This window comes from Marnyiella aurantia (assembly GCF_014041915.1).
Lineage (GTDB): Bacteria > Bacteroidota > Bacteroidia > Flavobacteriales > Weeksellaceae > Marnyiella > Marnyiella aurantia.
In genome coordinates this window covers 1,037,857-1,094,013 of sequence record NZ_CP059472.1, presented here as the reverse complement: position 1 = coordinate 1,094,013, position 56,157 = coordinate 1,037,857, and the positions used below count along the sequence as shown (strand labels likewise).

At 43.0% G+C, this 56,157-nt stretch carries 58 protein-coding genes and 2 tRNA genes (2 of these 60 cut by a window edge); 27 read left to right on the top strand and 33 right to left on the bottom strand.

Features of this window, described 5'->3' with window-relative positions; genetic code table 11:
- From H1R16_RS05050 to H1R16_RS12400, 9 genes are all read left to right on the top strand, one after another.
- Positions 1 to 1,091, top strand: partial view of an FAD-binding oxidoreductase gene (locus H1R16_RS05050; protein ID WP_181887718.1) — the 3' portion only. It extends 271 nt beyond the left edge of the window; only the last 1,091 of its 1,362 coding nucleotides appear in the window; the start codon falls outside the window, past its left edge; the stop codon is at positions 1,089 to 1,091.
- Positions 1,091 to 1,816, top strand: a complete 726-nt coding sequence (locus tag H1R16_RS05045) for an SDR family NAD(P)-dependent oxidoreductase (RefSeq protein ID WP_181887717.1) — start codon at positions 1,091 to 1,093, stop codon at positions 1,814 to 1,816. The genes H1R16_RS05050 and H1R16_RS05045 overlap by 1 nt, the downstream gene beginning before the upstream one ends.
- 12 nt (positions 1,817 to 1,828) lie before the next feature.
- On the top strand, positions 1,829 to 2,416 hold the full coding sequence (locus tag H1R16_RS05040) for an HAD family hydrolase (protein WP_181887716.1): 588 nt from the start codon (positions 1,829 to 1,831) through the stop codon (positions 2,414 to 2,416).
- Between the two features lie 27 nt (positions 2,417 to 2,443).
- Entirely contained in the window at positions 2,444 to 3,607 is a 1,164-nt protein-coding gene (locus tag H1R16_RS05035; protein WP_181887715.1) for a cysteine desulfurase family protein, read from the top strand.
- Positions 3,608 to 3,693: 86 nt separating this feature from the next.
- A complete protein-coding gene (trxA, locus tag H1R16_RS05030; RefSeq protein WP_181887714.1) occupies positions 3,694 to 4,011 on the top strand; it encodes a thioredoxin in 318 nt (105 codons plus the stop codon).
- Positions 4,012 to 4,248: 237 nt separating this feature from the next.
- Positions 4,249 to 4,322 (top strand) — tRNA-Asp (locus H1R16_RS05025).
- A 95-nt stretch (positions 4,323 to 4,417) separates the two neighbouring features.
- A tRNA-Asp gene (locus tag H1R16_RS05020) sits at positions 4,418 to 4,491 on the top strand.
- Between the two features lie 134 nt (positions 4,492 to 4,625).
- Complete coding sequence (locus H1R16_RS12405; RefSeq protein WP_181887713.1) at positions 4,626 to 4,865, top strand: GIY-YIG nuclease family protein; 240 nt, start codon at positions 4,626 to 4,628, stop codon at positions 4,863 to 4,865.
- 193 nt (positions 4,866 to 5,058) lie between these two features.
- Positions 5,059 to 5,298 (top strand): GIY-YIG nuclease family protein, encoded by a 240-nt coding sequence (locus H1R16_RS12400; RefSeq protein ID WP_181887712.1) that lies wholly within the window; start codon positions 5,059 to 5,061, stop codon positions 5,296 to 5,298.
- A gap of 528 nt (positions 5,299 to 5,826) precedes the next feature.
- On the opposite strand, the gene H1R16_RS05005 is transcribed toward H1R16_RS12400, so the two are convergent.
- Positions 5,827 to 6,531 carry an RsmE family RNA methyltransferase gene (locus H1R16_RS05005; RefSeq protein ID WP_181887711.1) on the bottom strand — a complete coding sequence of 235 codons (705 nt, stop codon included), beginning with the start codon at positions 6,529 to 6,531 and terminating at the stop codon, positions 5,827 to 5,829.
- 14 nt (positions 6,532 to 6,545) lie between these two features.
- Positions 6,546 to 7,592 (bottom strand): tRNA (adenosine(37)-N6)-threonylcarbamoyltransferase complex transferase subunit TsaD, encoded by a 1,047-nt coding sequence (tsaD, locus tag H1R16_RS05000; protein WP_181887710.1) that lies wholly within the window; start codon positions 7,590 to 7,592, stop codon positions 6,546 to 6,548.
- 4 nt (positions 7,593 to 7,596) lie between these two features.
- Between tsaD and H1R16_RS04995 the strand changes: the two genes are divergently transcribed.
- From H1R16_RS04995 to ric, 5 genes are all read left to right on the top strand, one after another.
- Positions 7,597 to 12,354 (top strand): translocation/assembly module TamB domain-containing protein, encoded by a 4,758-nt coding sequence (locus tag H1R16_RS04995; RefSeq protein ID WP_181887709.1) that lies wholly within the window; start codon positions 7,597 to 7,599, stop codon positions 12,352 to 12,354.
- 127 nt (positions 12,355 to 12,481) lie between these two features.
- On the top strand, positions 12,482 to 12,952 hold the full coding sequence (locus tag H1R16_RS04990) for an Lrp/AsnC family transcriptional regulator (RefSeq protein WP_181887708.1): 471 nt from the start codon (positions 12,482 to 12,484) through the stop codon (positions 12,950 to 12,952).
- A gap of 29 nt (positions 12,953 to 12,981) precedes the next feature.
- Entirely contained in the window at positions 12,982 to 13,389 is a 408-nt protein-coding gene (locus H1R16_RS04985; RefSeq protein ID WP_228451099.1) for a hypothetical protein, read from the top strand.
- Between the two features lie 9 nt (positions 13,390 to 13,398).
- The gene (locus H1R16_RS04980; protein ID WP_181887707.1) at positions 13,399 to 13,830 is read left to right on the top strand and encodes an RrF2 family transcriptional regulator; all 432 of its coding nucleotides are present in this window, start codon (positions 13,399 to 13,401) and stop codon (positions 13,828 to 13,830) included.
- Between the two features lie 85 nt (positions 13,831 to 13,915).
- The gene (gene ric / locus H1R16_RS04975) at positions 13,916 to 14,629 is read left to right on the top strand and encodes an iron-sulfur cluster repair di-iron protein (protein ID WP_181887706.1); all 714 of its coding nucleotides are present in this window, start codon (positions 13,916 to 13,918) and stop codon (positions 14,627 to 14,629) included.
- 97 nt (positions 14,630 to 14,726) lie between these two features.
- Here the strand turns inward: ric and H1R16_RS04970 are convergent, their stop codons facing one another.
- The 15 genes from H1R16_RS04970 to H1R16_RS04900 form a co-directional block, all read right to left on the bottom strand.
- Positions 14,727 to 15,998: a chloride channel protein gene (locus tag H1R16_RS04970; RefSeq protein WP_181887705.1), complete on the bottom strand. Its 1,272-nt coding sequence runs from the start codon at positions 15,996 to 15,998 to the stop codon at positions 14,727 to 14,729.
- Positions 15,999 to 16,716: 718 nt separating this feature from the next.
- Positions 16,717 to 17,394 (bottom strand): hypothetical protein, encoded by a 678-nt coding sequence (locus H1R16_RS04965; protein ID WP_181887704.1) that lies wholly within the window; start codon positions 17,392 to 17,394, stop codon positions 16,717 to 16,719.
- Between the two features lie 137 nt (positions 17,395 to 17,531).
- Positions 17,532 to 18,479 carry a transketolase family protein gene (locus H1R16_RS04960; protein ID WP_181887703.1) on the bottom strand — a complete coding sequence of 316 codons (948 nt, stop codon included), beginning with the start codon at positions 18,477 to 18,479 and terminating at the stop codon, positions 17,532 to 17,534.
- Positions 18,480 to 18,607: 128 nt separating this feature from the next.
- Positions 18,608 to 19,459 carry a transketolase gene (locus H1R16_RS04955; protein WP_181887702.1) on the bottom strand — a complete coding sequence of 284 codons (852 nt, stop codon included), beginning with the start codon at positions 19,457 to 19,459 and terminating at the stop codon, positions 18,608 to 18,610.
- A 90-nt stretch (positions 19,460 to 19,549) separates the two neighbouring features.
- Entirely contained in the window at positions 19,550 to 21,133 is a 1,584-nt protein-coding gene (locus H1R16_RS04950; protein ID WP_181887701.1) for a sodium:solute symporter, read from the bottom strand.
- A gap of 259 nt (positions 21,134 to 21,392) precedes the next feature.
- Positions 21,393 to 21,674 (bottom strand): GNAT family N-acetyltransferase, encoded by a 282-nt coding sequence (locus tag H1R16_RS04945; protein ID WP_181887700.1) that lies wholly within the window; start codon positions 21,672 to 21,674, stop codon positions 21,393 to 21,395.
- Between the two features lie 41 nt (positions 21,675 to 21,715).
- Positions 21,716 to 22,624, bottom strand: a complete 909-nt coding sequence (locus H1R16_RS04940; protein WP_181887699.1) for a pirin family protein — start codon at positions 22,622 to 22,624, stop codon at positions 21,716 to 21,718.
- An 86-nt stretch (positions 22,625 to 22,710) separates the two neighbouring features.
- Positions 22,711 to 23,757, bottom strand: coding sequence for an LLM class flavin-dependent oxidoreductase (locus H1R16_RS04935; protein ID WP_181887698.1), 1,047 nt, complete (start codon positions 23,755 to 23,757; stop codon positions 22,711 to 22,713).
- Positions 23,758 to 23,781: 24 nt separating this feature from the next.
- Entirely contained in the window at positions 23,782 to 24,438 is a 657-nt protein-coding gene (locus tag H1R16_RS04930) for an NAD(P)-dependent oxidoreductase (RefSeq protein ID WP_181887697.1), read from the bottom strand.
- 103 nt (positions 24,439 to 24,541) lie between these two features.
- Positions 24,542 to 25,951: an MFS transporter gene (locus H1R16_RS04925; protein WP_181887696.1), complete on the bottom strand. Its 1,410-nt coding sequence runs from the start codon at positions 25,949 to 25,951 to the stop codon at positions 24,542 to 24,544.
- Between the two features lie 105 nt (positions 25,952 to 26,056).
- Positions 26,057 to 26,791 (bottom strand): hypothetical protein, encoded by a 735-nt coding sequence (locus tag H1R16_RS04920; protein WP_228451098.1) that lies wholly within the window; start codon positions 26,789 to 26,791, stop codon positions 26,057 to 26,059.
- A gap of 254 nt (positions 26,792 to 27,045) precedes the next feature.
- Positions 27,046 to 28,713, bottom strand: a complete 1,668-nt coding sequence (gene asnB, locus H1R16_RS04915) for an asparagine synthase B (RefSeq protein WP_181887694.1) — start codon at positions 28,711 to 28,713, stop codon at positions 27,046 to 27,048.
- Between the two features lie 220 nt (positions 28,714 to 28,933).
- The gene (locus H1R16_RS04910; protein ID WP_181887693.1) at positions 28,934 to 30,139 is read right to left on the bottom strand and encodes an RsmB/NOP family class I SAM-dependent RNA methyltransferase; all 1,206 of its coding nucleotides are present in this window, start codon (positions 30,137 to 30,139) and stop codon (positions 28,934 to 28,936) included.
- A gap of 226 nt (positions 30,140 to 30,365) precedes the next feature.
- Complete coding sequence (murB, locus tag H1R16_RS04905) at positions 30,366 to 31,385, bottom strand: UDP-N-acetylmuramate dehydrogenase (protein ID WP_181887692.1); 1,020 nt, start codon at positions 31,383 to 31,385, stop codon at positions 30,366 to 30,368.
- A 27-nt stretch (positions 31,386 to 31,412) separates the two neighbouring features.
- Positions 31,413 to 32,618 (bottom strand): pyridoxal phosphate-dependent aminotransferase, encoded by a 1,206-nt coding sequence (locus H1R16_RS04900; protein WP_181887691.1) that lies wholly within the window; start codon positions 32,616 to 32,618, stop codon positions 31,413 to 31,415.
- 113 nt (positions 32,619 to 32,731) lie between these two features.
- Here H1R16_RS04900 and H1R16_RS04895 point away from each other — a divergent pair, with 113 nt between their 5' ends.
- Both H1R16_RS04895 and H1R16_RS04890 read left to right on the top strand, forming a co-directional pair.
- Entirely contained in the window at positions 32,732 to 33,226 is a 495-nt protein-coding gene (locus tag H1R16_RS04895) for a metallophosphoesterase family protein (RefSeq protein ID WP_181887690.1), read from the top strand.
- Positions 33,223 to 33,717, top strand: coding sequence for a Smr/MutS family protein (locus H1R16_RS04890; RefSeq protein ID WP_181887689.1), 495 nt, complete (start codon positions 33,223 to 33,225; stop codon positions 33,715 to 33,717). The genes H1R16_RS04895 and H1R16_RS04890 overlap by 4 nt, the downstream gene beginning before the upstream one ends.
- Positions 33,718 to 33,719: 2 nt before the next feature.
- On the opposite strand, the gene H1R16_RS04885 is transcribed toward H1R16_RS04890, so the two are convergent.
- Complete coding sequence (locus H1R16_RS04885) at positions 33,720 to 34,031, bottom strand: DUF6370 family protein (protein ID WP_181887688.1); 312 nt, start codon at positions 34,029 to 34,031, stop codon at positions 33,720 to 33,722.
- A 110-nt stretch (positions 34,032 to 34,141) separates the two neighbouring features.
- Between H1R16_RS04885 and H1R16_RS04880 the strand changes: the two genes are divergently transcribed.
- On the top strand, positions 34,142 to 34,858 hold the full coding sequence (locus tag H1R16_RS04880; protein ID WP_181887687.1) for a DUF3822 family protein: 717 nt from the start codon (positions 34,142 to 34,144) through the stop codon (positions 34,856 to 34,858).
- Between the two features lie 26 nt (positions 34,859 to 34,884).
- On the top strand, positions 34,885 to 35,469 hold the full coding sequence (rsmD, locus tag H1R16_RS04875; RefSeq protein WP_181887686.1) for a 16S rRNA (guanine(966)-N(2))-methyltransferase RsmD: 585 nt from the start codon (positions 34,885 to 34,887) through the stop codon (positions 35,467 to 35,469).
- Here rsmD and H1R16_RS04870 read toward each other — a convergent pair.
- Positions 35,448 to 35,924 (bottom strand): SixA phosphatase family protein, encoded by a 477-nt coding sequence (locus H1R16_RS04870; RefSeq protein ID WP_181887685.1) that lies wholly within the window; start codon positions 35,922 to 35,924, stop codon positions 35,448 to 35,450. The genes rsmD and H1R16_RS04870 overlap by 22 nt on opposite strands.
- 109 nt (positions 35,925 to 36,033) lie before the next feature.
- Between H1R16_RS04870 and ruvX the strand changes: the two genes are divergently transcribed.
- The 3 genes from ruvX (at position 36,034) to H1R16_RS04855 (ending at position 37,650) form a co-directional block, all read left to right on the top strand.
- The gene (gene ruvX / locus H1R16_RS04865; protein ID WP_181887684.1) at positions 36,034 to 36,450 is read left to right on the top strand and encodes a Holliday junction resolvase RuvX; all 417 of its coding nucleotides are present in this window, start codon (positions 36,034 to 36,036) and stop codon (positions 36,448 to 36,450) included.
- A complete protein-coding gene (gene def, locus H1R16_RS04860) occupies positions 36,447 to 37,019 on the top strand; it encodes a peptide deformylase (protein ID WP_181887683.1) in 573 nt (190 codons plus the stop codon). The genes ruvX and def overlap by 4 nt, the downstream gene beginning before the upstream one ends.
- Positions 37,020 to 37,089: 70 nt before the next feature.
- Positions 37,090 to 37,650, top strand: a complete 561-nt coding sequence (locus tag H1R16_RS04855; RefSeq protein ID WP_181887682.1) for a DUF5606 family protein — start codon at positions 37,090 to 37,092, stop codon at positions 37,648 to 37,650.
- A gap of 60 nt (positions 37,651 to 37,710) precedes the next feature.
- On the opposite strand, the gene fmt is transcribed toward H1R16_RS04855, so the two are convergent.
- From fmt to folK, 4 genes are all read right to left on the bottom strand, one after another.
- Positions 37,711 to 38,661: a methionyl-tRNA formyltransferase gene (fmt, locus tag H1R16_RS04850; protein WP_181887681.1), complete on the bottom strand. Its 951-nt coding sequence runs from the start codon at positions 38,659 to 38,661 to the stop codon at positions 37,711 to 37,713.
- 29 nt (positions 38,662 to 38,690) lie between these two features.
- Positions 38,691 to 40,589, bottom strand: a complete 1,899-nt coding sequence (locus H1R16_RS04845; RefSeq protein ID WP_181887680.1) for a RecQ family ATP-dependent DNA helicase — start codon at positions 40,587 to 40,589, stop codon at positions 38,691 to 38,693.
- A gap of 82 nt (positions 40,590 to 40,671) precedes the next feature.
- Positions 40,672 to 42,102 carry an OmpA family protein gene (locus H1R16_RS04840; protein ID WP_181887679.1) on the bottom strand — a complete coding sequence of 477 codons (1,431 nt, stop codon included), beginning with the start codon at positions 42,100 to 42,102 and terminating at the stop codon, positions 40,672 to 40,674.
- A gap of 113 nt (positions 42,103 to 42,215) precedes the next feature.
- Complete coding sequence (gene folK / locus H1R16_RS04835) at positions 42,216 to 42,644, bottom strand: 2-amino-4-hydroxy-6-hydroxymethyldihydropteridine diphosphokinase (protein WP_181887678.1); 429 nt, start codon at positions 42,642 to 42,644, stop codon at positions 42,216 to 42,218.
- Between the two features lie 22 nt (positions 42,645 to 42,666).
- On the opposite strand from folK, the gene sppA reads away from it, so the two are divergent.
- Positions 42,667 to 44,424, top strand: coding sequence for a signal peptide peptidase SppA (gene sppA / locus H1R16_RS04830; protein WP_181887677.1), 1,758 nt, complete (start codon positions 42,667 to 42,669; stop codon positions 44,422 to 44,424).
- Between the two features lie 73 nt (positions 44,425 to 44,497).
- Here the strand turns inward: sppA and H1R16_RS04825 are convergent, their stop codons facing one another.
- From H1R16_RS04825 to lnt, 6 genes are all read right to left on the bottom strand, one after another.
- Positions 44,498 to 44,752: a GlsB/YeaQ/YmgE family stress response membrane protein gene (locus tag H1R16_RS04825; protein ID WP_181887676.1), complete on the bottom strand. Its 255-nt coding sequence runs from the start codon at positions 44,750 to 44,752 to the stop codon at positions 44,498 to 44,500.
- Between the two features lie 125 nt (positions 44,753 to 44,877).
- Complete coding sequence (ftsY, locus tag H1R16_RS04820) at positions 44,878 to 45,831, bottom strand: signal recognition particle-docking protein FtsY (protein ID WP_181887675.1); 954 nt, start codon at positions 45,829 to 45,831, stop codon at positions 44,878 to 44,880.
- Positions 45,832 to 45,995: 164 nt separating this feature from the next.
- Positions 45,996 to 46,148 carry a DUF4295 domain-containing protein gene (locus tag H1R16_RS04815; RefSeq protein ID WP_181887674.1) on the bottom strand — a complete coding sequence of 51 codons (153 nt, stop codon included), beginning with the start codon at positions 46,146 to 46,148 and terminating at the stop codon, positions 45,996 to 45,998.
- A 21-nt stretch (positions 46,149 to 46,169) separates the two neighbouring features.
- Positions 46,170 to 46,352: a 50S ribosomal protein L33 gene (gene rpmG, locus H1R16_RS04810; protein ID WP_181887673.1), complete on the bottom strand. Its 183-nt coding sequence runs from the start codon at positions 46,350 to 46,352 to the stop codon at positions 46,170 to 46,172.
- Positions 46,353 to 46,361: 9 nt separating this feature from the next.
- On the bottom strand, positions 46,362 to 46,598 hold the full coding sequence (gene rpmB, locus H1R16_RS04805; protein ID WP_158064774.1) for a 50S ribosomal protein L28: 237 nt from the start codon (positions 46,596 to 46,598) through the stop codon (positions 46,362 to 46,364).
- A gap of 95 nt (positions 46,599 to 46,693) precedes the next feature.
- Positions 46,694 to 48,343, bottom strand: a complete 1,650-nt coding sequence (gene lnt / locus H1R16_RS04800; protein WP_181887672.1) for an apolipoprotein N-acyltransferase — start codon at positions 48,341 to 48,343, stop codon at positions 46,694 to 46,696.
- Between the two features lie 134 nt (positions 48,344 to 48,477).
- Between lnt and H1R16_RS04795 the strand changes: the two genes are divergently transcribed.
- Both H1R16_RS04795 and H1R16_RS04790 read left to right on the top strand, forming a co-directional pair.
- Positions 48,478 to 48,810, top strand: coding sequence for a zinc ribbon domain-containing protein YjdM (locus H1R16_RS04795; protein WP_181887671.1), 333 nt, complete (start codon positions 48,478 to 48,480; stop codon positions 48,808 to 48,810).
- A gap of 108 nt (positions 48,811 to 48,918) precedes the next feature.
- Positions 48,919 to 49,473: a hypothetical protein gene (locus H1R16_RS04790; protein ID WP_181887670.1), complete on the top strand. Its 555-nt coding sequence runs from the start codon at positions 48,919 to 48,921 to the stop codon at positions 49,471 to 49,473.
- A 32-nt stretch (positions 49,474 to 49,505) separates the two neighbouring features.
- On the opposite strand, the gene H1R16_RS04785 is transcribed toward H1R16_RS04790, so the two are convergent.
- A complete protein-coding gene (locus H1R16_RS04785) occupies positions 49,506 to 51,641 on the bottom strand; it encodes a helix-turn-helix domain-containing protein (protein ID WP_181887669.1) in 2,136 nt (711 codons plus the stop codon).
- Between the two features lie 101 nt (positions 51,642 to 51,742).
- Here H1R16_RS04785 and H1R16_RS04780 point away from each other — a divergent pair, with 101 nt between their 5' ends.
- Positions 51,743 to 52,219, top strand: a complete 477-nt coding sequence (locus tag H1R16_RS04780) for a hypothetical protein (protein ID WP_181887668.1) — start codon at positions 51,743 to 51,745, stop codon at positions 52,217 to 52,219.
- On the opposite strand, the gene H1R16_RS04775 is transcribed toward H1R16_RS04780, so the two are convergent.
- Genes H1R16_RS04775 through H1R16_RS04765 form a run of 3 tightly spaced genes read right to left on the bottom strand, consistent with a single transcriptional unit; the run spans position 52,216 to position 54,368 of the window.
- The gene (locus tag H1R16_RS04775) at positions 52,216 to 53,190 is read right to left on the bottom strand and encodes a YihY/virulence factor BrkB family protein (RefSeq protein ID WP_181887667.1); all 975 of its coding nucleotides are present in this window, start codon (positions 53,188 to 53,190) and stop codon (positions 52,216 to 52,218) included. The two genes, H1R16_RS04780 and H1R16_RS04775, sit on opposite strands and share 4 nt — an antisense overlap.
- A 39-nt stretch (positions 53,191 to 53,229) precedes the next feature.
- Positions 53,230 to 53,799, bottom strand: coding sequence for a GNAT family N-acetyltransferase (locus H1R16_RS04770; RefSeq protein WP_181887666.1), 570 nt, complete (start codon positions 53,797 to 53,799; stop codon positions 53,230 to 53,232).
- Between the two features lie 44 nt (positions 53,800 to 53,843).
- On the bottom strand, positions 53,844 to 54,368 hold the full coding sequence (locus H1R16_RS04765) for a gamma carbonic anhydrase family protein (RefSeq protein ID WP_181887665.1): 525 nt from the start codon (positions 54,366 to 54,368) through the stop codon (positions 53,844 to 53,846).
- A gap of 115 nt (positions 54,369 to 54,483) precedes the next feature.
- Between H1R16_RS04765 and H1R16_RS04760 the strand changes: the two genes are divergently transcribed.
- Both H1R16_RS04760 and hemH read left to right on the top strand, forming a co-directional pair.
- Positions 54,484 to 55,362 carry a NifU family protein gene (locus H1R16_RS04760; RefSeq protein ID WP_181887664.1) on the top strand — a complete coding sequence of 293 codons (879 nt, stop codon included), beginning with the start codon at positions 54,484 to 54,486 and terminating at the stop codon, positions 55,360 to 55,362.
- A 143-nt stretch (positions 55,363 to 55,505) separates the two neighbouring features.
- Positions 55,506 to 56,157, top strand: partial view of a ferrochelatase gene (gene hemH, locus H1R16_RS04755; RefSeq protein ID WP_181887800.1) — the 5' portion only. The gene runs 380 nt beyond the window's last position; the window shows 652 of its 1,032 coding nt (coding positions 1–652); it begins with the start codon at positions 55,506 to 55,508; the stop codon falls past the right edge of the window.

Genomic DNA, 56,157 nt, shown 5'->3' with positions numbered 1-56,157 from the left:
AGATCATTATTAAGCAGGGCTATTTTCTGTTTGTTACACCCGGTACAAAATTTATTACCGTGGGCGGCGCAATCGCATCGGATGTACACGGTAAAAACCATCATTCAGAGGGTTGCTTCTCCGATTATTTGATATCCTTCAAACTCCTTACGGAGAATGGAAAGGTCAGAAACTGTTCTCACACTGAGAACTCAGAACTTTTCTGGGCTACAATAGGAGGTATGGGACTTACTGGAATAATACTCTCGGCTGAATTTAAGCTAAGGAATATTGAAACCGCTTATATCCGGCAGGAGAGGATTAAAGCAGAAAGTCTTGATGAGATATTTTCACTTTTTGAGGAAAGTAATTCATGGACCTACAATGTTGCGTGGATAGACTGCCTTCAGACGGGTAAGAATGTAGGGCGCTCCATACTTATGCGCGGTGAACACGCAACTAAATATGAACTCGGGGGTAAAACCCGTGAAAATGCGCTCAAAACAGAGAAAAAACTAAGGCCATCAATTCCTTTTACTCTGCCATCTTTTATTTTAAACAGATTTTCTGTTAAATTTTTCAATGCCATCTATTTTGGTAAGCAGCGTCAAAAGAAGGTGAATGAGATTGTAGATTATGAACGGTTTTTCTTTCCGTTGGACACTGTAGATAACTGGAACCGTATTTACGGGAAAAAGGGATTTATACAGTATCAAATGGTAATTCCTAAAGCAGGCGGCAGGGAAGGTATGCGGGAAATCCTTACAACAATTGCCGAAAGCGGAAACGGTTCCTTCCTGGCAGTTCTTAAACTGTTCGGTAAAAATAATCCGCAAGCTTACAATTCATTCCCGATGGAAGGTTACACACTGGCACTTGATTTCAAAGTTAACCAAAAACTTCCAACACTGGTTTCACAACTGGACCGCATAGTCGAACAATATGGCGGACGGATTTATTTGAGCAAGGACACCATGAGTAAATCTTCGCTAACCAATTATTTGAAAAATGTTGATAATTCTAAATTTGTCTCACTGCAGCATAAAAGAATTATCAAAGGGGTTTCACCGGAAATGCCCGGTAGCGGTGGTGTTAAAAAAGATAATATATAATGATTGTATTAGGCAGCAACTCGGAAGTAGCACAGGCTTTTGTTGAAGAAGTCCTGCAACAGGATGGAAATCTTGAAAATCTTTATCTGTTTACCTCAGAAGTTGAAACAGCTGAGAAATTTGCCCGTCACCTGGAGGTTAAATATTTACAGGATTCGGAAATTATTCCCTTGGATCTCACCAATGAAGTAAATTTTCAGCACTTTGAGCGCATCGACGGGTCTCTGCTTTTCTGCGCAGTGGGCTACATGGGTATGGATACTGATGAAGGACTTTACGACAGTAAAAATACTTCCAGAGTATTGGATATCAATTATTCTAAGCTACTCCCTGTTCTGACTTACTTTGCAGAGAAAATGGAGCGAAGACGGGGTGGCACCCTGGTCGTGCTGTCCTCGGTTGCGGGTGAGCGCGGACGGCAGAGTAATTTTATTTATGGAAGTGCCAAGGCCGGACTCACCGCCTATCTGAGTGGACTGCGAAATTATATGCATGACCGCCGCGTGAATGTAATAACAGTAAAACCGGGTTTTATGCGAACCAGGATGACAGAAGGTTTGCCGCTTAACCCTGTTTTAACAGTCACTCCTGCAAAGGCCGCAAAATACATATTCCGGGCATATAAAAAGCAGCAGAACGTTGTGTATGTTTTACCGGTTTGGCGGATCATTATGTTTATTATCAGGCATATTCCGGAGTTTATCTTTATTAAACTTAAACTCTAACTTTTAATAATAATGAAAAAACTGTACTGCTTCGATTTTGACGGAACACTTACTTACAGGGATACGATGTTCATGTTTCTCCGTCATTACAATCCTGTTCGATTTTACCTGCAGTTCGTATTGCATACGCCTCTTTTTATTTTGTTAAAACTTAACTTAATGGATGCAGAACGGGTGAAGAAAAGTTATATAGCCTCTATGCTTAAAGGTGAAAGCAGAACCCGGATTGAAGAAGAAGCAGAAAAATTTTTTACACAAAATTACCCAGAAATTATTCGCCGGAACGCTCTGGATTTTTTGAACAACAGAGATGCTGATCACACTGAAAGCTGGATGATTACAGCATCTCTGGATATTTGGGTAAGACCTTTCGCACAGAAATTCAATATGAAACTTTTGGCCACAGAAGCGGAATATGTGGACGGCATATTTACGGGTAAGTTTATAACGCCTAACTGTAACGGCAACGAAAAACTGAACCGCATAAAAAGCGAAATGAAAGGCAGAAAATATGATAAGATCATCGCTTTCGGCGATACTGCGGGTGACAAGCCAATGCTCAATTGGGCAGACGAAAGTTATTTCCGTTTTTTTCATTAATTTTGAAGTCTTTAACATGTACTCCCAATGAAGAAAGTCTATCTGGATAATGCTGCAACAACGCCTCTTGCAGAACATGTAATTACCGAGATGGTAAAAGCCATGAAAAACTTCGGTAATCCCTCATCCACCCACAGTTTTGGTCAGGAGGCTAAGATCCTTATTGAAAATGTTCGGAGAAAAGTGGCAGATTATTTACGTGTAAGTCCGGCAGAAATTATTTTCACCTCGTGCGGTACAGAAAGTAATAACATGATTATTAAGTCGTGTGTACGTAATTTGGGTGTTACAAGAATAATTACTTCGCCGATTGAGCATAAGTGTGTGGCCGAAACGGTTACGGAAATGAAAACCCGTGACAATGTAGAGGTTGTATATCTTCGTCCGGATAATAAAGGTGATATAGATTTGCAGCAACTGGAGCAGATGCTTAAGTCATCTGATGCAAAGACGCTTGTATCGCTGATGCATGCTAATAATGAGATCGGAAATCTAATAGATCTTAAGCAGGTCGCTGCCATCTGCAAAGAAAATAATGCACTCTTTCATTCGGATACAGTACAGAGTATGGCGCATATCGATCTTGATTTTTCTGAAATTCCTGTGGATTTTGCGTCCTGCAGTGCGCATAAATTTCATGGCCCGAAGGGTAGTGGTTTTGCTTTTATCAGGAAATCTTCCGGATTGAAGGCTTTGATCACAGGAGGCCCACAGGAGAGAAGTCTTCGGGCTGGCACAGAAAATGTTGCCGGTATTGTAGGTTTAGGTGCTGCTATGGAACTTGCAATGGATAATCTGAAAGAATATTCTGCGCATATAACAGAGATCAAGGATTATGCAGTGACAAAGATTGCTGAGGTCGTTCCCGGTGTTAAGTTTAACGGAAGAAGTATGGAAAAGGACAGGAGTCTTTACACCGTTTTAAGTGTATTGCTGCCTTTTAAAGACCCCCTTATTGGTATGAAGCTGGATATGCAGGGTATTGCAATATCGCAGGGAAGTGCCTGTTCTTCGGGAGCTTCAAAGCCCTCTATGGTTATGCTCATGCTTCTTGACGATGAAGAGTTGAACAGTACTACACCGCTGCGCGTTTCCTTCAGTCATCTTACCACGAAAGAAGAAATTGATTTTCTTGCTGATGCTTTAAAGAAAATATCAGAGAGTTATAAAATAGAAACAGTAAATAGTTAGAATAGGCTTTGCAACAGCGGCATGACGCTTTAAAAGTGTAAATTTGCATCTGTTAGTACAGTATTAATTTAAAAAAAAATATAAAAATGGCAGTAGAGATTACAGACAGTTCGTTTCAGGAAACAGTGCTTAAGTCAGATAAACCGGTACTTGTAGATTTTTGGGCAGTATGGTGTGGACCATGCCGTATGCTTGGGCCGATCATTGAAGAGGTAGCCGCCGATTTTGAAGGCAAGGCAATAGTAGGTAAAGTGGACGTGGATAATAATCAGCAGGTTTCTGTAGATTATGGCATCAGAAACATCCCTACCGTTCTCATTTTTAAAAATGGAGAAGTGGTTGATAAAATTGTAGGTGTGGCTTCAAAAGAGGTTATTTCTGAAAAACTTTCAGCACACTTATAGAAATAATCCAATTGATAATGAATACTTTCCCTTCGGGGGAAGTTTTTTTATTAAGAAATAATTGGTGTAGTACATAAAAATGTGTACTTTTGCACTCACCAAAAAGAAAGAAGTTCTTTATCATTAAGTAGTACCGTAGTTCAGTTGCTTAGAAACCACCCTGTCATCTCGTCAAGAGTGACGAAATGGGTTCGAGTCCTACTGAGATACTAAGTTTTTCAGAACTTTTCAAAATCTGATCCGGTAGTTCAGCTGGTTAGAATGCCGCCCTGTCACGGCGGAGGTCGCGGGTTCGAGTCCCGTCCGGATCGCAGTTAATTTTTCGAGACATATACGGTTGTCTTGGTCCTTTCAGAAATGATGCAGTGGACGAATACTAAAAGTTTATCAGGACTTTCCAAAACCTGATCCGGTAGTTCAGCTGGTTAGAATGCCGCCCTGTCACGGCGGAGGTCGCGGGTTCGAGTCCCGTCCGGATCGCAAAAAGCCCCAAGTAGGGGCTTTTTTGTTATAATATCAGTTCTTATGCCGCACGGTCAACTTGCCTTAGGAGCCCGTCTTGCTCTCTCTTAACTAAAAAGTGCTATTATAATTCCCTAACACAGCATTTAATTATGTACTTCGTTTATGTACTTTATTCCGCTCAACTGGATGTATATTACAAAGGATTTTCAACGGATGTAGCTAAACGTCTGGACTACCACTTGGATGGCATTCATAAGTACACGTCTTCAGTGCGCGATTGGCAAATCGTCTACACTGCTTCATTTGCAACAAAGAGCGAGGCCTTGCTTGAGGAGAAACGCATGAAAAGACTGAATAGAGCATCAATTGAAAAGTTAATTAAGGGTTAGAATGCCGCCCTGTCATCTCGTCATGAATGACGAGACGGGTTCGAGTCCCGTCCGGATCGCAAAAAGCCCCAAGTAGGGGCTTTTTTGTTATAATATCAGTTCTTATGCCGCACGGTCAACTTGCCTTAGGAGCCCGTCTTGCTCTCTCTTAACTAAAAAGTGCTATTATAATTCCCTAACACAGCATTTAATTATGTACTTCGTTTATGTACTTTATTCCGCTCAACTGGATGTATATTACAAAGGATTTTCAACGGATGTAGCTAAACGTTTGGACTACCACTTGGATGGCATTCATAAGTACACGTCTTCAGTGCGCGATTGGCAAATCGTCTACACTGCTTCATTTGCAACAAAGAGCGAGGCCTTGCTTGAGGAGAAACGCATAAAGAGACTGAATAGAGCATCAATTGAAAAGTTAATTAAGGGTTAGAATGCCGCCCTGTCATCTCGTCATGAATGACGAGACGAGTTCGAGTCCCGTCCGGATCGAGAAGCCCCCATTTATGGGGCTTTTTTGTTTCTATAGTTTTTTGCTCAAGGTTTTACAGTCCATGCGTCAACTTTTTTCCACTGTTCTTATATTAAATTTGTCCTATTGATCAGAGGATAGAATGCCCCCCCCTGTCATCTTATTTTGAATGACGGCATGGGTTCTGCCCATTGTTAGTGGAACAGGATTCACATTTATGAGTGTTATCTTAGTTATTAGATGTAGCAGCGATAAGCCGTGAAATCCAGGCTAAAAACTTGGTTTCGGTACCCTATGTAGAATTTCAGAAATTGCTGCGGTAAAATTGAGTCATACATCATGAGCCAAGTGCTAATACAGGTTGCCCCCCAGAATGAAAGAATGTTTTTATGCGGGTTGTAAAAAACGTTGTGAACATTGTGGTTTAGTAAGAGCCAGGAATAGAAGTTTCCCAGTATCCTACGCAATCCAAAACTAAAAATTTAAAATTTAAAATCCTTCCAAAATCATCTTCCCGTAATTCCAGGCTGCAACAAAGGTTCCCGCTGTTTCAGTCCGTAATCTTTGGCCTCCCAGCGATACTGCTTTAATGCCGGCTTCTGCCAGCATTTTAATCTCTGCCGGACTGAAGTCACCTTCAGGACCTATCATGAAAGTTATTTTCTCAAGTGATGGAATTTGATTCAGTTCAGTTCTCTCAAACGCAGGATCGCAATGAGCTACAAATGTATGTTCAGAATACTGCTTCTGTACAAAATCTGAAAGTTTAGTCAGATTATTTACTTTCGGAAAGTGGAAACGAAGTGACTGTTTAGAGGCTGCAGTTATTTGTTTCTGAATCTTATCAAAATTAAGGTTCCGCCGTTCGGACTTTTCCGTAAGGATGAAGGTAATCTCGCTGATGCCCATCTCAGTGGCTTTTTCAACAAAAAATTCGGTACGGTCTATATTTTTGGTAGGTGCGATTGCGATGTGAAGGAGTGGTGAAAATGGCGGTGCTGCTGACAGGATTTTTACGTTGCCTAAAGTGACTTTCTTACCTTCCAGGATTAAGCGGCCGCACGCTCCATTTCCTTTTCCGTCTGTAAGTGTAATTTCATCCCCGGCACGCATCCGCAGAACTTTAAGGATGTGCTGCTGTTCATCTTCATCTATTCTAACCTCAGGGAAAATCTCGCCAAAAAATAATTTCATACTTTATTAAAAAATCAGTTTACCTTACCCTCTTCGAAATCCGACACCAGGTCGTAGCGGGCTGCCGCTGAAGTTGAAAGGTCAGCAAATTCACCGCGCTCAAACTTTAGTTTTGCTACCATTGCGATCATTGCTGCGTTATCTGTAGTATATTCAAATTTCGGGATGTAGATGTTCCAACCCAATTTCTGTCCAGTTTCCTGCATTGCCTGCCTTAGTGCCGAGTTGGCCGAAACACCGCCCGCAATCGCCACTTCAGTAATGTTCAGTTCGGTGGCTGCTTTTATAAGTTTCTGCATCAGAATGTCTACGATGCTTTTCTGAACTGACGCACACAGACCATGGATGTTTTCGCTGATAAATTCCGGATTTTTTCTGATCTCCTTTTGGATGAAATACAGAACCGAGGTTTTGATACCGCTGAAGGAATAATCGTAATTCTGCATCTTCGGTTTACTGAACTCAAACGAGGTCGGGTCACCTTCTTTCGCCATCCTGTCTATAATGGGTCCTGCCGGATAATCCAGGCCAAAAATCTTTCCGATCTTATCAAATGCTTCCCCGGCGGCGTCGTCCGTGGTTTTACCAATGATCTGCATGTCAAAATAATCCTTTACCAGCACTATCATGGTATGTCCACCACTTACTGTCAGGCATAAAAAAGGAAATTTTGGGGGCACAGGATTTGCATCGGCAATAAAATGGGCTAAAATGTGGGCCTGCAGGTGGTTTACTTCAATCAGTGGAACATTCAGACTCATTGCCAGTGATTTAGCAAATGAGGTGCCCACCAGCAGTGATCCCAGGAGCCCCGGACCACGGGTGAAACCCACAGCATCAATATCATTTTGTTGTATATTTGCTTTGGTTAATGACTGCTGTACAACTGGAATGATGTTTTGCTGATGCGCACGGGAAGCCAGTTCGGGGACTACCCCGCCGTATAAGTTGTGTATTTCCTGGTTGGCTGCAATATTGGAGAGAATTTCATTACCTCTGATTATTGCCGCAGAAGTATCGTCGCAGGACGATTCTATCCCTAAAATTATTGACTCGTTCATTACAATGGCAAATATAGAGAATAATAAAAACAGTAACGAGCAGCATTCCAATACTATTCCCGAAAAGATCGGCGAAAAAGTGGAGCAGGTAAAAGAGGTTGTCACCGATGTGGTTCAGGATCCTGTAGGCTCGGCAGGGGCTATTGTAGAACAGGCATCTAAAGACGTGACAAACGTCCGCTGGTGGGTTCGGCTTTTACTTATTATCTTCTGGTTAAGTCTATCTGTCATCATACTCGCGCTAGTTGCCGTTAATTTGCCTGTCACTAAAAGGTGGGCTGCCAACCAGGCGCTTGAGATCCTGAATCAGGACTTTAAAGCAGAAATGACCACACGTGGTGTTCATGTAGATTATTTTGGAGATGTTACCATTCGGGGGCTCACAATAAAGGACAATAAAGGGCTTGAATTTATAAAAGTGCGGGAGTTCCGTGCCAACTCCAACTGGATTGCGCTGGCCAGTAATGCGATCAGCGGTAGCAGTAATTCGCTCAGTTTCGATGCACTTACCCTAACAGAGGCTGATATTAAGGTGATCACCTACAAAGGCGACAGTATATCAAACTTTATTCGGTATATCGGAAATTTCGATTCAGGCAAAAAGGCTGATCCTACAAAAGCACCTTTTCAACTGAATTCACGTGTAGAACTTGTAAATTCAAAAGTGTCTATTATTAACCGCAACGGCGAAGGTGACAAGGGAAAATGGTTGATGGCCCAAAACCTAAACCTGCGGGCACCAAGTGTGCGTGTAAACGGTGGCGACGTTTTCGCGCAGGTGAACAACCTTAATTTCACTACTACGCGCTGGGGAAAAAAACATACTGTAGATACCTTTTCGGCTGATATATCGCTTACCAATGATTTCCTCTCACTGCGGGATCTCACCCTTTTTACAGACCATACCCTTTTGCAGGGCGATGTAAAATTCAACCTCAATAATGGCTCCTGGGCAGATTTTACAAACCGTGTTCGATGGGAAATGCTGATGAAGCAGGGAAGTCAGATCAGCGGGTACGATATCAGTTATTTTGTAACACAGTGGGACAATTATAAACCTGTGAATATTTCCGGTTCAATGGCCGGACCGCTCAACAACTTTTACCTCAATAACTTTGTTTTGGGCAATAAAGAGGTAAGCATCCGAACCGGTACAATGAAGCTCAGCAACTTGCTGAATGGAAAGTTTGTAATTGAATCCAACGATCTGTCCACTGACTTTACCTATGTCGGACTGAAAGCGATGCTGCCCACCTTCATCTCAGAAAAGATGAAGAATTTTGCCGATGATTTCGGCAGGTTGAGATACCGTGGTGCCGCCAGGGTGATGCCGGAGCAGATATTTGTACCCCGTGGTAACCTGATTACAGGCATCGGGCGGGCAAATATCCGGAACTTTTACTTAAGCGACTACAGCACAAATATGCCGAAATACCGCGGTTATGCCGAAGTCTTCGACCTTAATACGTCCATAATCACCAAAAGTAAACAGGTAGGTTTGATCACGGGCAAATTTAATGTGGACGGTCAGAGCTTTGATGTAAATACAATGCGGATCCGTACGCAATCGCAAATTGCAAGTATAGAAATCCTGGATAAAGTCATTAACAACGTTACTCTGGATGGATTGCTGGATCGCAGAACGTACAACGGAATTGTGAAGGTGAACGATGATCAGGCAAGGGCAGAGGTAAAGGGCCTTATTGATTTCCGAACCTCCCGTATTTTGGCTGATGTCAATGCGGATATTGGTTACCTGAACCTGAATTATTTTACCGGTGCAGCCGGCAGCCAGATAATGAGCGGGCAAATTGACGGTAAGATTGCCATGACCAGTCTGAACGACATGAATCTGGATGCAGAACTTACCAATCTCAATTTTGCCACCGCCACGCAGAAATTCAACATTCCAAATGCCAAAGTTCAGGCCTTTTTTGAGAACGGTAACCGTGTAGTGGTTGTAGATGCACCCGATGCTGTAAGTGGTAAGATTACCGGACGGTATAACCTTGGCGATCTGCCTTCAATGGTTGAGAACGGTCTCAATAAAATTCTTGTAGGCCCACCACCGCGCCGCATGTTCCGGGGGCAGAATTTTAATATGGAATTCAATATCCGCCAGAATCTGGTGAATTATTTTATGCCTGATCTCCGCATTCCGCGCGGCGCATTTGTCAATGGATCTTATGACGGCGATGCCAACAATCTGGTGCTAAACCTGGATGCGGCAGAATTGCGCTACTATATGACTAAAAAGCAGGAAATTACAGATGCCGACCGTGCGCTCGCAGCCGTGAATCCGGATTACCAAATCAGTCAGGATGATCTCATAACACGCGACAGTGCCATGGTAAGTAATCTGGTTTTACGTATAAATACCGCCAATCTGGAGGAACAGATTTTCGCCAGGGTAGACCGTGCACAGTATGGGAACAATGTGTTTAAGGAAGTTACAGTTACAGGCCGAAACCAGAATAACCAGGTACTGCATATTGCAACTAATTTCCACCATGGCACTCCGGAAGAAGAGGTAAATGAAGAACTAAAAACCTACAGTGTAAATTTAAATCAGTCTACCAACCCTGCAGGTGACTATATTGTCCGATTTGATCCAACTTCGGTTAATTTTAATAATGTAACGTGGAGTATTGATACAAGTCCACAGCTTAATCATTCTATCACTTACCGGAAAAGTACAAAGGATTTTCTCATAGAAAACCTTCGTGTCTTCTCAGACAGTAGTGAGTTGTTGGTCAAGACTGCCACCTTCAGGTCGGCCAAGGATTTCCACGCAGAGGCAGAAGTCAAAAATATGCAGGTTGCCAAAATCCTGGAAATGCAGGCGGGTGGTAATTCCCTTAACATGCAGGGTATCGCAAACGGAAGCATTAACATTACAATGAATCAAAATAATCTGGAGCCCCTGATAGATTTACGTGTGGATGGTATCACAATGAACGGAGAGGATTTGGGCAATATCGTTATTAATGCCAAAAATTCTTCGGTACCCAACGTATTTGATATTGAAGCTGAGGTAATATCAGCAGGAATCATTGGAGATAATAATCTGCTTGTTTCGGGTACAATCAATAATAACACACCATCACCAACGCTTGATATTAAGGCGAATATGAATGATTTCGACCTTAAATTTGCCAATCAGTTTGTGAAAGGGGTTTTCAGCAATATGAGAGGCTACGCAAATGGCGTTTTAACAGTAAGCGGAACGTTAAAAGATATAGACTACAGCGGTGATATCGCCATGAGTAAATTTGGATTAAAACTAGATTTTACCGGCGTAGATTATTCATTTGAAGATACTGTAATCCCGCTGTCCCGCGGGCGCGCTATCCTGAACAATATAGGCGTGCGTGACGGCCGCAATAATTCGGGCGGAAGTATCTCCGGGGCGATCTATTTCGAAACCCTGGCATCCATGGCGGTCGAACTCATTATGAGGGCAGATAACCTGTTAATGCTGAATACAACTCAAAGTGACTATGATTTATTTTGGGGAAGAATTTATGGACAGGGAGACCTTTATGTTTCCGGACCGGTAAAGGCACTCAGTATTCAGACTCCTAACATGAGGGCGCTCAATAACAGTGTTTTTACCTTTAACTCAAACTCTACGTCCAATGTGGAGGAATTTAAGATGCTGAGGTTCCTGCAGGAAGATGATAAAGGTGTGATCACCCTGGAGGACAAAAAACGTTCTGGCGCCAATATGAATATTGACTTCAATCTGGCTGTGGACAAGGGAACAACTGTGAACGTATTGGTGGGTGATGATATCGGAGATATTTCTGTGCGCGGTACATCCGACGAGCTCCGGTTTGTGATGGCCCGAACCGGTAACATCGAAATGAACGGTTCCTATATTGTAGAAAACGGAACATTTACTTCCAAAGCAGTACTTAACCGTACTTTCCAGATCGTGCAGGGCAGCAGCATCCGGTGGGATGGCGATGCTCTTACACCCGCGCTGGACATCACGGCCAACTATATGAGGACGGTTTCCAATACAGGCGATTATTTAGGTGTAGGCTCGCTGCAACCAGTAAATGTGTTACTGCAAACCAAGATTACACAAACCCTCAACAATCCGAAAATTGAACTGGGCGTGTCCGCCGTTGATGTTTCCAGCCAGATCCGTGAGACTCTTGCTTCCAAAATGAATCAGGAAGACGAAAAAGTAATCCAGTTCGGTTCTGTACTTTTACTCAACCGCTTTAATACAACAGCCACTGGCCTGGATGTAGGAAATATTGCCGAAAATACCGGCTATAATCTGCTGTTCCGACAGTTGGGCTCTGTATTGAATACCATCAGTAACGAGTTCCAGATTGATTTGAATTATGTTCGCGGCGATGAGGCTTCAAACACCGGTGACCGGGCCAATGCCGGGGTCAGTTTTGACCTTTCGCCTAGGGTTAAAGTGAAAACCGGTCTGGGTATACCACTATCCCGCGGAACAGAGGGCACCGATACCGATTTACTGTCAGGTGAAGGTACTGTTGAAATTGATGTTTCCAAAAAGAACGACGGCACATTGGTACTTAGAGGCTATTCCAAGCCAATGAATATCGGCATGGGAAGTGGCGGATCTAACGGCGCTGCCAACCAAACCTATGGTGGTGGTGTGGTGTGGAGTAAAAGTTTCAATACCATCTTCAAAAGAAGGCAGAAGGATAAATTAGCCCCTTCAGAAAAGCTTTTAAATTCCAAAGAATCTAAAACAAATGATTCAATTACTTTGTGATTATTAAGTCGAACATAAGGATGCGTTAAATTATCGTTAATATATTCGATATTTTGTGTATTTTAATAATTTTTCGTAATTTTGCAAAAAATACAGCGATTTATTAATAAATACTCAATTAAATAAAATGAATTATCAGTTAGATGAGATAGACAAGAGAATTCTTGATTTTCTCGTGAAAAACACCCGTATGCCTTTTACCGAAATTGCTAAACAAATGGACGTTTCTGCCGGTACTATACATGTTAGGGTTAAGAAAATGGAAGATGCGGGAATCATCCTTGGATCTTCTTTAAGCATTGATTATGGTAAGCTGGATTATCATTTCACTGCCTTTATCGGAATCCTTCTTACAAAATCCAACCGTACCCAGGACGTTCTAAAGGAATTATCCACTATCCCTAATGTAGTGGAAGCAAGCGTGATTTCCGGCAAATACAATATTTTCTGTAAGATGCGTGCGAAGAATACTGAAGATGCCAAAAGAATCATTTATATGATTGATGACATCCAGGATGTTATGAGAACTGAAAGTATGATCTCTATGGAAGAGTATCTGAGCGACAAGAATAGGCTCATTGATGCTGTAAGAATTTAAGTTTTAAATTAGTTTACTGAAACCTGCGAATGTTCGCAGGTTTCTTTATTTTTGTACTTATGGAAAGGAATGAATTTGCAAATGAAAGCCCGAAGAAGGATTTAGGTTTTATACTGTCGATACTCGCCTTGCTGCTTTTTACAATCATGGGCATCGGTGTAGACATAGACCAGTACCTGCAGCAAAGTGACCTTAAGATTCCAGAATGGTATTTTTACATCATCTTTTCTGTAGACGTGCTTATTATCCTGTCCCTTCTGCTAATCTATTTCTACCGGAAAATAGGTGTAATCCTGTTTCCTCTTCTGGTAGGAGTTCATTTTTATTCACACATCTACTATCTGGATACTTTCCTTTATACAGATGTTACTTCACTTTTCCTCTTTACAGGAATTGGACTGCTGGCCTTTATTCCGAAATGGCAGTTTTTTAAATAGATACCGAAGATGTTTTCCAAAGCCTGTGAGTATGCCATTAAAGCTGCAATTTACGTTGCTAAGCAAAGTTTGCATAAGGAACTTGTAAATGTAAAACAGGTGGCAGCTTCTGTGGACGCTCCGGTTGCCTTTACAGCCAAAATCCTGCAGCGTATGAACCGGGAACACATTCTTGAATCTTCCCGTGGTAAAATGGGTGGTTTTGTGTTTGATGAAGAAAAGCAAAAGTCAACTACCATTTATGATATTGTAATCCTTTTCGACGGACCTGGAGTTTTTACCGAATGCGGTTTGGGATTGCGCAGATGCTCAGCTGTAAATCCATGTCCGGTACATGAAGATTTTAAAGTTGTTCGTGATAAACTCCAGGTAATGACTCAAAAATTTTCATTTTACGACCTGGCGGTGAGAACCGAAAATGGCTTGGCATGGCTGCGGTGATTTTTTTTAAAGTTAAATAGGATAAAATAGTCCGAATTAAAAATTTAGTTTGTAACTTTGACCTATAATTTTAAAATACAGTGATATGTTAACTCAGGAAAAAGCAATAGGCGACTTCGTTGCGGAGAATTTCAGAACGGCGGAAGTTTTTAAAAAATACAATATTGACTTCTGCTGCAAGGGCGGACGTACAATTGAGGAAGCTTGCGACAGGAAAAATGTAAATCCGGAAGATATCTACCGCGAACTGGAAGAAATTTCCAACCAGAAATCTTCTGACATTGATTTTAACAGCTGGCCACTGGACCTGCTGGCAGATTATGTGGAAAAGACTCACCACCGTTATGTTGAAGAAAAAACAGCCATGCTGATTCCTTATTTGAACAAACTTTGCAAAGTACATGGCGACCGTCATTCCGAACTGTTTGAGATCAATGAACTGTTTCAGGAAAGCGCCGGGGATTTAGGTGCCCACATGAAAAAAGAAGAGCTCATTCTTTTCCCCTTCATCAAAAAAATGGTTACAGCACAACGTAGTGGTGAGCCTCTGGATAAGCCTCATTTCGGCACCGTTGAAAATCCTGTAGCCATGATGAAAGACGAGCATGAGGCTGAAGGCGACCGCTTTGTGAAAATTTCAGAATTAACTAACGGTTATCAGTTTCCTGATGATGCCTGCGGAACATATCAGGTGACCTTTAAGATGCTTGAGGATTTTGAAAACGACCTTCATAAGCACATCCATCTGGAAAATAACATCCTCTTCCCCAAAGCAGTTGCCCTGGAGAAAACGTTTTGAAATTCAAAGCAGTATTAATTTAAAGAACCGGTTCTATTGCGAACCGGTTCTTTTGCTTTACTATCATACAGCTTTGCTGTCGTTGTGAAATTCTCGCTTATGAGGAAGCGGGATTTATATACCGGTCGTAGGTATAAACATTATACGGTAGTATCCTCTTTGCAATGAAGGTGGCAATAAAACAGCAGATGAGCACCGGTAAATAGAGCATGAAGCCGCCTGGAAGTAAGCTGCAGATCAATACACTTGATGTAAACGGTGCGTAGAGAGCCGCAGAAAGTGTGGCAGCCGCACCAATAAGAGCAAAGTTAACCGGAATGAGCTGCATTCCAAAATAGTTGTTCCCAATAAGAGCAAAGCTAAGACCCAAGAAAGCTCCGGCTACTATGCTGGGCGCAAAAACACCACCGTCACCCCCGGAGCCAAGCGTAAGTGCTGCAGCCAATGGCTTCAGCACAGCCAGAGTCAGTATCAGCATCAAAGTTGCGCTGCTTCCGTCCAGCGGGCTTTCCAGCATAAGCCTTAAACCGTGATAGCTGTCGCCGTATAAAGCAGGATAAAAGAAAATCAGCAAACCAACGGCTATAGCACCAAGAATTACCCGAATAAAATTATTGGAAATCCCTCTGAAAAACTTTTTCATACTCGTAACGAGCAGGGTGAAATATACAGAAAGAAGACCACCGGAAATACTTAACAATATAAAAAAGGGTACTGCAGCGTAGCTCCAGTTCGTTACAGGCGTATTAAATATTGTCTGGTTGTCGAAAAGCTGGATAAAAGCAAGACTGATTAATGCCGCGGCGGCGCAGGAAATAATAAGTGAAGGCCGCATCTTGCGAGCGATTACCTCCATCGCAAACAGAAACCCCGCCAACGGGCTGGTAAATAATATTGCCACACCCGCAACAACGCCTGCGCAAATGAGTTCCCTTTTATACATCCTGGCTGAGAACTCCTTTTTGTAGCCATAATTTCCAATAGTAGCTGTAGCCACAACGGTTGATACCTCGATACCAGTGGATCCGCCGAAAATAACAGTTAGGAAACCATTGATAAAGTGCGATGGAATCTTAAATAACGGCAAGTGTTCCTTCCGCTGGTCCAGTGTTTTGTAGATCTCGGTTATGCCTTTATTTTTCCGTTTCTGAAAAACATATTTCCTTAAAAAGTAAATCGTTGTTATTCCTACTGAGGGCAGGAGAATGTATAACATTGTGTATCCGCTTGCGGCGCTAAAAAATCTATCCTGCAGGAATTCAGTAAGGTGCTTCAGGCTAAAAGCCAGAACAGCACTTGCGAGGGCCACTGCCATCGATGCCAAAATAAGCTTGAAGTAATGCTGCTTTACAATTTTCTTTCTTTCCAAAGGAATATTTTTAAGCGAAAAATGAGAACTAACAGACCGGAAGCGGTCTATTGTCAGCGCAAATTTAGGAAACTTTCGCAGAACATTTTTCACGCGCGCTGCAACCATGAAGCGTAAAGTTCTTGTAGTAGAGCTTGATGTCGCGGATTACAATCCCTGCTTCTTTATGCTAAAATATTTTAATCTGTGCTCATCAGTGAAATCTGTGCGCTTAAAATAGGACTGCCGTTAACCACAGCGTGCACGGAGGTTTTCTCAGTGGGCACGGAGAAGAGGTTCTATACTTGAATGTTGGATAAATATAACACCTGAGATCTGATGTCTGAAATCGTGATTCCTAATTCTTTTAACCACAAAGGGCACAAAGGTTTTCACAATGTGCACAGAGAAGGCTCTATATTTTAATGTTGAATAAATCTAAAATTCAAAATTCAAAATCTGAATTGTATGTCGCTTTTTATCACAACATCAAGAAAACAGCCTCTTTGTCGTTCCGCGAATCTCAAGAGTCTGGATGTCTTCTGTATAACTACTGATCCTCGGTTTAGAATCCGCCACATGGGAGCAAGCAAACTTTCGTCCTTCGAGTCGGAAGTACCGATGGTAATCGGTCCCAATAACGATGGGAAACAACGAAGCAATCCATAACTAAAGAACAGGATAGCGCGGTAACTGCACGGGTCTTGCCAGAGAAGCTTCGGAATTTTTGAATTGCATTTTAAAACAGTGCAACCTGCAGAAAGCCGCCGATATTGGTTTCCTTATGCTTGGTCGGACCGTAATATTCCACGTTGGCTCCCACGCCGAACGTAAATTCCTTATACGTCAGCCCGGCACGGCTGCGGATGTAGCTTCTTGTATGCAGATCAGCTGCGGCCGCGTGTACATAGGTTCCCTGCAGGCGGGTGTATAATCTCCATTTATCGCTGAGCGCAGGTTTATATTCCACAATTCCCAAGCCTTCCAGATTGGCGTTTGCACTTAGGTCCGCTCTGGGCATAGCAATAATGAGCCAGTCCGGATTGGCGTAAGTATATATAAGTGCTGCCGAAGGACGGATTCCACCGGGCGTGCTTTGAAAGCCGGCGCCGAATTTCAGACCTTTGTAAAGGTCAACAGTCGCTTTACCGATAATCATCAGGTCACTCAGCTGATCATTTCCCCAGTCTGAGTTGAAATCTGTTACGCTAAAAAAACCGATTTGAGGAACACTCCTTAATTTTTTGTCCAGAGTCATCTGGAAAGATATACCGCGGCTACCGAGCATTGCTTCCACCGATACCGGTGGATTTTGAATGGGTTGCGGTTCAGTTTCCTGAGCGTGAAAATTGATTCCGGCAAGCAAAGCTAATGTGGCCAGTGAGGATTTGATAATTTTTTTGCAAACGTCCTTCATGTTTTTGATTTTAAATTTATGACTGACGAAATTATCTGATTTAAGGCTTTAGTTATAGGACTATTCTCCCGGATAGTAGGATTTTAAACAAAAAAAACACGCCCGAAGACGTGTTTTAAAGTGTATTTCAGAAAAAGTTATCTGGACATAATCCTTTTTACAGCGGCCATCACGGCATCTGCATCAATTTCGTATTTCTTCATCAGTTCTGCCGGAGTTGCAGATTCGCCGAAGGTATCGTTCACTGCTACAAATTCCTGGATTGTCGGTCTTTTTCTAGCCAGCATTCCGGCTACAGATTCACCCAGACCACCAAGGTAGTTGTGCTCTTCGGCTGTAACAATCCTTCCGGTTTTCTCCACTGATTTCAGGATGATTTCTTCGTCCAAAGGTTTGATTGTGTGGATGTTAATCACCTCGCATGAAATTCCTTCCTTTTCAAGCTGATCGGCCGCAACCAGAGATTCCCAAACCAGGTGTCCGGTAGCTACAATGGTTACATCTGTCCCTTCCTGAAGCATAATTCCTTTGCCAATTTCAAACGGCATATCCTCCGGAATAAAAACCGGAACCACAGGACGTCCAAACCTAAGGTAAACAGGTCCTTCGAAATCGGCGATTGCCAATGTTGCGGCTTTGGTCTGGTTGTAATCGCAGGTATTGATCACCGTCATTCCCGGCAGCATTTTCATCATTCCGATATCCTCCAGCACCTGGTGCGTAGCACCGTCTTCACCCAATGTCAGTCCGGCGTGGGATGCACAGATCTTTACATTTTTGTTGGAGTAGGCGATGGACTGACGGATTTGGTCGTACACGCGGGAGGTAGAAAAGTTGGCGAAAGTTCCCGTGAAAGGAATTTTTCCGTTAATCGTAAGTCCGGCGGCAATTCCCATCATATTCGCTTCGGCAATTCCCACCTGGATGAAACGCTCCGGTGCTTTTTCGATGAATTTTTCCATCTTCAGGGAGCCGATGAGGTCTGCGCAAAGAGCTACGACGTTGGGGTTAGTATCAGCAAGTTCGGCCAATCCGGCTCCGAAACCGCTTCTTGTATCTTTATTATCTAAAACTTGGTATTTCATGACTTAATTTCAAAAGGTGATTTATTATTAAACGGGTTTACAGCCCGACCTGAGTGGAGCTCTTTTCTTTTTTCTCAGAAAAAAGAAAAAGCGGGAACGGAGGGCGGAATTGTCTGCCCAAAAAAAAATTAATAGTCCTCGCTGGCTTCCAGATAAAGCTGCTTGAAAGCGGTATCCAGCTGCTCGTCGTTTGGCGCTTTTCCGTGCCATGCGTGAGTGCCCATCATATAATCTACCCCAAAGCCCATTTCGGTGTGTAGGATGATGACTACAGGTTTTCCGTTTCCGGCTTCCTGTTTCGCACGCTCCAGGATTGAAATTACAGTCTCCAGGTCGTTACCGTTTTTCTCATTCAGCACTTTCCAGCCAAAAGCTTCCAGTTTTGCGTGTAAATCTCCCAGACTTAGGACATCGTCGGTATCACCGTCGATCTGCCTGTTGTTATAGTCAATGGTTGCAATTAAATTATCTACTTTATTATGAGCAGCAAACATCAGAGCTTCCCAAATCTGCCCTTCCTGCAATTCACCGTCACCGTGAAGCGTGTACACCAATGAATCGTCGCCGTCCATTTTCTTAGCCAGGGCCGCACCGACAGCCACAGATAATCCCTGACCCAAAGAACCGGAAGCGATCCTAACGCCCGGTAAATTGTCGTGAGTGGTAGGGTGTCCCTGTAATCTGGTGTTCAGCTTTCTGAATGTAGCCAGTTCTGCAACCGGGAAAAATCCAAATCTTGCCAGGGTAGAGTAGAATACCGGCGAAATATGTCCGTTGGAAAGGAAGAACAGATCCTCACCTTTACCTTCCATCGTAAACGGCAGTTGGTAGTTCATCACCTTACCGTAAAGCGCGGTGAAGTACTCGGTACAGCCTAAACTTCCGCCGGGATGGCCGGAGTTAACGGCGTGCACCATCCTCAAAATGTCTCTTCTGATTTGTGTTGTAAGAGATTTCAGCTCTTCAATACTTTTACTCATTATATAGATTTATTTGCGTGCAAATTTACAAATAATTGACGGCTTGGTGAAACTAAAAAATCCTGCTTCAAAGAGCAGGATTTTAGATTGTTACTCAACAACCCTAAGGTGGGTGCCGCGGTTGCGTATGAGCCACAGCCCGATGAATGTGAGCAGGCCGTTAATCATAATCAGCTCCACGCCAATACGGTAATCGGTGTTTTGTGTTACCAGATAATTGATAAGGTAGGTAACCACAGGTGCAAGTAAAGTAACTGCAATTATGCTGTACTTCTTTGTAATCTGAAACCTGGTCAGGATACCGAAGGCAAACAGACCCAGCAGCGGACCGTAGGTATAACCTGCCACTTCCATAATCAGGTATACAATGGATTTGTCATCGATGGCTTTAAAAATCATAATCAGCGCAAAGAAAACCACCGTGAAAATAAGATGGATCTTCATCCTCAATCTTTTTTTCTGCTTCTCGGTTTTTGTTTGGTCCTCGTTCATGTTCAGCAAATCTACGCAGTAAGAACTGGTAACGGCCGTAAGCGCACCGTCAGCCGATGGAAACAGAGCTGAAATTAACCCGATGATAAATATAACCGCAATAAACAGAGGAAAATAACCCTGTAAAGAAAGTGCCGGGAAGAGGTCATCGCCCATAATATTGGTGATGTTACCGCTAGCTGCATCCGGAAATCCGAATACATTGGTGATGTTCTGCTTACCGTTTACAACATCAACTACCTGACTGTACACCGCGCCGTTTTCCATGGCGAAAAGGTAAAGCAGGCCACCCAGAAACAGGAAGGCCAGATTTACGATCAGCAGCGTACCGGCGAAGGTGAGCATGTTCTTTTTTGAATTCTTAAGGTTGTCCACAGAAATGTTTTTCTGCATCATTTCCTGATCCAGACCCGTCATCGCAATGGTGATGAACATCCCGCCCAGAACCGTTTTCAGGAAAAATGTTTTGGAATTTATATCCGTATTGATGAGATGCGTATAATCCTTGTCGGCCAGTATAGTGTAAGCCTCGCCATAGGACAGGTTGAGATTGGAAATGATAAAGATGATACACGCCACAAGACTCAGGATCATAAACGAGGTCTGCAGCGTATCGGTGATCACGATGGTCTTCACACCGCCTTCAAAAGTGTAAAGCAATACCATGAGTAGTATGACACCGGCGGTAACCCAAAATGGTACGCCAAGCGCCTGAAGCAGGAAAATCTGCAGCACGTTTACCACCAGGTACAGCCGGGCCGTGGCGCCAATAGAGCGGGAAATTATAAAGAATAATGAGCCAATCTTATGCGCTTCCAAGTTGAACCGTCGGCCCAGGTAGGTGTAAATGGAGGTCAGGTTCATCCTGTAGTACAGCGGAAGCAGTACAGCGGCCACAATAAAATAGCCCAGGAAAAAGCCGATGACCATCATATAGTACTCGAAACCGCCAAAAGGATATTCACCGGCGGTCATTTTGCCCACGGTACCGGGTACCGAGATAAAGGTGACACCACTGAGGCTGGTCCCGATCATCCCGAAGGCCACAAGCCACCATTTACTTTTCTTATTACCGATAAAAAACGACTGGTTATCGGCGTTACGGCTGGTCAGGTAAGCAATGACAAGCAGACCGATAAAATAGGCAAATACAAACAGAATCAGTATTGTGGCGGAATTCATTAATTACATTTTAGTGTCGCAAATATAGTTTTTTGTGGGTATTCGGAGCACCTTCCGAGTGAGAAAGAGTGGTAGTGTATATTTTGGCGCCTCCCGATCGTTATCGGGACCGGCTTTCACTACTCGCTTTGCGCGGCAAAAAATGAATTTTTTTCCCGCGCAAGAGCTCAAACAGGCCGTTCAATCCGGGCGCGGTGACTGTGCACAAAAAAACCTCTCAACAAAATAGCGGAGAGGTTTTAACTTTATCGGAGATTATCTAGAGAACATCCTGAATTTCTTTATTCTTCTGGAATGTCGCCTTAGCATACGTGCAAAGCGGAATCACCGTCTTTCCGTTTTCCCGTGCATATTCCGCGCCAGCAAATACAAGCTTTTTCGCCAGGCCCTGACCGTTGTACGCTTCATTAACTTCGGTGTGGTCTATAATAAACTTATCATCGCCCGCACCGGTATAGGTCATGCTGCCGGCCTTTTTTCCGTCTACATAAAGGTTGAACGCTCCCTTGTGGCCATCGTTTTCGTGTTTTATTTCAGTCATATATTTTATTTTGTTTAGTGTTTAATGATGTTTTAAGGACTTTACCTGGAAAGTCTCGACTTGAGAACTGCCTCCGGCAAAGGCACGTAATCATCTGTATCACCCGGAACCAAAGGAAATGCCTCATGGTTTTGCTGATGCCAATTCTCCGTAGCCTTTTCTATAACCGCTTTATCGGAATTGACGAAGTTCCAGAAGATATAACGCTCCTCAGGAAACGGTTCACCGCCAAAAAGATAGACGGTTGCACTGTCACTCATTTCAAATTCGCAGAGTTTTGCATCCTTAGCTATTAATAGTTGCTTGCCACCGAAAACCTGTCCGTCCACTGTTACCGTGCCATTCAGAACATACATGGCAACTTCACCAAAAAGCTCACTTCCAATGTTCACTTTCTGAATGCCGGTACTGCTAATTTCGAGGAAGAAAAGGAGTGAGTGTACCGGTACCGGAGATTTTCTGCCTGAAAGTTCACCCGCAATAAGTTTGTAGCGCAGGCCGCCATCTGTCCAACCGGGAACATCAGCTGCCTCGGTGTGATGAAAACTGGGTTCACTCTGTTCAAGATCCTTTGGAAGTCCTACCCAAATCTGGAATCCATGCAGATGTTTTTCAGTACTTCTGAGGTACTCCGGAGTTCGCTCGGAATGTACCACTCCTGTTCCGGCCGTCATCCAGTTCACCGCTCCCGGCTGTATCTCCAGGTCATTACCCAGACTGTCTTTATGCTGTATGGCGCCTTCCAGAAGATAGGTAAGGGTAGACAGTCCAATATGGGGGTGCGGTGCGACATCAAGATTCTGGTAATCCTTCAGGGCTGCCGGACCCATATGGTCTATAAATACAAAGGGCCCAACGGCTCTTTTCTCGCGGAAGGGCAGCAGTCTGCCTACTAAAAAATTGCCGATGTCTGCAGCTTTCTCTTCTATAATTAATCCGAGGTTAGACATGGTGAAATGTTTTAATAGTGGAACTCTGAGTTATACCTATTTTGGAAAACTCAAACACGAATTTAGTGAAAATAGATCAGATGTTTTTAAACAACTCCAAGCCGGCGCTTGACTTCCGGTACTACCTGTGTAGCGTAAAGTTCGATGGATTTCATGGTAAGCTCATGCGGCACGAAGCCCAGGCTGGCGTGGCCCAGGAAACGTGTAAATCCAAACAGTTGATATTCGTATACAATCTTGTCAACTACCTGTTCCACACTTCCGACCAAAAGGGAACCTTCCGGCGAGCGCATGAATTCAAACTGCTGACGGGTCATCGGTTGCCACCCACGGCTTTTGCCCACCCGGTCCATCATCTGCGCGTAATGCGGGAAGTATTCATCAGCAACCCTATCGCCGTCTTCGCCAATAAACATATGATTGTTAATTCCAACCTGCAGGTCTTCGGGCTTCACACCATTTTCCAGAGCAGTTTTTTTATAGAGGTTGATAAACGGAGTAAACTGTTGCGGCATACCGCCAATAATAGCAAGCATAAGCGGCAAATGCAGTTTTGCAGCCCGAATTGCTGAGGCCGGCGTGCCGCCCGCAGCCAGCCACACGGGGATTTCTCCCTTCACGGCACGCGGGTAAACCCCTAAATTATTTATTGAAGCACGGTGCTGTCCGGACCAGCTTACCATTTCTGACTTGTTAATTTCCAACAGAAGGTCCAGCTTTTCTTCGAAAAGCTCGTTATAATGGTCCAGGTCATACCCAAAAAGAGGGAAGGACTCAATAAACGAGCCTCGACCGGCCATAATTTCGGCACGGCCCCCCGAAATAGCATCTACCGTAGCAAACTGCTGATAGACCCTTACCGGATCCTCAGAACTCAAAACGGTTACTGCGGAAGTAAGTTTAATATTTGTGGTAATTGCGGCGGCGGCGGCGAGCACAGTGGTAGGTGAGGACACCGCGTAATCCGGCCGGTGATGTTCGCCCACGCCGTAAATTTCTATTCCGAGATCATCCGCCAACTTTATTTCCTGCAGAAGCTCATTAATTCTGCGATGCGCATTCTGTCCCGAATTCGCAGTGGTTTCGGGAGCCGCATCGGCGAATGTCATTAAACCAAATTCTATTTTTTTCATATCTGATTATTCTGAAGTTTTAAATTAATAGGCAGCGGTGAAAATCTGACGGTTGAATTTTTTATTCTCAAGTTCGTCTACCACCGCTACAGCAAGGTCCTGTACGGAATGACGCGAACGGCCTTCGCTGTCGAAAACCGGACTTTCAGTTCCGAGCCTGTATTTTCCTGTCTTTTCTTTGTCGCTGCTATACATGTTCATTTCCAGAGCGGGGCTGAAGAATTCCCAGTTGAGAGTTTCATTTTTGCTGAGATTTTCCACAAAATAATTACGCACTGCGCTCGCACCAGGATAGATTTCTTTTGGAAAATCGGGTCCGTCCACGATATAATTTCCGTCTAATTTCAGAGTTCCTGCTCCTCCAATCACGATCAGTTTTTTCACGCCTGACTCCTCTGCTGCTTTTTCTATCGCAAGTGCTCCTTTCAGATATTCTTCATGTATATCAGGATTGCTCCACCCGGGATTGTACGCGCTGATAATGGCGTCGCTGCCTTTTATCGTTTCGGAAAGTTTTCCCTCATCAAAAACATCGACCTGAGTCTTTTGAAGTTTACCATTTTCGGTAGAAATCTTTGACGTATCTCTGGCGATGGCATTAACTTCATAATTCCTTTCAAGAAGTTCATTCAGTATGGCTTTTCCTACAAATCCTGTAGCGCCGATAAGTGCTATTTTCATATTTATATTCTTATGGATTCCTTACAAAGATAGTTTCTAAGGAAGGCCTGCACATTGACATACGTTAAGAAATCGGCTCTGTTGCTCTGTGCCATGATTGCGGCTATCCGTGGGCGGACCTCATATTCTCACCATCCCTGGAATGAAGCCTGCGAAATACAAACCCGGAAAGAATGGTGAGAAGCCCTACCACTATAAAAGTGTACCTGAATGCTAAGTGTGGATTACCGTGCATTAATGCGGTGTTGCCTTCAAATATCTTCAGTACGATGAGCCCGAAAGCGATACCGAAACCAATGGCCAGCTGCTGGTTCACTGCCAGGAGAGAGTTTCCGCTGCTGGTATGGCTGTTACGCAGGTCGGCCAGGGAAATGGTGTTCATAGAAGTGAACTGTATGGAATTGAAGAATCCCAGAACCGCTATGATGGGAAGGAACCACCATATTGATGTGTTAATACCGGGAATTCCCATGCAGCAAATCAGGATTCCGATGATAAAGGTATTGATCATGAGAGTTTTTCTGTAGCCGAACCTGTTCAGAATTCTGATGACGGACGATTTTCCAAACATGGCCGTCAGAGCCATAGGTGCTACAATCCAGCCCGATATTACCGCACTTTGGCCATAGGCAATCTGTATCATGAGTGGCAGGAGCAGCGGCACCGAACTGATGCCCAGGCGCGTAGCCAGATTTCCCAGCACCCCGACGCGGAAAGTCCTTACCTGGAAAAGATTCAGTGGGAAGATAGGGTCTGCAGTCTTACTTGCATGCCGGTAATAATAATAGATCATCAGGAAGCCAAGAACAAAAATCAGCAGCACCGGCGTTGTATGTGCGGAAGTGCCGAAAAGTTCCAGCGCAACCGAAAGAAGCAGTGAGGCTGAAGCGAAAATAAGAAAGCCTTTGAGGTCAAAACTGATTTCTTCGGATTTGTAGTCGGGCATGTATTTCAGACTAAGAAAAATACCTATTAAACCGATGGGTATGTTAATGAGGAAAATCCAGTGCCATGAGAGATAATCTACCATATAACCGCCTACCAGCGGACCAAGCACCGGACCTATCAGAGCGGGAACAATAGCGTAATTAAGTGCCGGCAACAGTTCGTTCCTGTCGTAGGTGCGGATGAGTGCCAAACGGCCAACAGGTGTCATCAAGCTGCCGCCAAGACCCTGCACTACGCGCGAAATAACTAGCTGACTAAGGTTTTGCGATGCGGCACAGAACAAGGATCCCAAACTGAATACTACAATGGAAAATATAAAAACTTTCTTAGTGCCGAATTTATCTGCCAGAAAGCCGCTTACGGGCATGAACAATGCAAGCGTGAGAACGTAGCTTATGATGGTATTCTGCATATCCAGCGGCGACTCGTGCAGGTCAGCAGCTATGGAGGGCAGGGAAGTATTCAGGATTGTGGAGTCCAGCATCTGCATGAATATCGCAGTAGCCAGTATGAAAGGAAGAATTCTTTTGGTGGGTGTGTCAAAAATCTTTGAAGAATCGGGCATTGAAATGTATCATCAAAAAATGAACCTAAATAGCTGCGGCATGGTGTTAAGTATCCCTTTCACTATAGACCAAAAAAAACCTGCCTTATTTGGCAGGTTTGATTTTTAGTATTTTTTGTCTCTGTGTTCAACGTCGGTCCAGGGACCACCGTCTTTCTTATACCTTACAAAGATATAATCCTCAAAACTCAGGGTTTTGTAAACTATATTATCATTGCCCACCTGAAAAGCTGTGATATAGTAATAATCAGCATCGCTCTTCACTTTCTTATCGCCCATCCTGGCGCTTTCAGGCACGAAGTTTGGGAAAGAATAGTTAGGCAGAATGGTCTTTAACTCACTGTAAAACACTTCGTTTTTCTTAGGATCAGGAACAATGTCCACAATCTTATACTCGTCTTCATCAATCCACATATAGTAAATTTTCTGCTCCTGAGTTTTCTGATTCTCTGATGTAAAAGAGTAGAGCTTTTTCGGAAGCATGGTAACTACGCTTTCGGGCTTAACGACAGAAAAATATTTCTCATTTTGAGGATCTACGTAAGTTAGCAGGTTAAGTGCCATCACTGGGTTTGTCCAGTCTTTGTTCTTAAAATACTGGTCCAGTGAAAGCTCAGCATCATCTCTGAACTTCTTATTTTCCTTAGTAAGAGTTTTTGTGGGGATTTGCGGCATAATTTCCTTTACAAAAGAATAAAGTACTCTCGGCTTTATTTCCTTCAGGTGTGGGTATGCCTGCAGTTCGTCCACTTTTGTAAGCCAGAAATACTGCTGATAAAAATCTTCCTTGTCTTTCGATTTTACATTTTTGTATGAAACGCCCAGTTTTTTTGAATTCATTACCGATTCAAACTTATTTTGTGCAAAAGACAAGTTAAAAGCCAGCAACGCAGTAAAAAGTAGAATTATGTTTCTTCTCATTTTTTTGAATTGTTAAGTATTTTCCAAATATAGTTAATTATTGGATAAACTTACGGTGCCTTTGTTAAAATTCAAATTAATAATTATTTTATTTTTATGCGGTTTACTGTGGAACAATCACATTTACAGCATTTTATTGGGTGATTTATTTTCGATGAAGTAAAATGAATATGTTAATAGGACTCCTCGTGTACATTTACTGCCCGCCCGCTTGGATCACTCAAATTTTTGAAAGCCTCATCCCATTCCAGAGCTATCGGGGTAGAACAGGCCACCGACGGAACTGACGGTACTGTAGCTGCAGCGGTTTCACTGGGGAAGTGTTCTTCAAATATTGTCCTATAGCGGTATTCTTCCTTATTTTGCGGAGTGTTAAGCGGGAATCTGAATTTAGCATTGACCATCATTTCATCTGAGACTTCAGTTTCAGCAGCCTCTTTCAGGGAGTCGATCCAGGAGTATCCCACACCGTCCGAGAACTGTTCTTTCTGTCGCCAAGCGATACTTTCCGGTAACAGATCTTCGAAAGCTTTCCTGAGTACATATTTTTCCATCCTGCCTTCTGCCAGACTGATCATCTTGTCTTTAGGGTTCACGTTCATCGCAACATCCATAAATTCCTTATCCAGAAACGGAACCCGACCTTCAATTCCCCAGCTCATAAGTGCTTTGTTAGCGCGAAGGCAGTCATAGAGGTGCAGTTTGCCTAATTTTCTTACTGTTTCATCGTGGAATTCTTTTGCATTTGGTGCTTTGTGGAAATAGAGATATCCACCGAAAAGTTCGTCACTGCCCTCGCCGGACAGCACCATTTTAATACCCATGGACTTGATAACCCGTGCCAAAAGATACATTGGTGTAGATGCTCTTACAGTGGTAACGTCATAGGTTTCCAGATGGTAAATGACATCACGGATGGCATCCAGGCCTTCCTGAACAGTGAAATGAACCTCGTGATGTATGGAACCGATGTGCTCTGCAGCTTTTTGCGCAGCTACCAGATCGGGAGATCCTTCCAGACCGACTGCAAAACTGTGCAGACGCGGATACCACGCCTCCTCCTGATCGCCACTTTCAATACGGTTTCGTGCATACTTGGCTGTTACTGCTGCGATAATGGAAGAGTCCAGGCCGCCACTAAGCAGAACGCCATAGGGTACATCACTCATCAGCTGGCGGTGTACCGCTGCTTCCAGACCTTCCTTTATTTTACTGATATCCGTTACATTATCTTCCACACTGTTATATTCTTCCCAATCACGGTGATACCATTTCTGCATTTCAAAACCTTCGGCACTAAACAGGAAATGACCGGGCAAAAAAACTTCTATGGATTTGCAAATTCCCTCCAGAGCCTTCAGCTCAGAAGCGACATAGTAATTTCCATTGCGGTCCCAGCCCTGATACAAAGGACAAATTCCCATATGGTCCCGTCCCACGAGATATACCCCATTTTCTGAATCATAGAGTGCGAAGGCAAATATGCCGTTCAGTTTTTCCAGAAAATCCTTGCCGTGACGACGGTAAAGTGCCAGAATAACTTCGCAGTCGGACTGTGTGAGGAAGTCATAGTCCGGAAATTCTGCACGCAGTTCCCGGTGGTTATATATTTCGCCGTTTACAGCCAGGACTACCTTGCCGTCTTTGGTAAAAAGAGGCTGTTTACCGGATGCCGGGTCTACAATTGCCAGACGTTCATGGGAGAAGATTACATTTTCGTCCTGGAAAATTCCGCTCCAGTCCGGACCGCGGTGCCTGACTTTTCGGGACATCTGTAGGATTTGAGGCCGTAACGTTTCTGTTTTTTGTTTTGCATCAAGCAAGCATACGATTCCACACATAATAAACTGTTTTTTGGTTATTGGTTTTTTATCTGATACAAACTTATTGATATGATTAATAAAAGCAAATAAAAAATACCATATGTATTATAAAATACTGATAATTGCATGGTTATGGGGAATAAATTTCACATTTGAATTTTTTTGATGCCTTTCAGGTAAAAATTTTTCACAAAAAAAACAGCCCGAAAGCTGTTTAGTGATTTTGTATTAAAGTTGATCAGGCGTTCCTTCCAATAAGTGCCATATAGAAACCATCGAATCCGGCACTGGGCATCACCTTCTCTTCTTTCAGAAGGGTGAATTCAGCATTGTTCTTTAGGAAGGTTTCCACCTGTTCGTTATTCTCGCTTGGCAGGATGGAACATGTTGCGTACAGCATCTTTCCGCCTTTCTTCAGCATTTTTGAATAATCCTGCAGGATTTGCTGCTGTTCCTTCTTAATACGGTCTATGAAATCCTGGTCTATTTTCCATTTCGAATCCGGATTTCTCTTCAGTACCCCGAGTCCGGAACACGGAGCATCTATCAACAGGCGGTCCGCTTTTTCGTGCAGGCGCTTAATTACTTTATTGTCTTCAATAAACCTTGCTTCTATATTGTGAGCTCCGGCTCGTTTCGCCCGGCGTTTCAGTTCTGCCAGTTTCCATTCATAAATGTCCAAAGCGATGATCTGACCTTTGTTTTTCATGAGGGCCGCCAGGTGCAAGGTCTTACCGCCGGCACCGGCGCAGGCATCAACCACACGCATGCCTTCCTGAACGTCCAGCAACTCGCCGATTTTTTGCGAAGACGCATCCTGAACCTCGAATAATCCGTCCTTGAATGCGGAGGTTATAAATACGTTTTTCTTTTCCTCCAACTGAACCGCATCGGGATAATTCCGTATCTGGAAACTTTCCACATCTTCATCTTTAAGATCAGAAACCAATTCTTTGGCAGTGGTTTTCAGTGTGTTTGCGCGTAAGATTGTAGGCGCCTGTTCGTTAAGCGCGTTCATTTCACGCTCCCATGAGCTGCCCAGTTCCTTTTCCAGGGTGCTTGCAAGCCATTCCGGAATGGAATGTTCAACCGCCTTGTTAGGAACGGTGTTTTTCTTGAGCTTGGTCAGTATATCAGCAGTTTTAATTCCATCAAACTCCTCGAATTTTTTATAATGAGTCTTGCTCCAAAGACAGTAGGCAAGGATGAGTTTGTAAACGTTGTTTGGTTTTACGCTTTCGCCCATATAATATTCAAGGCGCTTTTTCCAGCGTATAATATCGTAAAATATCTGGGAAACGACTTTTCGGTCTTCGCTGCCCCATTTTTTATGAGCTTTAAGAAGCCTTTCTATGACCTTGTCGGCATATTTTCTTTCCTGAAAGAAGGTTTCCTGTAAAGCGTCGTGGATTCCGATCAGTAAGTTGCGGTGTATGAGTTCCATAAAGTGGTATTTGCCTATGAAGTTGATTTTAGGCTTTGCAAAAATAGTGATTATTTGAAGAACGTATAGAAGATGCGGCGATGAGGTAATATGTGGATGTGATGATTTGCTGATTTGATAATTTGGCCATCCGCAAGGATTATGGACAGCTATTCTAAAAGTAATTCTAGATAGTTTTTGCTTAGAGTAAAAATGCTGATAAAAGGATGAGTTAATTCCGGAATTATCAGATTATATTTACTTCCCTTTCAAGCTCAATACCAAATTTTTCTTTCACCGAATCAATGATTTTCGTTGAAAAGTCGAAGATTTCCTTCCCGGAAGCATTTCCGGTTTTATTGACGATCACCAACGCCTGAAGTTCGTGTGAGGCTACATTTCCAATTTGTTTTCCTTTCCATCCACACTGCTCTATCAGCCAGCCGGCGGGTACCTTTACCAGATTGCCAGCCGGATAGTTTGGGATTCCGGGGAATCTTTCCTGAACATACCTGAACTGTTCTGCCGGTATAGTGGGATTCTTGAAGAAGCTGCCTGCATTGCCCAAAACTTTAGGGTCCGGAAGCTTGCTCTTACGGATGTTAATAACAGCGGTGGAGATATCCTGAATACCAGGATTGGTTACTCCCATGTTTTCCAGTTCCGACTGGATGGCGCCGTATCCGGCCCTTATAACATGATTTCTTCTGCTGAGCCTGAAACTGACCTCCAGAATAATGTATTTTCCTTTGCCTTCCTGCTTAAAAACTGAGTCCCGGTAACCAAACCTACACTTTTCGTGGCTGAATTCCTCAGTTTCTCCGGTCAAAAGGTTTAAAACCGTACAGCCTGCAAAAGTGTCTTTGATTTCAGTGCCATAAGCACCGATGTTCTGCATGGGTGATGTTCCTACGTTTCCCGGAATCAGCGAAAGGTTTTCCAGTCCGCCATAATTTTTCTGAAGGCAGAACTGAACAAACGAGTGCCAGTTTTCGCCGGCCTGAGCTTTTACCAAAACCTCATCATCACTGAGAATAGTTTCTTCGATTCCTTTAAAGTTGATCTGAATGGCAACACCTTCAAAATTTTTTGTGAAAAGCACATTAGAGCCGCCACCGAGCATGAGTGTGGGCAGATTGTTGCTTTTCGCAAAATTCATTACGGATTTTAAATCTTCCAGGGTAGACACGGCTGCAAAATAACGTGCGGATGCATCTACCCCAAAAGTATTATGCTCTTTTAAGGAATGATTTTCAAGAATGATCATATTCTGTGGAAGTAAATTGGCGAAATTCTAAAGGCTGAATTCCTCGCGGTATTTCTGAAGCGCATCATTCAGGAGTTCCACACTGCGGCGCAAATCTTCTTCTTTCAGAACATATGCAATACGAACCTGCTTCTTACCCAGTTCCGGATCACTGTAAAAACCACCTGCCGGCGCTACCATTACTGTTTCGTTGTTGTTGGAATAATGTTCCAGTAACCATTGCGCAAACTTTTCCGAATCATCAACAGGAAGTTCGGCCACACAGTAGAAAGCACCTTTAGGCTTCGGGCAAATTACCCCCGGAATTCCGTTCAGAAGATCCACCAGTACATTGCGTCTATGTGTATATTCGTTGCGAACCTGCAAAATATAGGCAGCATCATCTTTATGTGCTGCAGTGGCCGCAATCTGACCTAAAAGAACCGGTGAAAGCCTTGCCTGAGCGAAAAGCATGGCCGCATCGTGAATGGTTTTGGAACGGGTGATCATGCAGCCAATTCTGGCACCGCACATGGAATAACGCTTGGATTCAGAATCTATAATGATGCAGTTTTCTGCCAGTTCAGGAAAATCGAACATAGAAATCTGCTGCTTGCCGTCATATACATATTCGCGGTAAACTTCATCAGAAATAATAACAATGTCGTGTTTCAGCGCGATATTGGCCAATTGCTGCAACTCTTCGCGGGTATACAGGTATCCTGTTGGATTTCCCGGATTACAGATGATGATCGCACGTGTTTTTGACGTGATCTTTTTTTCAAATTCTTCAATAACGGGAAGTGCAAATCCGGTGTCAATTGTAGACGGGATTGCAACCACCTTTATGTTGAATGTGCTGGTAAAACCGTTATAGTTGGCATAATACGGTTCAGGAATAATCACCTCATCACCATCGTCGCAAAGGGTGGACAAGGCAAAATTAAGAGCCTCGGACCCACCGTTGGTTACGATGAAATTTTCTGTTGTTAAATCTGTAAATCCTAATGAATGGTAATAATCCCTAAGAGCTGTGCGGTATTCCAGATTACCTTCAGAAAGTGCATATTCCAACACCTTAAGATCAATATTCTTTAGTGCATCTATGGCGCTTTTCGGAGTGTCTATGTCCGGTTGTCCAATATTCAGATGGTACACCTTAACTCCTTTCTGTTTCGCTTGCAAAGCATAAGGAACAAGTTTTCTAACTGGCGAAGCCGGCATTTCTGCAGCTCTGTTGGATATTTTAGGCATTTATTTAGAATTTTTACAAATTTAGGAAATTTTCCGGACCTTCCTTCTCACTGCCTGGTGCACAAACTGCTCTTCGGTTTCAAAAGCCTGATATATTTTAATAATTTTGCAGCGTGAAGAAAATTTTACTGCTGTCGGACACTCATTCTCATATGGACCAGCGTATCCTGGAATACGCCGCAGCAGCCGATGAGGTTTGGCACTGCGGAGACTTTGGCAGTGCAGAAGTTCTGAAAGCTCTGGAAGAAATAAGACCGCTGCGGGGAGTTTATGGTAATATAGACGGCGAACCCATCCGGAAATGTATTCCCGAAGTGAACAGGTTTTTCTGCGAAGGGGTAGAGGTGCTGATGATTCATATAGGCGGTTATCCGGGAAAATATTCGCCGCTGAGTAAAAGAGAAATCGCCAGCCAGACACCAAAATTATTTATCTCCGGACATTCGCATATTTTGAAGGCGATGTATGATAAGGAAAATCAGCTTCTGCACCTTAATCCGGGAGCTTGCGGCAAAGAAGGCTGGCATAAGATGCGGACAATGATGCGCTTTGAAGTATCTAATGGAAATATAGACAATCTGGAAATCATTGAACTGGGAGCCAAATGAAAATAGGGGAACATGTTTCTGTACTGGACGATGATCTGGGCGGCACAATAACTTCAGTCCATGGAGAAACCGTGGTCTTTCGCGATACTTATGGTTTTACTCATCAATACCCAAAAAGTAAACTGGTGGTTCAGAATGCCTCAATTTATGATGGACTGCAGGTACAGGTGAAAAATGAAGCACGTAAGATATCATCAAAAAAACATAATAAAAAACCACTGATACTTGATCTTCATTTTGAAAATCTGGTTAAGGACGCTTCCCGCTACAGCAGTTTTGAAAGGCTCTTTATGCAAAAGGAAAAATTAACCGAAACACTGGACTTCTGCAGGAAGAATCATCTTAAAAATCTGGAAATCATACACGGAATTGGCGACGGAGTCTTACAGCAGATGGTACACGATGTGCTTAGCGGGCAATCCGGCCTGGAGTTTTATAATAACGCAATCCTTCATCATCAGTCCGGCTCTGTAACCGTGAAATTTGACTGAATTTACTGGAGGGGCAGCAAATTGAATTCGGAAGCAGCAAACGCAGAACCCTTTATTTCTCCCGAAACTTTGGCTTTCCTGATCCTGTTGCAGAAGCCGTCATCACCGTGAGCATCGCCATGGTCATTGATTCCCGTACCGGTAACTGTGTAAACCTTACTGTCTATTTTTACTGAAAGTACACATCCTTTGTCAGTTTTCTGCTTGAACTGACACATGCCGCAGGAGGCTTCAATAATCTGATTTTTAACTTTTTTCTGTGCAAGTACAAATGAGCTGAACGACAGTAGCAGTATAAAAGCGGCCTTTTTCATTTCCGAAGTTTTTAGTGAGGTTAGATTAATACGAAGTTAGGATTATTTCATAATAAGAAAGGGCTCATTTCCGAAGCCGGGATTTATTTAATAAATTTGTCCACTTCAAGATGGAAAAATTAAACTTACTCTTCACGCGGGACGGGCTTATTTACCAGGTTCTCCGAAACAAAAGCGTCCTTTCCGAATCGTCTTTCTTCGTAAGTGAAGAAATGCCGGAACAGTCCATCAGCAGTAAACTTTCGGAAATACTGCAGACGAAATTTTCTTCAGTATCAGTGCTTTCTGCACTCAATCACTTCACGCTGATGCCTGAGGGTTTTGACAGGCATGATTTAGGACAGGATCTTATTTCATTTAATTCGCCAGTGCAGCCAGAAGGGGAGGAATTGATGCTGTCTGTAAACAAAAAGTATAAAGTGCAGTTTTATTATACATTTCCAAAGGATCTGTATACGCTAATAAAGCAGACACATATTCCGGCTCAGTTTAATTTTTCCGGTGAGAAGTTTTTAAATACCATCTCTCCGAAAGGAAGAAAGGAAATCCATATCAACCTATACAACAACCAGTGTGAGTTTTTTGCGCTGGAAAGCCGTAAAGTTGTGCTTTACAACAACCTTGATGTGAATTCTGAAGTGGATTTTCTTTACTTTATTATGTTCAGCCTAAGCAAAATTGGTTTCGGTCTGGGTGAGACACGGTTTTTTGTTTATGGTGAAACATCGGAAAACGAAACCTTTATATCCGAACTTCAGAAGTTTGTAAAGAACCTGAAGATCGTATTTGATAACCTTCCCAAGCGCAAATTCCTGGTTAATTCCTAACGCGGTGCGGATAAAAAAAATAATATATGTTCAGAATAATTGCAGGTAAATGGAAAGCCAAAAGAATTCTGGCTCCTAAAAATTTTGATGTACGGCCAACAACCGACTTTGCCAAAGAGGCGCTCTTCAGCATGCTTGAAAACCGCTATGACCTGTCCTATGTTTCGGCACTGGACCTTTTCGCGGGCATAGGGTCTATTTCCCTGGAGTTCGCTTCTCGGGGTTGCCAGGATGTGACGGCAGTAGAAATGAACGCAAAACATGCCGGATTTATTAACAGCACATCGGCTGAACTCGAAATGCAGCTTCAGATTAATGTGCAGCGTGGCGATTCTTTCGACTGGCTGAAGAAAAACCGTGGCAGAAAGCAGTTTGATCTTATTTTTGCCGATCCGCCTTTTGACCTGGACGAAAAGAAATACTCGGAATTGATCTCATTGGTTCTTAACAACAATTACCTAAAAGAAAATGGGGTTTTCGTGCTGGAACATCCCACGAAGAAGGTGCCGGTTCATGAAAATATAACAGACACCAGAAAATACGGTAATTTGAGTTTTTCCTTTCTCAAGCCTAACGCGCCCGCTGAGGATCAGATTGTTTCGGGTTCGTAAAAGAAGATTAATTTTTTATCTGCTGCTTCGAAGTCCAGCCAGGAACTGCAGTTCACTTCAAAACCGGCTACGCCACAGGTAGGAAACAGGAATACATCCTCTGTCATTGTATTGGCAAAATTGGAGATCCCGTTATTATGTGAAAACAGCGCCACGGAACTTGTCTCACTATCCAGATCATAGAGTACGGACATAATGTTTCGCTCGGAGGGTTGGTATAGTTTTTCGTCCGTACTGAAATCTTTACAGAATGTATTGCAAAATATTTCACAGGTATTCTTCGCCCGTACAGCTGGGCTGGTAATCCACTGTTCAATTTCGATTTCCTGTCCCTTAAGATATTGAGCCATTTTTTGGGCATCAGATTGGCCGCGGATGGCCAGTGGTCTGTCAAAATCGTCTGTGTTCTCTGGCCAGTCGCTTTTGGCGTGCCTAATGAGTAATAATTTTTTCATTTAATGTTTTGAATTTGGAGAATTAAAATTATAAATAAATTTCCATTAAACCTTTCACCGAATTAAAATGCGGCTCCTAAACCACTTAAAATTAGTAAATTTGCGCCCGATGGGACAGATAATGGGAATCGATTACGGAAAGAAAAGAGTGGGCATCGCTGTCACAGATGACATGCAGATTATCGCCAGTGGTCTCGAAACCGTGGAAAATGCCAAACTTTTTGATTTCCTGAAGCGTTATTATCAAGCCAATAAAGTTGATGCAGTAGTAGTTGGTCTCCCCACCAACCTGCAGGGAAATGCTTCTGAAATTGAGAAGGATATCCTTGCTTTTATCAGGGTTTTCGAAAGGGAATTCCCGGCGATACCTGTTCACCGTATGGATGAACGTTTTACCTCTAAACTTGCCTCACTTTATATTTCACAAAGTGGCATGAGCAAGAAAAAACGGGAGGACAAGGCATTGATCGACAAGATAAGTGCTACCATAATTTTACAGAATTATTTACAACAGATACAGAAATGATATTACCAATCCGTTCATTTGGAGATCCGGTCTTAAGGAAGAAAGGTCAGGACATTGATAAAGATTATCCTAATCTTAAGGAATTGATTCAGAACATGTATGAGACTATGTACAGTGCTCACGGTATTGGTCTTGCCGCCCCACAGATAGGTCTGGACATCCGTCTTTTTTGCATAGATGTTAGTCCGCTGGCTGAAGACGAGGATTATGAAGATATTGCAGAGGAATTAAAAGACTTCCGTAAAGTATTCATCAATGCCAGGATTTTGGAGGAAAGTGGTCCTGAATGGAAGTTCAACGAAGGCTGTCTTTCTATCCCGGATGTACGTGAGGATGTGAAGCGAAAAGAAACCATCGTGATTGAATATTTTGACGAGAATTTTGTAAAGCATACCGAAACTTTTTCCGATATTCGTGCCCGTGTTATACAACACGAGTATGATCATATTGAAGGAATTCTCTTTACCGATCACCTGTCGTCGCTTAAGAAAAAACTGGTGAAAGGAAAATTGGGCAGGATTATGCAGGGTGATGTAAATGTTGACTATAAAATGAGGTTTCCCAAATAGGGAGTACAAACAGAAAACTGTAAGTTAAATAAGTGACGTTGACAACGTGACTAAATTTTAAACAAAGAATATGGAGTTAGAAAAAATTATTTCAATTTCCGGAAAACCGGGACTGTTCAAGCTGGTTTCACAACTGAAAAACGGCTTTATCATTGAGGATGTCAGCACCAAGAAAAAAGTGAGCATAGGTAACTCCAGTCAGGTAAGTTTGCTGGATAACATTGCTATGTTTACAACGGATAAGGAGGTACCTCTGTTTGAAGTTTTTGAAAATATCGCAAAAGCTAATGAATTCGGCGAAACCATTTCTCATAAGTCCACCGAGGCAGAACTGAGAGAATTTATGTCGTCAGCGCTTCCGGATTATGACAAGGACAGAGTTTACGTTTCTGACATTAAAAAACTGGCTCAGTGGTACAATATTCTGCATAAAGCAGGATTCATACATAAGGACAGTTTCAAGAGAGATGAAGTGAGCGCCGAAGATCAGCAGGCAGAAGAAAAAGTAGAGCTAAAGCCGGCAGAAAAGAAAACGGCTGGAAAAGCTGAAAAAACAGCTGCACCGAAGGTGAAAGCCTCTACTTCTGCTGTCAAATCTGCTCCTAAAAGCACGCACAGAAAGCAGGGTTAGTTTTAAACTGCTGCCATCATAAAAAAATCGTTGCCGAACTGTTTCAGCAACGATTTTTATTTACATTATAACAGTAATGTTATCATAAGATCCTAAACCGTTCAGGAAATCTTTGATGCCCATTCTTTTTTTGCCTTCCAGCTGTACTTCCAAAGGTAGGTACCATCCACTGCCAGTCATGATCTTGAAATTCTTCCGGTCTGCTAACAGATGGCCTGCAGGCTCGTCAATTTCAGTTTCCTCCGTTATACCGGCGTAAATTTTCAGTGTCTTTTCTTCCGCTCCGATTTTGAGTTTGGTAAAGGCACATGGGTAGGGTGAAAGTCCGCGCACGAAGTTGTGAATGGTTACCGCGTTCTGTTGCCAGTTTATCCGGGTGTCCTCCCTGTAGATTTTAAAGGCGTTCTTAACCTGTTCTTTTTCCTGCTGAGGTGTTTCAGCTAAGTTTTCATGCGCAAGGCCATCCAGTGTCTTTACCACCAGCTGAGCGCCTTTCTCCATTAACCGGTCATGTAGTGTGCCGGCATTGTCGTCAGGAGTTATTTCCACCTCATGCTGCAGCAGGATATGACCCTCGTCTATTTTTTCGTTAATGAAAAAAGTGGTTATTCCCGTTTTTGTCTCGCCGTTGATGATGGCATAGTTAATAGGTGCGGCGCCACGGTAATCCGGCAGCAATGATGCATGTAAGTTGAAGGTGCCCAGTTTCGGCAGCTCAAAAAGTACCTTGGGCATCATCCGGAAAGCCACAACTACGAACACGTCAGCGTCCAGGCTTTTCATCTGCTCCAGAAACTCACTGTTTCTAAGTTTTTCCGGTTGAAACACCGGGAGATTATGTTCGGCAGCATACTTTTTTACGGGTGATTCATTAATTTTCTGACCGCGGCCGCTTGCCTTGTCCGGAACAGTCACCACGCCAACGATTTGATGTGCTGAGTCATGAATTGCCTTCAGGCTGCTGGCTGCAAATTCGGGAGTGCCGAAAAATACGGTTCTTAAGGGTTTCATATTCATTTTCATAGTTTAGAATGTGCTGATTATGCCAGGGCGTAGGTTCGGAAATTAAGCATTTTAACCTTGCCGGCGTCCAGTAACAGAATAAGGTGCTCCAGGATCTTCTCTTTTTCGTAATAGTTAAGCTGGATGGCAATTTCATCTGCCGTACAGGCATTGCGGCTAAGCACATTTTCAATTTCGCCGGTGATTGATTTGGCAGAATGTCCTTTCCTGGAATTGCACACTACACACTGCCCACAGTCCTTCGAATTTTTTTCGCCGAAATAGGATAGGATCATCCTCATCTTACAGTGGTCCCTGTTGCGTACATAAAATTTCATTTCCTCCCATTTCTGCAGTTTGTTTCTCTGGATCTGATAAAAAAGATTCCAGTATTTTGAGCTCAGTACCCGGTCATTTCGTGGCTGAAGAAATTTTATGCTGGAAAGTGCACCGTCAATATATTCCAGATGACCATTAGCCTGCAGTTCGCGGATTCGCTCCTTCAGCAAAAGAACGTCTACGCCGATTTTCGTACTAAGATTAACTTCGCTGAACATTACTTTCCGGGCAGAAATTCCTGCCAGGTTACGAAGCAGGAGTTCCAGGAAGTAGGCATCTTTTTTTGGGAGTTGGTCTATTTCGTCAGGCAAGAGTTTAAGTTCCAGTGACGACAGGCTTTTATGACTGTTCACATAAATAAGTTCCTGATTATGCATGAAGTTCAGGATATTTTTGATCTTTCCCGTGGATGACTTGCTTAATCTCCTTAAGGTGTCGATATGCAGCTGAAGGGTTTTTTCCGGAAGGTCTGTGTCAGCGATTTGAAACAGCGAATAGAGGTAGGTTATAATTACATTGAATTCACGTTTATCCGGTGTCTGGTATTTCAGCAACTGATCAAAGGCTTGCAGTTCCTGTTCGTTCCAAAGGAGAAATGCATAACTTTCATCACCGTCGCGACCGGCCCGTCCAATTTCCTGATAATAATTCTCAAGACTGGCGGGACATGAATAGTGAATCACAAACCGCACATTTTCTTTGTCGATACCCATCCCGAATGCATTTGTAGATATCAGCACCTGATCCCGGAACTGGAGCCAGTGTTGCTGTCGCTGTCGCTTTTCCTTTAAGGTGAGGCCCGCATGATAGTAATCTACGTGTGTGATATTTTTACTCTTCAGGAATCTTGTTAATTCTTCGGCTTCCCTTCGCGTTCGTGTGTAAATGATCCCTGCGTTCTTAGTGTACCTTAAAAGGTCATGTATCCTCTGGTACTTGTCCGCTATTTGATCGGTAAAAACCTTTATATTACCGCGTTTGAAACTCATCTGATAGATTACAGGATTTCTCAGTTCCAATCTGTTTGTGATTTCGTCTAAGACCTTCGGAGTAGCGGTTGCAGTAAGTGCCAGGCAGGACAACCCGGGATATTCATTGCGGAAAGCTTTAATGTTTTGGTAGCTTGGGCGGAAATCCTGGCCCCATTCCGAAATACAGTGTGCTTCATCTACTGCTATGAAGGACAGTTCAATGTCACGGATATTGTCCAGGAATACCGGATTGTTAAGACGTTCCGGTGATACGTAAAGCAACCTGGTCAGCCCGTCGCGACAGCGGCTGAAAATTATTTCAGTCTGAAAATCCTCCAGTTCGGAAGACAGATATTCTGCTTCAATACCGTTAGCTTTAAGTTGGGTAACCTGGTCCCGCATAAGTGCGAGCAGCGGAGATATTACCAGACAGGTGCCCTGTAATAAGAGTGCAGGCAATTGGTAACAAAGCGATTTCCCACCACCGGTGGGCAGCAGCGCAACCACATCGTGGCCGGACAAAACATCATCGATGATTGCCTCCTGTTGCTCCCTGAATGTTGTGTGGCCCCAAAAATGTTTTAGGGTCTTCAACTTCAGTTCATGAAAATCGCTTGTGGAAATCATCCCGTAAAAATAAGGAATCTAATCCATAATCATAAAAAAAGCCACGCAATGCGTGGCTTCTTAAAATATACTGAAAAACTAATTATTTAGCTTCAAAATATACGCGTCTGTTTGCTCTGTTTTTCCATTCAGGACATTTTGTAGCAGGATCACATTCTGCGTATTTCAAATCTTTTTCACCACGGCCTACAGCTTCAAGTTTTCCGCTGCTTACACCTTTCTGTACCAAATAGTTTTTAACAGTGTTGGCTCTTCTTTGAGAAAGATTTTGGTTATAAGCATCACTTGCTCTTGTATCCGTTCCTCCAACAACTCTATAGGCTCCCGGAGTAGAGTTAATATAATTAATCGCGTTGTTAAGGATTGGAGTGTTTGATGGCAGAATTCTGTCGGAGTTAAGATCGAACTCAATCCCTTCAAGGGTTCTGGTATCATCAGTAACAACACCGCCATTCATTGGTCCTGATGTTGGGCATCCGTCATTTTCAACCGGTCCCGGTACAGTAACACACTTGTCATATAGGTCAATTACGCCATCCAGGTCAGTATCCAATGCTACACCAGCACCGTCAACGCGTGCTCCTGCAGGAGTATCGAGCTGTCTGTCCCAATCATCGCAAACGCCGTCATTATCGTTGTCACCAGCTTTACAAACTTCAATATCCTGATTTTTTTCAGCAAGGACATCTAATTTGTAGTAGATTTCCTGCAAAGGATCATGCCAGAAAAGGTGGGACTGGTGTTTACCGATGTTATAAGTAAGACCTAAAGTGGCGTTGAAGAAATTATCTGATTTGTCCGATGGTTGTACAATACCATCAAACTCGTCATCTCCTGTATAAATATACATCAATCTTGCTTCAGCATCTAATCTGTTATTCAGTCTGTATTTTAAACCGGTACCTCCCTGAAACATAAATGAACCTAATGTAAGAGGATCAACTTCACCTGTTAGTCGTTGACCGTTTTCATCCTCAATATAATTTCTGAAACCAAGCGTACCAATACCCGCATAGGCATGAAGCGCCCATCTGTATGGTGATTTGTTATCAACGCGTCTAAGAAGGTTTGAAAGGTTTATGTCTCCTAAAAGCGAAAGGGCATCGTACTGGGTGCGTCCACCAATTGGTGCGGCAGCTGTAGCATCTGCATTTTTTGTATTAAACCATCCTTGTCTGGTTTCACCCCTATCGTACTGCAATTTTAAACCAAAAGCATGAGTAATAGCTTTGTCAATGCTTAAATACGCAGAGTATCCAAAGACTGTTTTTCCTCCATTCTCTGTGAATTTTATAGAATTGAGTTCTGCAGTTTGTACCAACGGAACACCTACACCGGCAGAAATTGCCCAGTCGTTAAATCTTTTTGAATCCTGTGTAAAAGGATAAACATTGGCAGAACCTGACGAATACGTATTTGGGTATTCATTACTCATTACTGCGATAGAGTCCTGCGCAGACGCGGCAAACGGTAGAGCCAGCGACAATGCAAGTACGGCGGTAGTTACTTTCATAATTTATTATTTTTAATGTTAATAATTGATTTTTTATCTTTAACAGCATATTGATTCAGAGAAGCAAAATGAAATCCCTTACCATTTAAAACTTCTATCCTTAAGCTGTTGTTCTAGTTAATTTCACTACGTAGATCAGCAATCAGTTCCTTTGAGAAATCCCGGCCATGCAAATGTTTTACATGTGGTATCTGAAGGTATGCGGATATAAAAAGTATTCCGTTAAATGTAACAATGTCTATATCAATTATCCGATCCATATATCCTCTGCCATCTCCGCTGTCCTGCATGCGTCCCATTTCCTTTTCAATTTTTTTTACCTCCTTGAGTAAACATACAGGCGACAGATTTGTACTGATCAATACTGCAATATTACAAAATATATGTTCAGATTTGAACTCAACAGGTTCAGTTAACAGTACCTTACTTTTACGTTTTATTACGCAGTTACTCTTCTCTAGCAACTCTAATGCCATTTTTATATTTTTTTCAGTGCTTCCCAGGTTGCTTCCCAGTAACAAAATGGCTTCATTGTGCGACATATCTTGAAATTCTATAATTATTATGAAAAGTTTTTTCAGAAATGTTCTTGCAAATATAGTCGCAATCCTGTTGATTGGTGGCGTATTTACAGTTTTTTTTATATTGATGATGGCTGTGAGTGCAGCTGCAGGCGACAACAAAACGCAGGTTAAAAAGAACTCGGTACTCACCCTCGATATGAAAACCAATATTATTGACAGTCCCACTGAAGATCAGGGTGATCTTTTCGCTTTTAACAGTCCTTCCAAAAATGTATTGGTTTATGATGCAGTAAACGCAATCAACAAAGCTAAATCTGACTCTAAGATTGAAGGGATAAGTATTGAAACCGATTTCATCAGTGCAGGAATGACTCAGTTGGATGAAATCCGGAATGCTCTGCAGGATTTCCGGAAATCCGGCAAGTTTGTTCTTGCATATGGAAATACCGTATCCCAGCCTGCCTACTACCTGGGCTCTGTCGCAGATCAGTATTACTTAAATCCTTCCGGCGGAATTGAGTTGAAAGGACTGGGTACCGAAGTGATGTACATGAAAAGTTTTGCCGAAAAATACGGGATTGGGCTTGAAGTTATACGTCACGGGAAATATAAGGCAGCGGTAGAGCCATATATGCGTGATGATATGTCTGATGAAAACCGCGAACAGCTAAGCACACTCCTTACTGATATCTGGAGTGTAAATTCTACAAAAATAGCTGCTTCCAGAAAAATCTCCCCTGCACAACTAACAATGGTAGTGGACAGCCTTTACGGAGTTATTCCTGAACTGACCGTGCAGCACAGACTTGCAGATAAACTTCTTCAGAAATCCCAGTACGATGACATCTTAAAATCAAAATTAAAACTGAAGGAAAAGGATGATATTAACCGGATTAGTTTATCAAAATATATCCGTTCTTATAAAGATGATGACAAATCGGACAAAAATAAAGTAGCTGTCCTTTATGCATCAGGCGCCATCTATAACGGTGAAGGAACAAAAGATATCTATGCGCAGAATTTTGTAAAAGATATTAAGAAACTCACAGACGATGAAGATGTGAAAGCGGTAGTCCTTAGGGTTAATTCACCGGGCGGAAGCGCAAATGCGTCCGATGAGATATTATTTGAACTGCAGCAACTGAAAAAGAAAAAACCACTTGTTGTCTCCTTTGGCGATTATGCTGCTTCCGGTGGATATTATATTGCAATGGCTGCGGACAGAATTTACTCTGAGCAAAATACGATAACAGGTTCTATCGGTGTATTCGGAATGATACCTTATGCCAAAGAGATGGCAAACAGAAACGGCATTTATGCGCATGGCGTAACAACTAATGCCAATTCCAATAACTTTTCCCTTATAAACGGCGTGTCCCCGGGAACAGTGAGGGTAATGACCAAAAGCGTAGAAGGTACCTACAAACGGTTTGTTCATTTTGTTACTCAAAACCGTAAAATGTCCTATACACAGATTGATGAACTTGGTGGCGGCCGGGTTTGGTCCGGTACCCGTGCGAAGCAAAATGGGTTGGTAGATGAACTTGGATCCTTAAAAGATGCATTGGCATTTGCTGCCAAGAAAGCTAATGTGAAAGATTACAGTGTGGCCGAATATCCTAAAAAGCGCTCGCAATGGGAGCAGTTTTTTCAAGATTTCAATGAGAATGAAATTTCTGCACGATTCATCAAGAATAAAATTGGTAAGGAGAACTATCAGCTTTTTGAGCAGATAACAAATCCCAAACTACAGTCAGGTATTATTATGGGTATGCCATATACAATAAGACTTCAGTAGCAACTCTTGCAGGTAAAAAAAATAAATCCCTCGCCTTTATTGGTGAGGGATCTGTTTTTTGTTTTTTTAATGATTATCCACGTCTGGTAGCCATACCGTAAATCCAGAGGACTAACAGGGCGCCCACAACTGCAAGGATAATGCTTCTGAAATCAAAATCATCTACTGTTCCCCAGCCGAACATACTTCCGATCCAGCCTCCAACAAATGCGCCTACGATACCGAGAATGATAGTCATTAACCAACCCATACCCTGATTACCCGGCATAATGAATTTTGCGATTGCTCCTGCGATAAGACCAAAAATGATCCAAGTTAAAATACCCATAGTTTTAAAATTTTAATGTTAATAATTATTATTGATTTACTTTCTCTAAGCTAAAGTTGGACCTTTTTGAAGTAAGACTATATAATTATTGAAATGATATAAAAAAACACTAAAATTTTAAAAGACTAGCTGCGTCTGAAAAAGGAGTCCACGAACTCAGCACCGTTAAACAATTGCAGATCGTTCATTTTCTCTCCAACCCCAATATATTTTACGGGTATCTGAAACTGATCCGAGATTCCTATCACTACACCACCTTTAGCCGTACCGTCCAGTTTGGTCACTGCCAGAGCGCTCACTTCAGTAGCTGCCGTGAACTGCCTGGCCTGCTCAAAAGCGTTCTGACCTGTTGATCCATCCAATACTAAAAGGATCTCATGAGGCGCATCAGGAATAACTTTTTGCATGACCTTCTTAATCTTGGTCAGCTCATTCATTAGGTTCACTTTATTGTGAAGCCTTCCAGCTGTATCAATAATGATCACATCTGCACCCTGTGCCACGCCGCTTTGTACTGTATCAAAAGCCACTGATGCCGGATCGGATCCCATGCCCTGCTTTACGATCGGCACACCTACACGTTCGCTCCAGATCACGAGCTGCTCTACAGCTGCTGCGCGGAAGGTATCCGCAGCACCAAGCACCACTTTTTTTCCTTCGGATTTAAACTGATGAGCCAACTTGCCAATGGTTGTAGTTTTACCAACGCCGTTTACGCCCACCACCATAATAACATAGGGTTTCTTGCTGACGTCAATATTCTGTGTGGAGGCATGCGGGTTTTCCAGCAGCAGTCCGGTAATCTCTTCTCTAAGAATCGTGTCCAGCTCTTCAGTTCCTACATATTTGTCCCGTGCTACACGTTTTTCAATCCTTTCAATAATCTTTACAGTTGTGGCAGCACCCACATCCGAACGGATCAGGATTTCTTCCAGGTCATCCAGTACATCTTCATCTACTTTGCTTTTTCCTACTACCGCTTTGGATACTTTATCAAAAAATCCCTGGCTGGACTTTTCCAGACCCTGGTTTAGTGTTTCTTTTTCCTGTTTATTGAATATTTTTTTAAACCAACTCATATGGGGAGATATCAGATTTCAGACAGCAAAGGTCCGGTTATATTTTAAGGCACACAGCAGCACAATTTAGAAGAATTTAAGCTCTGTAAGCTGCCAATACAAAGATAAATAAAAAAACTACCCAATAATTTGAGTAGTCCAATATCATTACGTTGTAATGTAGATTATTTCTTTAGGAAAGCATCAACATCATCAGCGTTCATTACTTTTTCTTCAAAAATGTACGCTCCGCTTTTAGGAGATTTGTTCATCTTTACCACTTTTGCCATCTTTTTAGAGCTGGCGTCTTTCAGGGTTGCTACAACTTTCTTTGCCATTGTACTATTTCTTTATAAAGATTACTTAATTTCTTTGTGAAGGGTATACTTCTTCAAAACAGGATTGTATTTCTTAAGCTCCAGTCTTTCAGTAGTATTTTTCTTGTTCTTGGTGGTGATGTATCTGCTCATTCCGGCCATCCCTGTTTCCTTATGCTCGGTGCATTCCAGGATTACCTGAACTCTGTTACCTTTTTTTGCCATGATTACTAATTATTTAATAAATCCGTTTCTTTTTCCTCTCTGAACTGCTTCCTCGATCCCAACTTTATTGATGATCCTCAATCCGTGAGCAGAAACCTTCAGTGTAATGTTCTCTTCTGTTTCCGGAATGTAAAATTTCTTTTCCAACAAATTAATTTCAAAACGACGCTTCGTTTTGTTGTTAGCGTGGGAAACGTTGTTACCAACCATTGCACGCTTTCCTGTTATTTGGCAAATTCTTGACATATCTCGATGTTCTTTTTTGACTTAATTATTTGAGTTTGCAAAACTATGAAGAAAATATTACTTAGGCAAATATTTGTAAATTAAATAACTGCAAATCATATCTTTTTCTTCCCAAATGTTTCTTTCATAACCTGAAGTTTCTTCAGGATGGGGTAAAACAGAAGGAATCCGAGGGCAAAGATACAGATTCGCGACAGAAGATCACCGGTTCTGGTGTAAATTGTTTGCCCTTCATAAAGTTTAATTTTTCCAAACAGGATAGTTTGGTCACCGTAAAAGGTGTCGGCTTCAATATCACCCCGTGCATTTATATGTGCCGATATACCGCTGTTTGCCGCACGTGCGATCTCGCGTCTGGTCTCTATTGCCCGTAACCGTGCATAACACAGCAGTTGTTTATGTCCCTGGCTTACGCCCCACCAGCTGTCGTTGGTCATAATGGCAAGGAAATTCGCACCTTTTTTAATGTATTCTCCCGTAAACTCGCCGTAAATACTTTCGTAGCAGATTACCGGTGCCAGTTTGCCTGAATTGTAAGGGTTGCTGAAAACCTTGCGCTCCTCATCAATTCCCAATGAGGCTACGGTTCCACCCAGATTCAGCATCGCGTCACCCAGAATGGGTTTCAGTGTTCCAATGTAGGGAAATATCTCCACGCCCGGCACCAGTTTGCCTTTATGATATACCTGCGTTTTTTGTGCTGGCGTAACCTGCACCGCTGTATTGTAGCTCTCTACCCACATGCCTTGCCTGCTTTGATAGGCATTCTTCGGCGCGTCCTCTTCTTTGGTGAAGATACGGTGTGAAGATATTCCTGTTGCAAATACAGCGCCCGGTTTTCCCGCCGCATAGCTTTTCAGACCGTTGAGTAAAGCACTGTGTTCAATGCCCCCTTCGGAAATAGATCCGTATCCCGGAAGTGCCGTTTCGGGCGCGATATAGTAATCAATCTTTCCGCCGGAGCCCTGTTCTGCCAGAGACAGCAGTTCATCTAAGATCTGAAGGCTGTCTTTGGAGTATTTCTCTGTATACGGGTCCAGGTCGGGTTGCAGCATTAATACATTAACTTCCCCGACAGGTTTTTCGTCGAAGGTAGTGTACTGGAAGTACGAAATGAGCATGGGCAGGAGTGCTCCTGCCGCCAGAATCGCCGTGTTTTTTATTAGTGCCTGTCTTTTCCGTGCGGCTTCCCAAATTCTTAACGTATAAAATGCATACACGTTAACAAGCAGAATCCAAAAACTGCCTCCGGTGGCTCCCAATGTGTCATACCACTGTATAAGTTTGGGATAATCAGCAAAGGCATTACCCAGATTTAGCCAGGGCCAGGTGAGTTCCCACTCCAGGTGGAATTTTTCAAAAGCCATCCAGAGGGCTACCAGGAAAGCAAGACCCCAATAAGTTCCCTGTACCGATTTGTAACGGTGATACAGAGTGAAGACAATAGTGTAAAGAAGTGAATTGGTGAGCACTGGCACCACCACCGCAAATGCCGAATTGGAGCCGTCCGGGTTTTTGGCTCCATACAGCCAGCCTGTTGTCACTATGTTCCAGATGACGAATGCCAGATAGGAGAGTCCAAAGACCACAGCGGTCTTGTGTTTTATTTTCGAGAATTTAGTTATATCATGTTCCATTATCAGCAGCGGGACGAGTGCGATAAGGATAAAGAAGGGCACACCGTAGGTAGGCCAGGATATACTTAACAGTAGCGCTGATATGAGGGAGAGAACTATATATTTCATTATTCGGACTTTGAAGTGAACTTCAGTATAGAAGAGTTCAAATTTAATCTTTTAAAACGATTTCGTGCGCTGGCCGGAGGCTGAAACAGGCGTTTTCAATAAAATCCGTATCTTTGGGCAGATAAACTGATACCATGACAGACGTAATTATTTGCCCGAAATGCAACTCCGAATTTACCTATGAACAGGACAATTTACAGGTCTGTTCGCAATGCTTTCATGAGTGGGATCCGGCAGAGACTGATGCCGCAAGTAAAATTCTGGACAGTAACGGTAACGAACTTCGCGATGGCGACAGCGTAGTAGTGATAAAAGATCTTCCCGTAAAAGGAGCACCTAAACCTGTGAAAGCGGGAACTAAGGTGAAGAATATTCGCCTGCGTCCGGATTCTGACCATAATATCGACTGTAAAATCGACGGTTTCGGTTCAATGGCCCTGAAATCCGAATTTGTAAAAAAGGCGTAATCCGTTTTTCCGGATCTTTTGCAGTATATTGTCTACTTAAGATGGTCGGTTATGGAGGGTTTCCTTACCGATTGATCACTATCCATCACCACTTCAACATAAATATTCATGTTCAGAACATTCAGTAAAGTTGCAGAGAAGAAATTTACAGTAGGAAAGTTTCTTGTTATTCTGATGGCTGTTGACATACTCATCATTGTAGGACTGCTTACTTTAAGCCTGTTTCCTCAATTTTACCGTAAGAAAGATTTTTTCCTGGAGAGTACTTTTACCCTCAATATGGTTTTGGTTGGAATTTTCCTTCTTGCAGCGTTGAATTATGTGATTTTCAGCGGGCGCAACCGGTCCAGGCCTGTAGGGCAGGTAGAAATCCTTGAAGACAGGATTGTGGTTGATGAAGAAATAATTCCGATAGCTGAAGTGGAAAAGCTAAGGCTCATTGGCAACGATGTTAAAGGAGATTTCCGCGGATTTATTTCGAAAGGAATCCGTAACCAGATGGTCATTACCCAAACCGACGGAACCGTTTCGGAACTTATTTTTGAACAGACTTCAGCCAATAAACTTTTGGACAGAAAAGAAATTCTTGCTGTCTGGCACCAGAAAGGAAAACTTTCAGATTCCAATTATCAAAATATTCTGCGCAATACCAATTACTATTAACAGAAACCTGCGTTTTCGTACGTTTAGATCAGTTATTCAGCGTCTTCATTTTTCTCCTTCTGATAGTTGTAGTGATTCAGCAGAATCCGTATTTCGTTAAATTCAAAATCATTAGGCAACGCTTTTTTCCAGTCGGTAAGATTTTCATGGGTTTTTTCGCGGAATTCCTTTTCAAATGTCTTAATCTTTTCCTTCGCAAATACCCTCTCCAGTTCCAGCAGACCACGCTCTGCAAATTTGGCCAGATGCCCGTAAATAGTTTCAACTACAAGACCTCTTTCGCGGGAGATTTCAGGAATAGTTTTTCCGTTTTCAAAAAGCTGGAAGGTTAGGATATGCGATGGTACCTTAGCTATTTTAGACGTTACCGCAACATCATTTGCCTTGTCAAAAAGTGGTATGTCCAGTAGTTGAAGCAACTTCAGACTGTTTAGGTAATCTTCCAGATCGTCCAGCAGAACCCGGAAATCCTCATTGTACTGTTTAAGTCCCTTTGCAGCTTTATTTTCAGCATAAAACTCTTTAAGCGGTGAGAAGGCTTTAGCATTGATCTGGTTGAAAAAAAAGTTGACTGCACCTTTAGCCTTGGCTTCAACCTCCTTCCAGTCTTCTTTGCCGGAGATGAAGCTTTGGGTTTTCTGATGCATTATCTTCTCAAACTTCCGGAAAATTGTGTTGAAGTTTTCAGCTTCAGGCTTAATGGATTCGTACAGGAATTTCACTTTATCCCTGTCTATAAATTTGCTGCTGTTTGCTGTATTATGCCACGACTGCAGGGCAGGAAGTATCCAGCGGCAATCCAGGCGGTTTACAATTTTATGGATACTGTAATCATATTTTTCGGAATTGAGGATCTCCTCCAGCCGGTCGTTGGCCTGGGTTTCATCCTGGAACTGTGCTACCCGTCTGTCTGTTATAATAACCTCGGGGGTGATCTTCGATTTCAGGACAATGCCTTCCAAAGTCCGGCAGCGCGAGAGTGCCACATAAACCTGACCCGAAGCAAATGACTGTCCGGCATCAACTATAAGTCGGTCAAAGGTGAGCCCCTGCGATTTATGGATGGTAACTGCCCATGCCAGCCGGATGGGGTATTGGTTAAAACTCCCCAGTACCTCCTCCTTTATCGTTTTATCCGAAGCCAGTGAGTATTTTTTCTGCTCCCACGTTTCCTTTTTAAGAATGTAGGTTTCATCGCTGCCATCAATCTGAACAACAATTTCCTTCTCCTCAACCTCCAGCACTTCAGCCAGCTTACCGTTAAAATACTTTTTCTCGCCGCTTGCGTCATTCCGGATAAACATTACCTGACAACCGGGCTTCAATTCCAGCACCTCATCATTGGGAAATTGGTTTTCGCTGAAGGTCCCTTCAATATCCGCGGCATACATACGTGATTTCCCCGGCAGTTCTGCCAGCCGTTTCCGGTTGATTTCGTCGGCCATGCGGTTGTGTGAGGTCAGATAAACATAAGGTTCATCCCCCGGTTCAAAATCAGGGATATACCGCCGGTTAAGCATCTCAAAATCAATATCACCAACTACACCTTCGCGTATGTCATTCAGGATTTCCAGAAATGTTTCATCGGTCTGGCGGTAAACTGTGGTAAGTTCAATAGTGATCAGCGGTACTTCTTTCAGCGCATGGCTTTCGAAGAAAAACGGAGAGTTGTAGTATCTTTTTAATACATGCTCGTCCCGTACAACCGGGGGTAACTGATAAAGGTCGCCAATGAAAAGCATCTGGACCCCACCAAACCTCTTGTCGCTCCTGCGTACGAAGCGCAGGGAATGATCCATCATGTCCAGTACATCGGCACGGAGCATGGAAACTTCGTCAATGATGATCAGTTCAATTTCGCGTAAAAGTTTCAGTTTTTCCTTACGGTACTTAAAATGGAGCATCAGGTCGGCGATGTTCAGGGCAATGTTACCGTCAATGCGTTCGTACGTGGGCAAAAACGTGCGGGGCGGCAGTCCGAACATGGAATGTATTGTGACACCTCCCGCATTAATTGCAGCAATTCCGGTTGGAGCCAGAACAATATGTTTTTTGGTGGTTTTCCTCACAAACTCGCTTAGGAAAGTGGTCTTACCTGTGCCGGCTTTTCCGGTGAGAAAGATGCTTCTGCTTGTATTCTCTGCGAGGTCAAAAAGCTGCTGATTCATGAGGTAAAATTAGGTAAAATTAAGGTCAAACAAAACTGGGTTAATTTCACACTGCCCAATTTTTTTGGCTAAATTTGGCGACAACATCACTATAATCAACTATGAAGAAAGCACTTGTGATCCTCACAGCTATACTAACGGCAGCTGCCTGTTCGTCCAAAAAACCTGTAACTGATGTAAATACGCTTCCAAAGGACGTGGCGTTAAAGCCTGTTCGCGAGGCTGAAACGGAAGATGAAGTGTTACTGCAGGAAAGAGAAAATATCCGTGTAATGAGGGCATCCATAGATTCACTGCGCGATTCACATACATGCAGCGGGACCGGAGACTGGCGCATCTCACCGCTCGGCTCCAAACCTTGTGGAGGTCCTGCAGCTTATATCGCCTATAATAAAGAGGTTGAATCTGAAATCCTGCCCAGAATACAGGAGTTTACAAGACGCCAAGCTGCTTACAACAGCCGTAGAAATCTTTTTTCCGATTGTAAGGTTGAGCCCCAACCTACGGGAATTAAGTGTGAGTCCGGTAAACCTGTTTTGATTTTTAGTGATGATAGTCAGTCTTTAAACGCTGATTAAATCATTGTATCGTCCGGTGTTTTACTGTCACTTTGTACATCACAATCTACCATACAGACGATCTCGGATTTCTTATCCTCCGCAATCATTTGGGGATTCCATTTTGCATGCTTGGACGGTTTAACATTCAGCCCTTTCTTTTGTGAATACACTTTTGTGAATTCGGCACCCAAGAAAATCAGCTGGCAGGTATAATTTACCCAAAGCATCAGAAGAATGACGGTTCCAGCTGCACCAAAGGCAGATGTAGGATTAAAGTTTTCAAAGTAGTAAGTGATCAGGTATTTACCAATGGTAAAAAGCAGGGTAGTGGCAAAGGCGCCTGTCCAAACGGATTTCCACGGTAATTCCACATCGGGAAGGACTTTAAACATAAATCCAAAAAGAACCATTGTAATCATGAAGCCCACGCCTATATTTAGCAGTTGTACAAGGAAATAAGTTTCTACACTGAAATGTGCCACTATCCAGTCATTGGCCATGCCGATAAATGATGAAAGCAGCAGGGTTATCAACAAAAGAAAAGCAATCACGAGGATAAGTCCCAGAGAGTTGGCACGGTCCAGGATAAATTTTTGCCACGCTTTTTTTGGAGCAGGTTCCACATCCCATAATTTATTCAGAGACTTTTGTAGCTGGAAGAAAAGCGAGGTAGCACCGAAAACCAATGTGCCTACCCCAAAAGCTTTCATCCAAATGTTTTCTTTGTCTACCATGCCGCTTACGACCATCTCTTCCACCTGTTTGCCCACATTCTGCCCCATCATGCTGCCAATGAACTGTGTAATCTCGCCACGGACAGCTTCTGCGCCAAAGAATATACCTGCGACCCAAATTATGATAATGAGCAGACCGGGTACGGAAAAAATAGCACTGTATGCCAGACTAGCGGCGTCGGTACCAAGATCACGTGCGCTCCAGTCTTTAAAAGTAGCTACAAGAATGTCCCAAAATTCTTTTAATTTTTTCATAGTTCCATTTGCCGGAACCGAATCCAATTTTAATGCCTTTCAGTCCTTTCCCTTTAAGGAAACTGGTTGCCATTGGCTTTTGAGTATGCAATATCTGTGGACATCCTGAAATTCGTTTTGGTGATAGTACTCCTGCTTAAGAAATCCTTCATGCTTCATTCCAGCCTTCTCCATCACCTTTCCTGAAGCGGGATTTTGTGTGAAATGAGTCGCAAAAATCTTATTAAGGTCCAGGGTTTCAAATCCAAATCGAAGTACTGCCATCAAGGCTTCACCAGCATATCCCCGACCATGGAATTCCTTTCCTAACCAGTAGCCGACCTCGGCTTTACGATGCTCATTCACTGGATGAAGCCCTATCATACCAATAAATCGGCCTGACCTCTTGTCTCTTAATGCGAATCTGAACGCAGATCCGCTTTTCCAGCCTTCGTGGCAGATTGCCAACCAATTTTCAGCATCTGCAAGGGTATAGGGATTGGGAATATTGAAGATATTCCGTGGAATTTCTTCTGTTGAATTTATCTGCGCAGTAATGTCGTCTAAATCAGTTTCGGCAGGCGGGACCAGCAGCAACCGCGATGTACGAAGTTCAGGATAGGGAAACATAGAAAGGCATCTTTTTAATTCTGCCGAAGTGTTCACGTTGTAATTCAAACCGCATTATCGTTATACCACCCGGAGTATTTTACGTAATTGTTGGCAATGCGGTTTACCTCACCTTCTAAAAGTTCAGAAGAGATATCCTTAATTTTCCTGGCTGGGATTCCACCCCAGACCTCACCGGATTTGATATGGGTGCCCTGCGTTACCACAGATCCTGCTCCTACTATGGAATTGCTTTCCACCGTACAGTCGTCCATAACGATGGCGCCCATCCCGATCAGCACATTATCCTTAATATGACAGCCGTGAACAATTGCGTTATGGCCTATAGACACGTTGTTACCAATGATCAGCGGGTATTTCTCGTAAGTGCAGTGAAGCATGGCATTGTCCTGCACATTTACCTTATCGCCCATTGTTATATAATGAACATCGCCGCGGATTACGGCATTGTACCAAATACTGCAGTCTTTTCCCATGGTAACATCGCCAATGATAGTTGCGGTTTCTGCCAGAAATGTATTATCGCCTATTTGTGGGCGCTTACCCAAAAGTTCTTTTACTAAAGCCATTATGAATTTTTGTTAATTGAATATAGGTTACGGAAGGATTGAAAATATCTAAATGCCGGATTCTGTAAGCCGTTTTATAATCTGTATTTTTGTACATTCAAATTTAAAGAATAAAATGAGACAAATAATTATAGAACCTACCGAAAACCCGAAAGTGATGAAGTTTGTAGCCGACTACAACCTGATTCCGGGTTCGCTGGAACTGGACAGGTCTTCAGATATATCAGAAATCCCGCTGGCGCAGGAACTTTTCAATTACCCCTTTGTAGACCGGATTTTCATAACGGCTAACTTTATTGCGGTGGCAAAACAGGACAGTGTGGAATGGGAAATGGTTGCCGAAAGCCTTAAGAATGTTATTGAGGATGAGCTTCTGGCCAATCCGCGGATCTACCTTCAGAAAAGAAAGGAGATGTATCAGATCTATGCTGAGATGACTCCCAATCCAAACGTGATGAAATTTGTATCCAGCCGATTGCTTCTGGATGGTTTCGTTGAGGTGAAAAGCAGGGAGCAGGATTTAGATGTTCCTTTGGCTAATGCCGTATTTAAGGAGTTTGATTTTGCGAAGGAAGTTTTCATTTCCGATAATTTTGTGGCAGTTACAAGGGACGAGTCTGTACAGTGGCACGAAGTGATGGTGGCGGTACGCGCTTTTATCGCGGAATATCTTCAGAATGGTGGCGGAATCTCCAATATCACCGCGCAAAAGCATGAGAGTCCGGTTGAAAATATCATCAACAGAGAATATACCGACAACGAGCAAAAGATTTCCGATATCCTGAATGAATATGTAGCACCTGCTGTAGAGAATGACGGCGGTAAGATTTCTCTGCTGGAATACGATGCGGATACAAAGACTGCCAAAATGTTATTGCAGGGTGCCTGCTCGGGATGTCCAAGCTCTACGGCGACGCTGAAAGGCGGAATTGAGAATCTGCTGAAACAGTTTGTACCCGAACTTGTAGAACAGGTTGAAGCGGTAAACGGATAATTAGAATTCATCTTACTATTTTTTGATTTTCAGGGGTGTTACTGCAGTTCATTAGGTACGCACCCCACACTTAGAAGATCAAGCTTTCCACAAAAATATTAAATTATAAAAAATTGCAGGATATCAACAGTCAGGCGTCGGGGATGCCTACACGCAAAGGTATTTTACTTGTCAATCTGGGCTCGCCAAAATCTACAGAGGTAAATGACGTAAAAGAGTATCTGGACGAATTTCTGATGGATGAAAGGGTCATTGATTACAGATGGTTTTTCAGGAGTCTGCTCGTTCAGGGGATTATCCTGCGCACAAGACCTCCAAAATCGGCTGAAGCATACAAGACCGTCTGGACGCCGGAAGGTTCGCCGCTGATTGTGATCACCAAACAGATTCAGGCAAAATTACAGAAGCTTGTAGATGTACCCGTGGAAATAGGGATGAGGTATGCCGAACCCAGCATTGAAAACGGTATCCGCAAACTTACTCAACAGGGTGTTACTGATATTGTGCTTTTTCCGCTTTACCCTCAGTATGCCATGAGTACTACTGAAACTGTTGTTGAAAAGGCCGATGAAGTACGAAAAAAGTTTTTCCCGGGAATCAGGATAAACTATGTGCAGCCTTTTTATAACCGAGATATTTATATAGAATGCCTGGCCGAAAGCATCCGCGAAAAACTGCCGGAAAATTACGATGCCCTTCAGTTTTCTTATCACGGGGTTCCGGAGAGGCACATTTACAAGACAGATCCTACAAAAACCTGTAACCTGAACGACTGCTGTTCGCGGGAAAGCAACC

What these genes read in the sequence shown, in the direction of transcription:
- H1R16_RS04995 (WP_181887709.1), top strand. Translation starts at nt 7,597, where the DNA reads ATGGCAAATATAGAGAATAATAAAAACAGTAACGAGCAGCATTCCAAT.
- H1R16_RS05035 (WP_181887715.1), top strand. Translation starts at nt 2,444, where the DNA reads ATGAAGAAAGTCTATCTGGATAATGCTGCAACAACGCCTCTTGCAGAA.
- murB (WP_181887692.1), bottom strand. Translation starts at nt 31,385, where the DNA reads ATGATCATTCTTGAAAATCATTCCTTAAAAGAGCATAATACTTTTGGG.
- H1R16_RS04775 (WP_181887667.1), bottom strand. Translation starts at nt 53,190, where the DNA reads ATGAAAAAATTAAAAGAATTTTGGGACATTCTTGTAGCTACTTTTAAA.
- H1R16_RS04940 (WP_181887699.1), bottom strand. Translation starts at nt 22,624, where the DNA reads ATGTCTAACCTCGGATTAATTATAGAAGAGAAAGCTGCAGACATCGGC.
- H1R16_RS04770 (WP_181887666.1), bottom strand. Translation starts at nt 53,799, where the DNA reads ATGTTTCCCTATCCTGAACTTCGTACATCGCGGTTGCTGCTGGTCCCG.
- H1R16_RS04910 (WP_181887693.1), bottom strand. Translation starts at nt 30,139, where the DNA reads ATGGAACTCATACACCGCAACTTACTGATCGGAATCCACGACGCTTTA.
- H1R16_RS05040 (WP_181887716.1), top strand. Translation starts at nt 1,829, where the DNA reads ATGAAAAAACTGTACTGCTTCGATTTTGACGGAACACTTACTTACAGG.
- asnB (WP_181887694.1), bottom strand. Translation starts at nt 28,713, where the DNA reads ATGTGTGGAATCGTATGCTTGCTTGATGCAAAACAAAAAACAGAAACG.
- lnt (WP_181887672.1), bottom strand. Translation starts at nt 48,343, where the DNA reads ATGAAATATATAGTTCTCTCCCTCATATCAGCGCTACTGTTAAGTATA.
- ftsY (WP_181887675.1), bottom strand. Translation starts at nt 45,831, where the DNA reads ATGAGTTGGTTTAAAAAAATATTCAATAAACAGGAAAAAGAAACACTA.
- H1R16_RS04990 (WP_181887708.1), top strand. Translation starts at nt 12,482, where the DNA reads ATGAATTATCAGTTAGATGAGATAGACAAGAGAATTCTTGATTTTCTC.
- H1R16_RS04825 (WP_181887676.1), bottom strand. Translation starts at nt 44,752, where the DNA reads ATGGGTATTTTAACTTGGATCATTTTTGGTCTTATCGCAGGAGCAATC.
- H1R16_RS04780 (WP_181887668.1), top strand. Translation starts at nt 51,743, where the DNA reads ATGAAGAAAGCACTTGTGATCCTCACAGCTATACTAACGGCAGCTGCC.
- rpmG (WP_181887673.1), bottom strand. Translation starts at nt 46,352, where the DNA reads ATGGCAAAAAAAGGTAACAGAGTTCAGGTAATCCTGGAATGCACCGAG.
- H1R16_RS04870 (WP_181887685.1), bottom strand. Translation starts at nt 35,924, where the DNA reads ATGAAAAAATTATTACTCATTAGGCACGCCAAAAGCGACTGGCCAGAG.
- folK (WP_181887678.1), bottom strand. Translation starts at nt 42,644, where the DNA reads ATGTCGCACAATGAAGCCATTTTGTTACTGGGAAGCAACCTGGGAAGC.
- H1R16_RS04760 (WP_181887664.1), top strand. Translation starts at nt 54,484, where the DNA reads ATGAGACAAATAATTATAGAACCTACCGAAAACCCGAAAGTGATGAAG.
- H1R16_RS04900 (WP_181887691.1), bottom strand. Translation starts at nt 32,618, where the DNA reads ATGCCTAAAATATCCAACAGAGCTGCAGAAATGCCGGCTTCGCCAGTT.
- H1R16_RS04925 (WP_181887696.1), bottom strand. Translation starts at nt 25,951, where the DNA reads ATGCCCGATTCTTCAAAGATTTTTGACACACCCACCAAAAGAATTCTT.
- H1R16_RS04855 (WP_181887682.1), top strand. Translation starts at nt 37,090, where the DNA reads ATGGAGTTAGAAAAAATTATTTCAATTTCCGGAAAACCGGGACTGTTC.
- H1R16_RS04815 (WP_181887674.1), bottom strand. Translation starts at nt 46,148, where the DNA reads ATGGCAAAGAAAGTTGTAGCAACCCTGAAAGACGCCAGCTCTAAAAAG.
- H1R16_RS04965 (WP_181887704.1), bottom strand. Translation starts at nt 17,394, where the DNA reads ATGAAGGACGTTTGCAAAAAAATTATCAAATCCTCACTGGCCACATTA.
- H1R16_RS04880 (WP_181887687.1), top strand. Translation starts at nt 34,142, where the DNA reads ATGGAAAAATTAAACTTACTCTTCACGCGGGACGGGCTTATTTACCAG.
- H1R16_RS04960 (WP_181887703.1), bottom strand. Translation starts at nt 18,479, where the DNA reads ATGAAATACCAAGTTTTAGATAATAAAGATACAAGAAGCGGTTTCGGA.
- H1R16_RS04935 (WP_181887698.1), bottom strand. Translation starts at nt 23,757, where the DNA reads ATGAAAAAAATAGAATTTGGTTTAATGACATTCGCCGATGCGGCTCCC.
- H1R16_RS04945 (WP_181887700.1), bottom strand. Translation starts at nt 21,674, where the DNA reads ATGACTGAAATAAAACACGAAAACGATGGCCACAAGGGAGCGTTCAAC.
- H1R16_RS04980 (WP_181887707.1), top strand. Translation starts at nt 13,399, where the DNA reads ATGTTTTCCAAAGCCTGTGAGTATGCCATTAAAGCTGCAATTTACGTT.
- H1R16_RS04790 (WP_181887670.1), top strand. Translation starts at nt 48,919, where the DNA reads ATGTTCAGAACATTCAGTAAAGTTGCAGAGAAGAAATTTACAGTAGGA.
- H1R16_RS04985 (WP_228451099.1), top strand. Translation starts at nt 12,982, where the DNA reads ATGTTCGCAGGTTTCTTTATTTTTGTACTTATGGAAAGGAATGAATTT.
- H1R16_RS12400 (WP_181887712.1), top strand. Translation starts at nt 5,059, where the DNA reads ATGTACTTCGTTTATGTACTTTATTCCGCTCAACTGGATGTATATTAC.
- H1R16_RS04920 (WP_228451098.1), bottom strand. Translation starts at nt 26,791, where the DNA reads ATGAATTCAAAAAAACTGGGCGTTTCATACAAAAATGTAAAATCGAAA.
- H1R16_RS04840 (WP_181887679.1), bottom strand. Translation starts at nt 42,102, where the DNA reads ATGAAAGTAACTACCGCCGTACTTGCATTGTCGCTGGCTCTACCGTTT.
- H1R16_RS04955 (WP_181887702.1), bottom strand. Translation starts at nt 19,459, where the DNA reads ATGAGTAAAAGTATTGAAGAGCTGAAATCTCTTACAACACAAATCAGA.
- rpmB (WP_158064774.1), bottom strand. Translation starts at nt 46,598, where the DNA reads ATGTCAAGAATTTGCCAAATAACAGGAAAGCGTGCAATGGTTGGTAAC.
- H1R16_RS04890 (WP_181887689.1), top strand. Translation starts at nt 33,223, where the DNA reads ATGAAAATAGGGGAACATGTTTCTGTACTGGACGATGATCTGGGCGGC.
- fmt (WP_181887681.1), bottom strand. Translation starts at nt 38,661, where the DNA reads ATGAAACCCTTAAGAACCGTATTTTTCGGCACTCCCGAATTTGCAGCC.
- H1R16_RS05005 (WP_181887711.1), bottom strand. Translation starts at nt 6,531, where the DNA reads ATGAAATTATTTTTTGGCGAGATTTTCCCTGAGGTTAGAATAGATGAA.
- rsmD (WP_181887686.1), top strand. Translation starts at nt 34,885, where the DNA reads ATGTTCAGAATAATTGCAGGTAAATGGAAAGCCAAAAGAATTCTGGCT.
- ric (WP_181887706.1), top strand. Translation starts at nt 13,916, where the DNA reads ATGTTAACTCAGGAAAAAGCAATAGGCGACTTCGTTGCGGAGAATTTC.
- H1R16_RS04785 (WP_181887669.1), bottom strand. Translation starts at nt 51,641, where the DNA reads ATGAATCAGCAGCTTTTTGACCTCGCAGAGAATACAAGCAGAAGCATC.
- trxA (WP_181887714.1), top strand. Translation starts at nt 3,694, where the DNA reads ATGGCAGTAGAGATTACAGACAGTTCGTTTCAGGAAACAGTGCTTAAG.
- H1R16_RS04845 (WP_181887680.1), bottom strand. Translation starts at nt 40,589, where the DNA reads ATGATTTCCACAAGCGATTTTCATGAACTGAAGTTGAAGACCCTAAAA.
- H1R16_RS05045 (WP_181887717.1), top strand. Translation starts at nt 1,091, where the DNA reads ATGATTGTATTAGGCAGCAACTCGGAAGTAGCACAGGCTTTTGTTGAA.
- H1R16_RS04885 (WP_181887688.1), bottom strand. Translation starts at nt 34,031, where the DNA reads ATGAAAAAGGCCGCTTTTATACTGCTACTGTCGTTCAGCTCATTTGTA.
- tsaD (WP_181887710.1), bottom strand. Translation starts at nt 7,592, where the DNA reads ATGAACGAGTCAATAATTTTAGGGATAGAATCGTCCTGCGACGATACT.
- H1R16_RS04765 (WP_181887665.1), bottom strand. Translation starts at nt 54,368, where the DNA reads ATGGCTTTAGTAAAAGAACTTTTGGGTAAGCGCCCACAAATAGGCGAT.
- H1R16_RS04795 (WP_181887671.1), top strand. Translation starts at nt 48,478, where the DNA reads ATGACAGACGTAATTATTTGCCCGAAATGCAACTCCGAATTTACCTAT.
- def (WP_181887683.1), top strand. Translation starts at nt 36,447, where the DNA reads ATGATATTACCAATCCGTTCATTTGGAGATCCGGTCTTAAGGAAGAAA.
- sppA (WP_181887677.1), top strand. Translation starts at nt 42,667, where the DNA reads ATGAAAAGTTTTTTCAGAAATGTTCTTGCAAATATAGTCGCAATCCTG.
- H1R16_RS12405 (WP_181887713.1), top strand. Translation starts at nt 4,626, where the DNA reads ATGTACTTCGTTTATGTACTTTATTCCGCTCAACTGGATGTATATTAC.
- H1R16_RS04950 (WP_181887701.1), bottom strand. Translation starts at nt 21,133, where the DNA reads ATGAATTCCGCCACAATACTGATTCTGTTTGTATTTGCCTATTTTATC.
- H1R16_RS04930 (WP_181887697.1), bottom strand. Translation starts at nt 24,438, where the DNA reads ATGAAAATAGCACTTATCGGCGCTACAGGATTTGTAGGAAAAGCCATA.
- ruvX (WP_181887684.1), top strand. Translation starts at nt 36,034, where the DNA reads ATGGGACAGATAATGGGAATCGATTACGGAAAGAAAAGAGTGGGCATC.